General features: G+C 58.1%; 54 protein-coding genes (2 of these 54 running past the window's edge). 19 read left to right on the top strand and 35 right to left on the bottom strand.

Going from position 1 to position 57,671, the window contains the following annotated elements; all coding sequences use genetic code 11:
• Positions 1-230 carry the 5' end (the start) of an alkaline phosphatase family protein gene (locus tag ACM6IN_RS26265; RefSeq protein WP_007916336.1) on the bottom strand. It extends 577 nt beyond the left edge of the window, so only the first 230 of its 807 coding nucleotides appear in the window; the start codon lies at positions 228-230; its stop codon lies off the left edge, out of view.
• Between the two features lie 133 nt (positions 231-363).
• Positions 364-1,431 carry an ABC transporter substrate-binding protein gene (locus ACM6IN_RS26260; protein WP_007916337.1) on the bottom strand — a complete coding sequence of 356 codons (1,068 nt, stop codon included), beginning with the start codon at positions 1,429-1,431 and terminating at the stop codon, positions 364-366.
• 351 nt (positions 1,432-1,782) lie between these two features.
• Between ACM6IN_RS26260 and ACM6IN_RS26255 the strand changes: the two genes are divergently transcribed.
• On the top strand, positions 1,783-2,496 hold the full coding sequence (locus tag ACM6IN_RS26255; RefSeq protein WP_007916338.1) for a UTRA domain-containing protein: 714 nt from the start codon (positions 1,783-1,785) through the stop codon (positions 2,494-2,496).
• A 566-nt stretch (positions 2,497-3,062) separates the two neighbouring features.
• On the opposite strand, the gene ACM6IN_RS26250 is transcribed toward ACM6IN_RS26255, so the two are convergent.
• From ACM6IN_RS26250 to minC, 8 genes are all read right to left on the bottom strand, one after another.
• Positions 3,063-4,397, bottom strand: a complete 1,335-nt coding sequence (locus ACM6IN_RS26250) for an amidohydrolase (RefSeq protein WP_414916971.1) — start codon at positions 4,395-4,397, stop codon at positions 3,063-3,065.
• A 64-nt stretch (positions 4,398-4,461) separates the two neighbouring features.
• On the bottom strand, positions 4,462-6,615 hold the full coding sequence (locus ACM6IN_RS26245; protein ID WP_414916970.1) for a mechanosensitive ion channel domain-containing protein: 2,154 nt from the start codon (positions 6,613-6,615) through the stop codon (positions 4,462-4,464).
• A 77-nt stretch (positions 6,616-6,692) separates the two neighbouring features.
• Positions 6,693-6,869 (bottom strand): hypothetical protein, encoded by a 177-nt coding sequence (locus ACM6IN_RS26240; RefSeq protein ID WP_163004785.1) that lies wholly within the window; start codon positions 6,867-6,869, stop codon positions 6,693-6,695.
• A 168-nt stretch (positions 6,870-7,037) separates the two neighbouring features.
• On the bottom strand, positions 7,038-8,327 hold the full coding sequence (locus ACM6IN_RS26235) for a M18 family aminopeptidase (protein ID WP_007919200.1): 1,290 nt from the start codon (positions 8,325-8,327) through the stop codon (positions 7,038-7,040).
• Between the two features lie 176 nt (positions 8,328-8,503).
• Positions 8,504-9,139 (bottom strand): RluA family pseudouridine synthase, encoded by a 636-nt coding sequence (locus ACM6IN_RS26230; protein ID WP_034151766.1) that lies wholly within the window; start codon positions 9,137-9,139, stop codon positions 8,504-8,506.
• A gap of 169 nt (positions 9,140-9,308) precedes the next feature.
• Positions 9,309-9,563: a cell division topological specificity factor MinE gene (minE, locus tag ACM6IN_RS26225; RefSeq protein WP_003223146.1), complete on the bottom strand. Its 255-nt coding sequence runs from the start codon at positions 9,561-9,563 to the stop codon at positions 9,309-9,311.
• The gene (minD, locus tag ACM6IN_RS26220; protein ID WP_007913953.1) at positions 9,563-10,375 is read right to left on the bottom strand and encodes a septum site-determining protein MinD; all 813 of its coding nucleotides are present in this window, start codon (positions 10,373-10,375) and stop codon (positions 9,563-9,565) included. Before minD ends, minE begins: the two co-directional genes overlap by 1 nt.
• A 169-nt stretch (positions 10,376-10,544) precedes the next feature.
• A complete protein-coding gene (minC, locus tag ACM6IN_RS26215) occupies positions 10,545-11,282 on the bottom strand; it encodes a septum site-determining protein MinC (RefSeq protein WP_026000431.1) in 738 nt (245 codons plus the stop codon).
• Between the two features lie 117 nt (positions 11,283-11,399).
• On the opposite strand from minC, the gene ACM6IN_RS26210 reads away from it, so the two are divergent.
• Both ACM6IN_RS26210 and ACM6IN_RS26205 read left to right on the top strand, forming a co-directional pair.
• Positions 11,400-12,332 carry a lipid A biosynthesis lauroyl acyltransferase gene (locus tag ACM6IN_RS26210; protein WP_095114336.1) on the top strand — a complete coding sequence of 311 codons (933 nt, stop codon included), beginning with the start codon at positions 11,400-11,402 and terminating at the stop codon, positions 12,330-12,332.
• Positions 12,333-12,367: 35 nt separating this feature from the next.
• Positions 12,368-13,525, top strand: a complete 1,158-nt coding sequence (locus tag ACM6IN_RS26205) for a patatin-like phospholipase family protein (protein ID WP_007913959.1) — start codon at positions 12,368-12,370, stop codon at positions 13,523-13,525.
• An 88-nt stretch (positions 13,526-13,613) separates the two neighbouring features.
• Here ACM6IN_RS26205 and ACM6IN_RS26200 read toward each other — a convergent pair whose 3' ends face one another.
• From ACM6IN_RS26200 to puuE, 8 genes are all read right to left on the bottom strand, one after another.
• Entirely contained in the window at positions 13,614-14,399 is a 786-nt protein-coding gene (locus tag ACM6IN_RS26200; RefSeq protein ID WP_007913962.1) for an outer membrane protein OmpK, read from the bottom strand.
• A gap of 372 nt (positions 14,400-14,771) precedes the next feature.
• Positions 14,772-15,557, bottom strand: coding sequence for an outer membrane protein OmpK (locus tag ACM6IN_RS26195; RefSeq protein ID WP_016982869.1), 786 nt, complete (start codon positions 15,555-15,557; stop codon positions 14,772-14,774).
• 162 nt (positions 15,558-15,719) lie between these two features.
• On the bottom strand, positions 15,720-17,078 hold the full coding sequence (locus ACM6IN_RS26190; protein WP_007913967.1) for a nucleobase:cation symporter-2 family protein: 1,359 nt from the start codon (positions 17,076-17,078) through the stop codon (positions 15,720-15,722).
• 169 nt (positions 17,079-17,247) lie between these two features.
• Entirely contained in the window at positions 17,248-18,561 is a 1,314-nt protein-coding gene (locus tag ACM6IN_RS26185) for a urate hydroxylase PuuD (protein WP_007913971.1), read from the bottom strand.
• Between the two features lie 51 nt (positions 18,562-18,612).
• Positions 18,613-19,116: an ureidoglycolate lyase gene (locus ACM6IN_RS26180; protein ID WP_016982872.1), complete on the bottom strand. Its 504-nt coding sequence runs from the start codon at positions 19,114-19,116 to the stop codon at positions 18,613-18,615.
• A gap of 141 nt (positions 19,117-19,257) precedes the next feature.
• Positions 19,258-20,253, bottom strand: a complete 996-nt coding sequence (gene alc, locus ACM6IN_RS26175; protein ID WP_007913974.1) for an allantoicase — start codon at positions 20,251-20,253, stop codon at positions 19,258-19,260.
• Between the two features lie 88 nt (positions 20,254-20,341).
• Positions 20,342-20,857 carry a 2-oxo-4-hydroxy-4-carboxy-5-ureidoimidazoline decarboxylase gene (gene uraD / locus ACM6IN_RS26170; protein WP_007913979.1) on the bottom strand — a complete coding sequence of 172 codons (516 nt, stop codon included), beginning with the start codon at positions 20,855-20,857 and terminating at the stop codon, positions 20,342-20,344.
• The gene (gene puuE, locus ACM6IN_RS26165) at positions 20,854-21,780 is read right to left on the bottom strand and encodes an allantoinase PuuE (protein ID WP_007913981.1); all 927 of its coding nucleotides are present in this window, start codon (positions 21,778-21,780) and stop codon (positions 20,854-20,856) included. The genes uraD and puuE overlap by 4 nt, the downstream gene beginning before the upstream one ends.
• 431 nt (positions 21,781-22,211) lie before the next feature.
• Between puuE and uraH the strand changes: the two genes are divergently transcribed.
• On the top strand, positions 22,212-22,565 hold the full coding sequence (uraH, locus tag ACM6IN_RS26160; RefSeq protein WP_007913983.1) for a hydroxyisourate hydrolase: 354 nt from the start codon (positions 22,212-22,214) through the stop codon (positions 22,563-22,565).
• 172 nt (positions 22,566-22,737) lie between these two features.
• Here uraH and ACM6IN_RS26155 read toward each other — a convergent pair whose 3' ends face one another.
• The 9 genes from ACM6IN_RS26155 to ACM6IN_RS26115 form a co-directional block, all read right to left on the bottom strand.
• Complete coding sequence (locus ACM6IN_RS26155) at positions 22,738-24,618, bottom strand: hypothetical protein (protein ID WP_414916969.1); 1,881 nt, start codon at positions 24,616-24,618, stop codon at positions 22,738-22,740.
• 49 nt (positions 24,619-24,667) lie between these two features.
• Complete coding sequence (locus ACM6IN_RS26150) at positions 24,668-26,350, bottom strand: hypothetical protein (RefSeq protein WP_414916968.1); 1,683 nt, start codon at positions 26,348-26,350, stop codon at positions 24,668-24,670.
• A gap of 244 nt (positions 26,351-26,594) precedes the next feature.
• Complete coding sequence (locus tag ACM6IN_RS26145; protein WP_414916967.1) at positions 26,595-28,304, bottom strand: hypothetical protein; 1,710 nt, start codon at positions 28,302-28,304, stop codon at positions 26,595-26,597.
• A gap of 191 nt (positions 28,305-28,495) precedes the next feature.
• Entirely contained in the window at positions 28,496-30,346 is a 1,851-nt protein-coding gene (locus ACM6IN_RS26140; protein ID WP_414916966.1) for a hypothetical protein, read from the bottom strand.
• Between the two features lie 230 nt (positions 30,347-30,576).
• The gene (locus tag ACM6IN_RS26135) at positions 30,577-30,780 is read right to left on the bottom strand and encodes a hypothetical protein (protein ID WP_007913998.1); all 204 of its coding nucleotides are present in this window, start codon (positions 30,778-30,780) and stop codon (positions 30,577-30,579) included.
• 190 nt (positions 30,781-30,970) lie between these two features.
• On the bottom strand, positions 30,971-34,519 hold the full coding sequence (locus ACM6IN_RS26130) for a calcium-binding protein (protein WP_414916965.1): 3,549 nt from the start codon (positions 34,517-34,519) through the stop codon (positions 30,971-30,973).
• A gap of 531 nt (positions 34,520-35,050) precedes the next feature.
• The gene (locus tag ACM6IN_RS26125) at positions 35,051-35,680 is read right to left on the bottom strand and encodes a LysE family translocator (RefSeq protein ID WP_007914001.1); all 630 of its coding nucleotides are present in this window, start codon (positions 35,678-35,680) and stop codon (positions 35,051-35,053) included.
• Between the two features lie 90 nt (positions 35,681-35,770).
• Positions 35,771-37,120 (bottom strand): NCS2 family permease, encoded by a 1,350-nt coding sequence (locus ACM6IN_RS26120; RefSeq protein ID WP_007914003.1) that lies wholly within the window; start codon positions 37,118-37,120, stop codon positions 35,771-35,773.
• A gap of 291 nt (positions 37,121-37,411) precedes the next feature.
• A complete protein-coding gene (locus ACM6IN_RS26115; protein WP_414916964.1) occupies positions 37,412-37,858 on the bottom strand; it encodes a MarR family winged helix-turn-helix transcriptional regulator in 447 nt (148 codons plus the stop codon).
• 82 nt (positions 37,859-37,940) lie between these two features.
• Between ACM6IN_RS26115 and ACM6IN_RS26110 the strand changes: the two genes are divergently transcribed.
• Entirely contained in the window at positions 37,941-39,107 is a 1,167-nt protein-coding gene (locus ACM6IN_RS26110; protein ID WP_414916963.1) for a PLP-dependent aminotransferase family protein, read from the top strand.
• Positions 39,108-39,272: 165 nt separating this feature from the next.
• Here the strand turns inward: ACM6IN_RS26110 and ACM6IN_RS26105 are convergent, their stop codons facing one another.
• The 5 genes from ACM6IN_RS26105 to ACM6IN_RS26085 all read right to left on the bottom strand — a co-directional run bounded on the left by ACM6IN_RS26105 (position 39,273) and on the right by ACM6IN_RS26085 (position 42,044).
• Positions 39,273-39,644 carry a glutathione S-transferase N-terminal domain-containing protein gene (locus ACM6IN_RS26105; protein ID WP_414916962.1) on the bottom strand — a complete coding sequence of 124 codons (372 nt, stop codon included), beginning with the start codon at positions 39,642-39,644 and terminating at the stop codon, positions 39,273-39,275.
• A 103-nt stretch (positions 39,645-39,747) separates the two neighbouring features.
• Positions 39,748-40,293, bottom strand: a complete 546-nt coding sequence (folE, locus tag ACM6IN_RS26100) for a GTP cyclohydrolase I FolE (RefSeq protein WP_414916961.1) — start codon at positions 40,291-40,293, stop codon at positions 39,748-39,750.
• Between the two features lie 77 nt (positions 40,294-40,370).
• Complete coding sequence (locus ACM6IN_RS26095) at positions 40,371-40,928, bottom strand: Smr/MutS family protein (protein WP_127926454.1); 558 nt, start codon at positions 40,926-40,928, stop codon at positions 40,371-40,373.
• Positions 40,929-41,002: 74 nt separating this feature from the next.
• On the bottom strand, positions 41,003-41,323 hold the full coding sequence (locus ACM6IN_RS26090; RefSeq protein WP_007914024.1) for a hypothetical protein: 321 nt from the start codon (positions 41,321-41,323) through the stop codon (positions 41,003-41,005).
• 130 nt (positions 41,324-41,453) lie between these two features.
• Complete coding sequence (locus tag ACM6IN_RS26085; protein ID WP_007914026.1) at positions 41,454-42,044, bottom strand: cysteine hydrolase family protein; 591 nt, start codon at positions 42,042-42,044, stop codon at positions 41,454-41,456.
• A gap of 239 nt (positions 42,045-42,283) precedes the next feature.
• Here ACM6IN_RS26085 and prmB point away from each other — a divergent pair, with 239 nt between their 5' ends.
• A complete protein-coding gene (gene prmB / locus ACM6IN_RS26080; protein WP_414916960.1) occupies positions 42,284-43,192 on the top strand; it encodes a 50S ribosomal protein L3 N(5)-glutamine methyltransferase in 909 nt (302 codons plus the stop codon).
• Positions 43,193-43,299: 107 nt separating this feature from the next.
• Here the strand turns inward: prmB and ACM6IN_RS26075 are convergent, their stop codons facing one another.
• Positions 43,300-44,091: a hypothetical protein gene (locus tag ACM6IN_RS26075; protein ID WP_414916959.1), complete on the bottom strand. Its 792-nt coding sequence runs from the start codon at positions 44,089-44,091 to the stop codon at positions 43,300-43,302.
• Positions 44,092-44,190: 99 nt separating this feature from the next.
• Positions 44,191-45,144: an alpha/beta hydrolase gene (locus ACM6IN_RS26070; protein WP_042704995.1), complete on the bottom strand. Its 954-nt coding sequence runs from the start codon at positions 45,142-45,144 to the stop codon at positions 44,191-44,193.
• A 130-nt stretch (positions 45,145-45,274) separates the two neighbouring features.
• Between ACM6IN_RS26070 and aroC the strand changes: the two genes are divergently transcribed.
• The 5 genes from aroC to mtnC all read left to right on the top strand — a co-directional run bounded on the left by aroC (position 45,275) and on the right by mtnC (position 49,494).
• Positions 45,275-46,366, top strand: coding sequence for a chorismate synthase (gene aroC / locus ACM6IN_RS26065; RefSeq protein ID WP_007914036.1), 1,092 nt, complete (start codon positions 45,275-45,277; stop codon positions 46,364-46,366).
• A 31-nt stretch (positions 46,367-46,397) separates the two neighbouring features.
• The gene (locus tag ACM6IN_RS26060) at positions 46,398-47,543 is read left to right on the top strand and encodes an MFS transporter (RefSeq protein ID WP_414916958.1); all 1,146 of its coding nucleotides are present in this window, start codon (positions 46,398-46,400) and stop codon (positions 47,541-47,543) included.
• Positions 47,540-48,166: a methylthioribulose 1-phosphate dehydratase gene (locus ACM6IN_RS26055; RefSeq protein WP_007914040.1), complete on the top strand. Its 627-nt coding sequence runs from the start codon at positions 47,540-47,542 to the stop codon at positions 48,164-48,166. Before ACM6IN_RS26060 ends, ACM6IN_RS26055 begins: the two co-directional genes overlap by 4 nt.
• A 94-nt stretch (positions 48,167-48,260) precedes the next feature.
• Positions 48,261-48,806: a 1,2-dihydroxy-3-keto-5-methylthiopentene dioxygenase gene (locus tag ACM6IN_RS26050; RefSeq protein WP_007914042.1), complete on the top strand. Its 546-nt coding sequence runs from the start codon at positions 48,261-48,263 to the stop codon at positions 48,804-48,806.
• Between the two features lie 4 nt (positions 48,807-48,810).
• On the top strand, positions 48,811-49,494 hold the full coding sequence (mtnC, locus tag ACM6IN_RS26045) for an acireductone synthase (RefSeq protein WP_414916957.1): 684 nt from the start codon (positions 48,811-48,813) through the stop codon (positions 49,492-49,494).
• Between the two features lie 190 nt (positions 49,495-49,684).
• Here the strand turns inward: mtnC and ACM6IN_RS26040 are convergent, their stop codons facing one another.
• The gene (locus ACM6IN_RS26040) at positions 49,685-49,963 is read right to left on the bottom strand and encodes a DUF3509 domain-containing protein (protein ID WP_008080936.1); all 279 of its coding nucleotides are present in this window, start codon (positions 49,961-49,963) and stop codon (positions 49,685-49,687) included.
• Positions 49,964-50,353: 390 nt separating this feature from the next.
• Between ACM6IN_RS26040 and ACM6IN_RS26035 the strand changes: the two genes are divergently transcribed.
• From ACM6IN_RS26035 to ACM6IN_RS26000, 8 genes are all read left to right on the top strand, one after another.
• Positions 50,354-52,192 (top strand): long-chain-acyl-CoA synthetase, encoded by a 1,839-nt coding sequence (locus ACM6IN_RS26035; RefSeq protein ID WP_414916956.1) that lies wholly within the window; start codon positions 50,354-50,356, stop codon positions 52,190-52,192.
• A gap of 96 nt (positions 52,193-52,288) precedes the next feature.
• Positions 52,289-52,807: an ankyrin repeat domain-containing protein gene (locus ACM6IN_RS26030; RefSeq protein ID WP_123374706.1), complete on the top strand. Its 519-nt coding sequence runs from the start codon at positions 52,289-52,291 to the stop codon at positions 52,805-52,807.
• 164 nt (positions 52,808-52,971) lie between these two features.
• Complete coding sequence (locus ACM6IN_RS26025) at positions 52,972-53,502, top strand: hypothetical protein (RefSeq protein WP_007914051.1); 531 nt, start codon at positions 52,972-52,974, stop codon at positions 53,500-53,502.
• A gap of 71 nt (positions 53,503-53,573) precedes the next feature.
• Positions 53,574-53,765: a PLDc N-terminal domain-containing protein gene (locus ACM6IN_RS26020; RefSeq protein ID WP_007914053.1), complete on the top strand. Its 192-nt coding sequence runs from the start codon at positions 53,574-53,576 to the stop codon at positions 53,763-53,765.
• Between the two features lie 237 nt (positions 53,766-54,002).
• Positions 54,003-54,878: a polyamine aminopropyltransferase gene (gene speE / locus ACM6IN_RS26015; protein WP_007914055.1), complete on the top strand. Its 876-nt coding sequence runs from the start codon at positions 54,003-54,005 to the stop codon at positions 54,876-54,878.
• 220 nt (positions 54,879-55,098) lie between these two features.
• Positions 55,099-55,332: a hypothetical protein gene (locus ACM6IN_RS26010; RefSeq protein WP_007914057.1), complete on the top strand. Its 234-nt coding sequence runs from the start codon at positions 55,099-55,101 to the stop codon at positions 55,330-55,332.
• Between the two features lie 209 nt (positions 55,333-55,541).
• Complete coding sequence (locus ACM6IN_RS26005) at positions 55,542-55,889, top strand: ribonuclease E inhibitor RraB (protein WP_007914059.1); 348 nt, start codon at positions 55,542-55,544, stop codon at positions 55,887-55,889.
• A gap of 487 nt (positions 55,890-56,376) precedes the next feature.
• Positions 56,377-57,671, top strand: partial view of a circularly permuted type 2 ATP-grasp protein gene (locus tag ACM6IN_RS26000; protein WP_007914061.1) — the 5' portion only. 115 nt of this gene lie beyond the right edge of the window; 1,295 of the gene's 1,410 nt are visible here — the first part of the coding sequence; it begins with the start codon at positions 56,377-56,379; its stop codon lies beyond the right edge, outside the window.

Raw genomic sequence — 57,671 nt, 5'->3', positions numbered from 1 at the left:
CGCTGGTTGGACAGGCGCGAGACATTGTTGTGGACGATGCCGCTGTCGATCGGCGGCACGCCGGTGAGGATACATTCATAAAGCGGTCGGGACAGGGCCGGCAGTTCGCACTCCAGTTGATAGAGCGCGGCGCGTCCTGCGCCAACATAAGCCTGCAGATGCCCCATGGCGTGACGCGCGACCTCGTAGTTGAGGCCGTCGAGCACGACAAGGATGACGTTGTGCTTCATAGGGGCAAAAACTCCGAAAACAAAACTGGAACCAACCCCTGTAGGAGCTGCCGCAGGCTGCGATCTTTTGATGTTGCTTTTAAAGGGCAAGATCAAAAGATCGCAGCCTGCGGCAGCTCCTACAGATGAAGGATTACTTCATCTCTACGATGACTTCCTCGTTCCACTGCTGTGGCAGGGCTTTCGAAGTCTTTTCCCACGCATCGGCGTCTTTGATCGGGGTGACCTTTTTGTACTGCTCGTTCGGCAGCAGTTTGGCCTTCACGTCTTCCGGCAGTTGCAGGTGCTCGGCGCGGATCGGACGGGCGTTGCCGCGGGCGAGGTTGGTCTGGCCGGCGTCGCTGAAGATGTATTCGCGGGTCAGCTTGGCGGCGTTAGGGTTTTTTGCGTACTTGTTGATGATCGTGGTGTAGCCGGAAATCACCGAACCGTCGGACGGGATCAGCACCACGTAGTCATCCGGGTTGGCCATCTTGGCTTTGTAGCTGAGGCCGTTGAAGTCCCAGACCACACCGACTTCGATTTCGCCTTTTTCCATGGTGGCGATGGTCGGGTTGGCCATCGACAGGCGACCTTGCTTGGCGATGTCTGCAAACAGCAGCAGGGCGGGTTTGATGTTTTTCTCGTCGCCACCGTTGGCCAGTGCCGCCGCGAGAACGCCGTTGGCGGCTTGGGCGGCGGTGCTCACGTCACCGATGGAAACCTTGTATTTGCCGCCCTTGAGGTCTGCCCATTTGGTCGGAACTTCGGAACCGTGCAGGAGCTTTTTGTTGACGATGAAGGCGATGGTGCCGGTGTAGGCCAGCGCCCAGTTGCCATCCTTGTCCTTGGCCCAGTCCGGGACTTGATCCCAAGTGCTTGGCTTGTACGGTTGCACCACACCTTGCTTGACCGCGATCGGGCCGAAGGCCGCACCGACGTCGCCGATGTCAGCGGTGGCGTTGTCTTTTTCGGCGGCGAACTTGGCGATTTCCTGGGCCGAGCTCATGTCGGTGTCGATGTGCTTGAGGCCGTAGGTTTTGGCCAGGTCTTCCCAGGTGCCTTTCCAGTTGGCCCAGTCATCGGGCATGCCGACGCTGTTGACGGCGCCTTCCGCTTTCGCAGCGGCTTCGAGGGTTTTCAGATCGGTGCCGGCCGCCATGGCGGAGGTGCACATTGCAATGGTCGAGCCTAACAGTGTTGCCAGGAAAAGCTGTTTCATTCCGAAGCTCCTTGGTCGTGTTCAACGCTGCGATTGCGGTGTGTGTTGGTCTAGGTCAGCAATACCTGAGCCAATTTAAGGGGGCTGGATGACACTTTGATGTCGGCGGCCTTGTTTCAGGCCTCTTGTTTGCCCGGTATTGGCGGCTGCCAGATAAGCGTAGACCATGCTCAAAGGCCCGCAGAGCAAGGGACTTGGCCGATGTATTGCAAGTCGTGAGGACGACCGTTCGGTAGTTTTGTCATCTCTCGGTCATCTGCACTGCCTAGGCTTGCAATATCAGGAAACGGCTTGATCGCCGTGCGGTTTTGCCCCGAAACAGTGCTGGTCTAGTCCAGATAGGTAACGTTGATGCGCGATGAGGCAACAAAAGCGGTGACAGCGATTGGCCAGGTGTTGCAGGAGCAGCTTGATCACGGGTTGTTGGCGGCAGGCAGCAAGCTGCCGGCCGAGCGCAAGCTCAGTGAGTTGTTCGGCACGACGCGGATTACTGTGCGAGAGGCGTTGTTGCAACTGGAGGCGCAGGGGCAGATTTATCGTGAGGAGCGCCGTGGCTGGTTCGTCTCGCCGCCGCGTCTGGCCTACAACCTGATGCAGAGAAGTCACTTTCACGCGATGGTCAGTGCGCAGGGGCGGGTGCCGTCGACCGAGGTGATTTCAGCGCGGTTGCAGCCGGCTTCGGCGGCGGTGTGTGCGTGGTTGCAACTGCCGGCGTTGTCGAGCGTGATTCAGATTTGCCGGTCGCGGCGCATTGATGGGCGGTTGGTGTTGTATGTGGAGCACTATTTGAATCCGCAGTTTTTTCCGGGGATTCTTGAGTTTGATTTGAATCAGTCGATGACCGAGTTGTATGCGCGGCATTACGATTTGCACTATGGGCGGGTGCGCTTTGAGATTGTGCCGACGTCATTGTCGGTGGATGCGGCGGCGGCCTTGCGAGTTTCTGTCGGGAGTCCGGGGTTGCGGATTGCTCGGGTTAATTATGATCAGCATGAGCGGTTGATTGATTGTGATCTGGAGTTTTGGCGGCATGATGCGATTCATGTCGGGGTGGATGTTGTTTGAGCGTTTTTGGGGTATATCCGTTGCTGCGGTAACGGCTACTTAGGGTTCCGCCCTTACGGCGGGTCACCTTTTCCAAACGCCGAAAAGGTAACCCAAAAGGCTTGCTCCTACGTGCGGCCCGCTCGCTGGGGCTCGGGGTTCCTTCGCTGCGGGATCGATCCGGGCGCAGCGCCTACGGTTTGCTTCGCTGCACCTCCTCTCGCTGTGTTTGGCTTCGCCAAACGGTCGCTGCGCTCCCACCCCCGGATCAATCCCTCCACTCAGCCTTCCGACGTCGCCCGTGGATCAAGATCAAAAGCGGTACTCGAGCTTGCGCTCATTGTGTTGAGTGGTGAGAAGCAGAAGCGATATTGGTTTGCCGGTTGGACTCAATCCTTGTGGGAGCTGGCTTGCCAGCGATGGCGGCCTGACAGCCGACCTGTTTCTTGCGGATGTACTCGATCCCTTGTAGGAGTAAGCCTGCTCGCGATGGCGGCCTGAGAGCCGACCAATTTCTGGCAGACTGCACACGGTCCAGATGTGGGAGCGAGCCTGCTCGCGAAGGCACTCCCACAGTCACCTCATCTCTACTTACCCGCCCCCGCATTGGCATACAAATAATCCGTCGCCAGCGACGCCAATGTCCTCACGCCCACCACCAGCGCCGACTCATCCACAAAGAACCCGGGATTATGATTCGGCGCTGCCTTGCTCATGTCCTGGTCTCTTGGTGTCACGCCGAGAAACACAAACAGCCCCGGCACTTCCTTGGCAAAGAACGAAAAGTCTTCCGCGCCCCCCACCAGCGGTGCATTCACCACATCATCCTTGGCCGCCCACTTCAGCGTCGGCAGCATCTTTTCCGTCAGCGCCGGGTTGTTGATGGTCGGGTCGTATTTTTCGATGATGGTGACATCCGCTTTCGCACCGCCGCTTTCGGCGATTTTTTCCACGGTCTGGCGGACGTCGGCATGCAGTTTCTGGCGGATGCCGTAGTCGTAGGAGCGGATCGTGCCGGTCATGTCGACGGATTCGGGAATGATGTTGTAGCGCGTGCCGCCGTTGATGGTGCCGATGCTGACCACTGACGGATAAGAGGAGATATCCGTGCGGCGGCTGACCACGGTTTGCAGGCCGACGATGGTTTGTGCGCCGACGGTGATCGGGTCGATGCCGTCCCAGGGGCGGCCGGCGTGGGTTTGTTTGCCGAGGATTTTGATACGCAGGTCGTCGGAGCTGGCGAGGGTGGCGCCGGGGCGGTAGGCGATCTGGCCGGCGGGGACGCCGGCCCAGACGTGCAGGCCGAAAACGGCGTCGGGTTTCGGTGATTTCATCACGCCTTCCTCGACCATCATTTTTGCGCCCCAGGTGTTTTTGCCGTCGGGAATGAAGTCGCTCGGACCTTCTTCGGCGGGCTGGAAGTAGAACACCACGGTGCCGGGCAGCGTGTCGCGCATGCCTGTGAGAATTTTCGCCGTGCTCAGCAGGATCGCGGTGTGCGCATCGTGGCCGCAGGCGTGCATGACGTCGACTTCTTTGTCGAGATAGATGCCTTTGGCTTTCGAGGCGAACGGCAGGTCGGCGACTTCCTTGACCGGCAGCGCATCCATGTCGGCGCGCAGGGCCACGGTCGGGCCGGGCAGGGCGCCTTTGAGGACGGCGACTACACCGGTGCGGGCGACGCCGGTTTTCACTTCCAGGCCCATGGCCTTGAGTTGTTTGGCGACCAGTTCGGCGGTGCGTTTTTCCGTGTTGCCGAGTTCTGGATGAGCGTGGATGTCGCGGCGGGTTTCCAGCAGTTCCGGCTCGAGCTTTTGCGCTTGTTCGGCGATTTGCGTGCGGGTGCTTTCCAACGTCGCGGCGCCAGCGTGGCTGGCGAACAGGCTGAGTAGAACGGCTTGGGCAATGCGCGTCAGTTGCATCGGTTTCTCCTTGATTATTGTTGTCGGGCTTCCCTGCCTGTGACTGCAACCGCGCGCTTGAGTGCTATTCCTTCGGCTCGCCGCCAGCGGCAGTGATCACCTGCACGCTCATGCGTGGCGTTGCCAGATCGAGTCCGGCTTCGTCGAGATGGCGCTTGAGCGACAGGTTGAAGGCTCGGGACACTTCCCACTGTTTGATCGGCGCAGTCTTGAACCGCGCGCGCAGAATCGCGCTGCCGGATTCGAAACTTTCGACGCCCTGAATCTCCAGCGGCGACCAGATATTGCGCCGTTGCAGTGGATCGGTACGCATCTTCTGACCGACTTCGCGCATCAGTTTGATCGCGTCGTCGATTTCCATGTTGTACGGCACCGCGACACGGAAGATCGCGTAGCCGAACTCGCGGGAGTAGTTCTTGATGCTTTTGATTTCGCTGAACGGGATGGTGTGGACGATACCGTCGATGTCGCGCAGGCGCACGGTGCGGATGGTCAGGCCTTCGACGGTGCCGAGGTGGCCGCCGACGTCGACGTAATCGTCGATGGCCAGTGAGTCTTCGATGATGATGAACAGGCCGGTGATCAAGTCCGCTACCAGTGACTGTGCACCGAAACCGATGGCCAGACCGATCACGCCGGCACCGGCCAGCAGTGGCGTGACGTTCATGCCCATGTTCGCCAGCGCGACGATCAGCGCAATGATAAAGATCGCCACGAACAGCACGTTGCGAATCAGCGGCATCATCGTTTGCGCACGGGCATTCGCCAGGCCTTTGCGCGAGCGGGTGAGGGCGTGGTGCACGGCGGTGTCGGCGAGGATCCAGATCAGCCAGGAGAAAATCAGTGTGCCGATCAGGCTGAACAGTTTGACGCTGACATCATGCCCTTCGCCCTCGGCGAAACCGATCAGCGACTGGCCCCAGACGCGCAGGCCGAGTTCGATAAAGACCAGCCAGACCACCAGGTGCGCGAGGGTGTAGAAGAAGTTTTTCAGGCGTTCGGAGTAGAGCGCGTGGCGTTTCGGCCCGCGTTGCGGCTTCAGTGAGTGGCGGCGGACGAGACCGTTGATCACCATGCACATCACCAGCAGCACGGTGCAAATCAATGACTGGCGCAGTGCAGTGCTGGTGTCGCCGGCGGAGACGAAGGTGGCGAACAGCGAGATGCCGACCAGTACCAGCGCTGGCACGTACCAGAAGGTGCCGAGGATTTCGATGGTGTCGCTGAGCGCGCGGCGGGTCAGGCGCCGTGACAGCGGCTGATTGCGGATCAGGTGCGCGATCGGTCGGCGGAAACGCAGGATAAATAGACCGGTCGACAGCGCCGCGAGTACATTGGCGATGGTCGCGGCGGTGTGGGCCAGATGCACGCCGAGGCTTTCGATCAGGCGTGGATCGTTCAGCGCCTCACCGAACGCGGCGAAGCTGCCGATCAGCCACAGCGGCCGGAACGCCTGATGACGCAGGATGTACAGCGCGCGATGGCGGTGCGGGCCATCGAGCAGGGAAAACGCGATCACGCAGATCGCCGAAAAACAGGTGCCGACCACCAGCGCATAGGCCAACACCATCGCCAGGCTTTTGCCCAGTGACGACGGCAAGGCGTAGCTCATGTAGACGGTCATCACCAGTGCGATCAGCCACGGCCCGAGCTTGCGCAAAGCGAAGCGCAGCATGTCGAGGGCCTTGGGGTGTTGCGGCAGTTCTTCGGTGAGGCCGAAACGCATGCGCACCCGATGCCCGAGCCAGATCAGCGCGGCGGCGAGCAGACTCCAGACCGCGAGGATCATGGCGAAGCCGAAAATGATTGGCAGCCACTCGTTGGCCGGCAGCATCATCGCGCTCAGTTCGTCCTTGGCCAGATCGAACTCGTTGCCCCAGCGGTTGAGCGGGCTGTCAGCGCCGGTAAATTGTTTTTCGAAGTTGGACAAAGTGCCGCCGATCAAGCCGAGCACGCCTTCTTCAGGGCTGGCCTGGGCTTTTTTGGTGGCGTCGCGCAGCTTTTTCAGATCGCTCAGCAACTGTGCGCGTTGCTTGTCGTTTTCCAGCGACTTGATGACTTCGTCGAGGGACTGGCCGAGCGGCTCCTGCGCTTCGGGCTGCGCTTTGTTGGTGTTGAGCAGACCGGGCAAGCCGACCGCGTGGGCGGGGGCCAGCGGCAGCAGCGTCATCAGGCAGACGAGGAACAAACTGGGCAAAGCAAAAAGACGAGCGAACACTAGGCGGTCAACCTCGCAAGGGGCGGATTCGCTGGAGTGTACGAGGCCCACTAAAGCAATGCGAGCCGGGCGCGGATTTATTCGTTGAGTTTGGCGAGGATCTTGTAGACCACGGTGGCGAGGATTGTGAGCATGCCGATCCACATGGCGAATACGCCGGCGTTCTTGTCACGGAAGTTGAAGCCGATGGCCAGCAGGATCATTCCGCTCAGAATCGGAATGAGCATGGCGTGGAACGAAGACATCGAGATCATGGAGACTGCCTTGTCGAAATGAATGATGTAAGTTTAGGTCGGTTTCTGCCGGCCGGTATTGATCTGAGTAGGAGCAACCGAAGGCTGCGATCTTTTGATTTTGTTTTTAAGATCAAAAGATCGCAGCCTTCGGCAGCTCCTACATTGAATCGCATTTTGCCGAAGTTTTTATGGCAACTCGCGGCAGGCGTAGAACGCACTCAGCACTTTGACCAAGTGTGCCAGGTCGTGGCTGCCGCACAGTTCGCGGATCGAGTGCATGGCGAAGGTCGGCAGGCCGATATCGACAGTACGCACACCGAGGTGGCTGGCGGTGATCGGGCCGATGGTCGAGCCACAGCCCATGTCGCTGCGCACCACGAAACTTTGCACCGGGACTTCTTCGGCCATGCACAGATGGCGGAAGAAACCGGCGGTTTCGCTGTTGGTCGCGTAGCGCTGGTTGCTGTTGACCTTGATCACCGGGCCGGCGTTGAGTTTCGGGCCGTGGTTGGCGTCATGTTTTTCTGCGTAGTTGGGGTGCACGCCGTGGGCGTTGTCGGCCGAGACCAGCAGGGATTTCTGAATGGTGCGGACGAATTCGTCACCTTCCGGCAGCAGACGGCGCAGGGTCTGTTCGAGCATCGGGCCATCGGCACCGCAGGCGGAGCAGGAGCCGACTTCTTCGTGGTCGTTGCACACCAGCACGCAGGTTTCGTCGGTTTCGGCGGTGAGCAAGGCTTGCAGGCCGGCGTAGCACGACAGCAGGTTGTCGAGACGCGCGCCGGCGATGAAGTCGCCATTGAGGCCAATAACGGCGGCACTTTGCGTGTCGTAGAAACTCAACTCGTAATCCAGCACGACGTCGGCGTTCAAGCCGTGTTCGCGGGCCAGTTGATCGGTGAGCACGGCGCGGAAATCGACGCGCTCGTCACCGGCAAATTGCGCGAGGATCGGCGGCAGTTCGGTCTGCGCGTTGATCGCCCAGCCCTGATTGGCTTCACGGTTGAGGTGAATGGCCAGATTCGGAATGATCGCGATCGGCGCTTTGAAGTCGATCAACTGGCTTTCGACCTTGCCGTCGCGGCGGAAGGTCACGCGGCCGGCCAGCGACAGATCGCGGTCGAACCACGGTGCCAGCAGCGCGCCGCCATAGACTTCAACGCCCAGTTGCCAGAAGCCCTGACGCTGCAGTTCCGGTTGCGGCTTGACCCGCAGGCACGGGCTGTCAGTGTGCGCGCCGACCAGGCGGATGCCGCCGTGCAGTGGCGAAGTGCGGCCCATTTTGATCGCGACGATCGAGGAGTCGTTACGGGTGACGTAATAGCGGCCGTTAGGCTCGGTGGTCCATGGCTCACGCTCGTCGAGGCGCACGAAACCGGCAGCCTCCAGACGCTGTACCAGACTGGCAGTGGCGTGGAACGGGGTAGGGGAGGCCTTGAGAAAGTCGATCAGGCCTTGGTTCAACTCTTCGCGCATAAGAAACTCCAGACAGCAGTGGGCGGGAGTTTAACGCATCGGCCGGACAATTGAATCCGAACCGGAGCCCTTGTAGGAGTGAGCCTGCTCGCGATAGCGGTGTGTCAGATCATTATTGATTGACTGACAGAGCGCTATCGCGAGCAGGCTCACTCCTACAGGGGACGGTGATGTGGTCAGAACGGTGCAGGGCACTCGAAGCGCAGGCGTTCACCGGTTTGCGGATGGGTGAAGCTGAGCATGCTCGCGTGCAGGCACAGACGTGGCCAGGCGGCCAGAGCCTGCTCGTGGGCGTAGAGCCCGTCGCCGAGCAGCGGATGCCCGATCGACAGCATGTGCACGCGCAACTGGTGCGAACGGCCGGTGATCGGCGTCAACTCAACGCGACACCAGTCACCGCAACGCTCCAGCACACGCCAGAAGGTCAGCGCGTGTTTGCCGAATTCGTGGTCGACCACATGACGCGGCTTGGTCGGTGGGTCGTAACGCAGGGGCAGGTCGATGCTGCCACTGTCGAGTTCCGGCTGACCCCAGGCCAAAGCGGTGTAGGCCTTTTCGGTTTCGCGGTCGTGAAACTGGCGCGACAGTTCGCGGTGCGTGTCGGCGTCACGGGCGAGCAGAATGATGCCGGAGGTTTCCCAGTCCAGGCGATGGACGATGCGCGCTTCCGGGTAGCCGTTTTCCTGCAGGCGGGTAATCAGGCAATCCTTGTTGTCGTCGGCGCGACCCGGCACCGAGAGCAGCAATGTCGGTTTGTTCACCACCAGTACGGCGGCGTCCTGATGAATGATGTGGATGTTGGACAGCGGCATTAAAACAGCCTCGTAACAAATGCCAACGGCGGCTCGGAACTGCTGATAACCCTGTAGGAGCTGCCGAAGGCTGCGATCTTTTGACTTTGAAGATCAAAAGATCGCAGCCTTCGGCAGCTCCTACACAAGCATCAATAGTCCGAGCCGCCGTAGCGACTGCCAAATCGACTCAGCGATCAGGCAGGGTGATGTTGAGTTCCAGAATCGAGCAACTGCCCTGGCTTTCCAGTGCAACATGTACGTCGTCGTTGCCGATGTTGACGTACTTGCGGATCACGTCGACCAGTTCCTTCTGCAAGGCTGGCAAGTAATCCGGCGTGCTGCGCTGGCCGCGCTCATGCGCCACGATGATCTGTAGACGCTCTTTCGCTACCGAGGCGGTACTTGGCTTTTTGTTGGCACGAAAGAAGTCAAAAAGGTTCATTACCTACCTCCAAACAGGCGCTCGAAGAATCCCTTCTTCTCGACATCGAGGAAACGGTGGGCTTTTTCTTTGCCCAACAGGCGGTCGACGGTATCGCTGTAAGCCTGACCGGCATCGCTCTGGTCGTCGAGAATCACCGGGACGCCCTGGTTGGATGCTTTAAGCACCGCCTGGGATTCCGGGATCACGCCGAGCAGGGTTACCGAGAGGATTTCCTTGACGTCTTCAACGCCCAGCATCTCACCCTTTTCAACACGCTCTGGATGGTAGCGAGTGATCAGCAGGTGTTCCTTGATCGGGTCTTCGCCACGTTCGGCGCGACGCGATTTGCTCGCCAGCAGGCCGAGCATGCGGTCCGAATCTCGTACCGAGGACACTTCCGGGTTGGTCACGACGATCGCTTCATCAGCGAAGTACATGGCCAGGTGTGCACCTTTTTCGATGCCGGCCGGGGAGTCGCAGACGACGAACTCGAATTGTTCCTTGAGCTCCATCAGGACTTTTTCCACGCCTTCGACAGTCAGCGCGTCTTTGTCGCGGGTCTGACTGGCGGCCAGTACGTAGAGGTTTTCCAGGCGCTTGTCTTTGATCAGCGCTTGTTGCAGGTTGGCTTCGCCGTTGACCACGTTGACGAAGTCATACACCACGCGGCGCTCGCAACCCATGATCAGGTCAAGGTTACGCAAGCCCACGTCGAAGTCGACGATCACTGTTTTGTGGCCACGCAGAGCGAGGCCGGTACCGATAGCGGCGCTGGTGGTGGTCTTACCCACACCACCCTTGCCGGATGTAACCACGAGAATCTTGGCCAAGGTGTTTCACCCCTAAGGAAGAAGGACTTTTTAGCCCCTGAAAAACATCTCTTGAAAACTACTGCAGTCGGACAGCCTTGGCTGGAATTCGGCGTTGAGCCTTTTTCCTACTTCGTTTGAGCCGTTTTCGCTACGTTTTAGAGATGCTTGGAAAATGCGGCAGTATCCGTTAAAGCCGAATGATGTTCAACACGTCGCCCGACAGGCTGACCTGTACGCCCGAGCCCCACATCGGGTCGCGGCGCAAATCTTCGGAAACCTTGTAATGACCGGCGATGGAGATCAGTTCAGCGCTCAATTGCTGACAGAAAATCCGTGCCTTGGTGTCACCCTTCACGCCGGCCAGCGCCCGACCACGCATCGGGCCGTATACATGGATGTTGCCATCGGCGAGAAGTTCCGCCCCCGGACTGACCGAAGACACCACGACCAAATCGCCACCCTGGGCATATATCTGTTGGCCACCACGTACTGGCGTGGTGATGACGCGGGTCGGTTTGACCGTTGGCTCCGGCGGTTTTTCCGGCTTCTTTTTGACTTCGGCTTCAGGTGTTTCCAGCGGCCGTTCACGGGCGCCCGACGGCGGCAATACCGGAATGTCGATGGCGATGGCGGCGGCGATGTCTTCGATGCGGCTGGCGCGAATTGCCAGGGTGCGCAGGCCATGTTGACGGCAGACGCGCATCAGGCCCGGCAGATCGACGGCGCCTTCGCTCGGCGGCAGTTTGTCCAGCGCCAGAACCAGCGGCGCGTTGCTGAAGAAGTTCGGCGCCTGGGCAACTTTGGCGGCCAATTGCCGATCGAGGCTTTCGAGGTCGTTACGGGCCAGTTCCAGCACAGTAATGGCCAGCATGCTGCCCTTGAGCTGGAATACGGGATCTTGGTCTAACGGTTCGGTTTGGCTCATGTCGGCATACAACGGCTTGTCACTAAAAGTGCCGAGACTTATAACGAGAACGCCCGCAGGCCGCAAGCCGGGTCGAACGATGTAGAATGCGCGGCCACTGTATTTACGGAAGCTTTAATGGATCGCCCGCGTTTTCGAAAAGCATTTTTATCGCCACGCTTCTGGCCGCTCTGGTGCGGTCTGGGGCTTTTGTGGCTGATCGTGCAGTTGCCCTATCCGGCGTTGCTGACCATCGGTCGAGTTTTGGGCGCCTTGATGTATCGCGTGGCCGGCGACCGGCGGCGCATTGCCAAGCGCAATCTTGAGCTGTGCTTCCCGGAAAAATCCGCCGCCGAGCGCAAACGCCTGCTCAAGGAAAATTTTGCCTCCACCGGCATCGCTTTTTTTGAAATGGCCATGAGCTGGTGGTGGTCGCGTGAACGTCTGGCCAAGCTGGCCCACGTTGAAGGCCTGGAGCATTTGCAAAAGGCCCAGCGCGAAGGCAAAGGCGTGATTCTGATGGCCGCGCATTTCACCACGCTGGAAATCGGCGCGGCGTTGCTCGGTCAGCAGCACACCATCGACGGCATGTACCGCGAACACAAGAATCCGTTGTTTGACTATGTTCAGCGTCAGGGCCGCGAGCGGCACAACCTCGATTCGCTGGCAGTGGAGCGTGACGACGTGCGCGGCATGCTCAAGTTGCTGCGCTCCGGTCGCGCGATCTGGTACGCACCGGATCAGGACTACGGCGCCAAACAAAGCATCTTCGTGCCGTTGTTCGGCATTCAGGCAGCGACCGTGACGGCGACGACGAAATTCGCCCGTCTGGGCAAGGCGCTGGTCGTGCCGTTCACGCAGGAGCGTCTGGCTGACGGTAGCGGTTATCGCTTGGTGATTCATCCGCCGCTGGAAGACTTCCCAGGCGAAACCGAAGAAGCCGACTGCATCCGCATCAATCAGTGGGTCGAGAGCGCCTTGCGTGCCTGCCCTGAGCAGTATCTGTGGGCGCATCGACGCTTCAAGAGCCGCCCACCGGGCGAGCCGAAGTTGTACGCCAAACGCGGTTGATTGACCCACCCCTATAAGCACCATGGAGCGTTGCGATGAGCCCAGCTGAGCCGGTCACAGGTTTGATTCTTTCCGGCGGCGGGGCTCGGGCGGCGTATCAGGTGGGGGTTCTGGCGGCGATTGCCGAATTGCTGCCGTTGGGCGCGGACAATCCGTTTCCGGTGATCGTCGGCACCTCGGCCGGGGCGATCAATGCGGTCAGCCTGGCCAGTGGTGCCACGGACTTTCGCGCCGCCATCGAACGCCTCACCTTGTTCTGGCAGGGCTTTCGCAGCCATCGCGTGCTGCGCAGTGACTGGCCCGGCGTTATCCGTCAGGCCAGCCGCTTTGTCAGTCACAGCCTGCTCGGCCTCGGTCGGCAACTGCCGGTGGCGCTGCTCAACAGTTCGCCGCTGCGCGAACTGCTCAATGAAAAACTGCACATGCCCGGTATCGCCGAATCGATCGCGCGCAAGCAATTGCATGCCGTGGCGGTAACTGCGTTCGGCTATGAGTCGGGGCAAGCGGTGACGTTCTATCAGGGCGGCGGCAAGATCGATTCATGGCTGCGCCATCGACGTATTGGTGTGCCGACGCAACTGTCGGTGGATCACTTGCTGGCCAGTTCGGCGATTCCGTTGTTGTTCGCGCCGGTGAAAATCGGTGATGAATATTTTGGCGACGGCGCCGTGCGGCAATCGGCGCCGATCAGCCCGGCGCTGCATTTAGGGGCGAGCCGGGTGCTCGTGGTCGGTGTCAGCGGCAACCCGCGCGGGTTTGATCCGCAGCAGCCGCTGGAGCGCGCCTACACCGGACAACAGCCGACGCTGGCGCAGATTGGCGGGCACATGCTCAACAGCACGTTCATTGACAGCCTGGAGAGCGACATCGAGTTGCTCCAGCGTCTCAACCAGTTCAGCCACTTGATGCCTGCCGGCACGCCGACGCGCGAGTTGGGCGTGGCACCGGTGGAGGTGCTGGTGATTTCGCCGAGTCAGCCGATCGATGAGATCGCGGCGCGGCATCGCCAGGAGTTGCCGGCGGCGTTGCGTTTGTTTCTGCGCGGGCCGGGGGCGACCAAGACCAGTGGGGCAGGGGTGTTGAGTTATCTGCTGTTCGAGGCGGGGTATTGCAGCGAGTTGATTGATCTGGGACGGCGCGATGCGTTGGCCAAGCGCGAGGAGCTGTGCCGGTTTTTGGGATTGCCATTTTAAAGCAAAAGATCGCAGCCTTCGGCAGCTCCTACATTGGAATGCGCTATCCCTGTAGGAGCTGGCGAAGCCTGCGATCTTTTGATTTTTATCAGAAGTGGAACTTCACCAGGAAGCTCGTGGTGCTCTGATTGGTCTTGAACGCACCGGTGTCGTCGATGCCGTACTTGTCTTTCCAGTAGTCGTATTCAACACCGACATACAACTGCTTCTCGCCGAAACTCAGCGCCTTGCCCAGGTCGTATTTGACCTGTGGGTTGAAGTGCAGGTTGGCGTGGTAATCGCCTTTGGAGTTGGAGTCGTTGTCGGTGACCCAGTCCATGAAGCCGTCGATCAGGATGTCCGACTTGCCGACCGGGATGGTGTAGGACCAGACCGGAGTGATCTGCCAGACGTTGTCACCGGCGCGAGCACCTTGGGTGTGACGCTGGTAGAAGTTCAACTGGAAGTAGTCGAAGCCCGGGATTGCCAGGTCGAAGCCTGGACCGATCAGGTACGACTCGGTATCGCCTTCGCCGAACTCGTAAGTCATCGCCACCAGCACGTCTTTGATCGGGCCGAACTCGATCTTCTGGTCGAGCACTTTGCCCAGCGAGATGCGCGGGCTGAACTCACCGTAGTAAGTGTTCGGACCGTTGCTGAAGTCCTTGCCACCGTTGTAGAAGATCTTGTCGAGGAAGAAGAAGTTATCCCCGTACTTCCACGCATCGGCGTGCTCGAAGGTGACGGTCTGCTGGATGCGCGGGTTGACCTGGAAGTCCTTGCCATACAGGTAGGTCAGGCTGTTGTTCTGCCACTGCAGCAGGCCTTCGGCCATGGCCTGGCCGCCGGCCAACATCGATCCCGCGAGCATCAGGCTGGTGCACATACGTTTCATTCGGTTGCTCCCAAAGTAGGTGTTCCACGTTATTTTTTTTAAGATCGGCGCTCTGGTGTGGCGCCTTTTTTCGTTGCTGCAAAAGTCATCCGATCGGTCAGCTTCGTTGCTGTTAGCAAGAGCCGAGCCAAGGCTTTCGAAAAGCAAAAAAACACCCGCTCGGCTGCTGAAAAACAGTCGATTAAGTGTGTTTTCGGGATGCCTCGGTACTGACCGGGCCGGGATAAGTTGGCTTTTCGGTCAGGAATTAAATTCGGGCTTTTTTTTAGACCGAATTCAAGAGGCCGCGGAGAATACTGACTCAACGGCCAGGTCTCAAGTGCCCCGCAACAGAGCACCGACGACAGGTATGGGGCACGGTTGCGGGCCATCTTAAAAGTGCACCTTGACCAGCAGGCTGGCGGTGTTCTGGTTGGTGTCGAAGTTGTGGGTGTTTTCGACGCCGTATTTATTTTTCCAATAGCTGTATTCGGTGCCGACATACAGTTGCTTGTGGCTCCAGCCCAAGGCTTTGCCCAAGTCATATTTGATCTGCGGATTGATGTGCAGGTTGGCGTGGTAGGTGCCGCGCGAGTTCTCATCGTTGTCGACCACCCAATCGAGGTAGCCGTCGATCAGCACATCGGAATTGCCCAGGGGAAAGCTGTAGGACCAGCCGGGGGTGATCTGCCAGACGCCGTCACCGGGGCGTGGGCCTTCGGTCTGGCGGCGGAAGATGTTCAGGGTTACGTAGTTGAAGCCGGGCACCTTGAGGTCGAAGCCGGGGCCGATCAGATAGGCCTCGCTGTCGCCTTCGCCGTATTCGTAAGTCATCGCCAGCAGGACGTCTTTGATCGGGCCGAACTCGAGTTTCTGGTCGAAGATCTTGCCGAACGAAAAGCGTGGGGTGAATTCACCGTAGAAGGCGTGCGGGCCTTTGTTCGCGTCTTCCTTGCCGTTGTAGAAGATCTTGTCGACGAACAGGAAGTTGTCGCCGTATTTCCACTTGTCGGCGTGCTCGAAGGTCAGCGTCTGCTGGATCGACGGGTTGATCGCGAAGTTCTTGCCGTACAGGTAGCTGAGGCTGTTGGTTTGCCACAGCAGCAGATCGCCGGCCATGGCCTGACTCGCGGCCAGCAGGCCGCCACTCAACAGAACGTTGGTTTGCGTGCGAATCATCTGTTGCTCCCTCTTGTTTTTATTGTTTGAGGCGCAGAGCTGTTGCGCGCCCTTGTAGGAGTGAGCCTGCTCGCGATAGCGGTGAATCAGTCAACGAATCTGTTGAATCTGATAACGACATCGCGAGCAGGCTCACTCCTACAGGGGGATAGCGTTTTTCAGTTAATGCTGGTGTGCGTGGCAATCGTTAATGGCCGCACGCTCTTTGCCGCCGAGAATGTTGAACAGCAGGTTCAACGTCAGCGCGCTGAGCGTGGCCATGGCGATGCCGCTGTGGGTAATCGGGCTCATCCACAGCGGCAGGTGCGCGAAGAATTCCGGGCGTACCACGGGGATCAGGCCCATGCCGATGCTCACCGCCACCAGCAACTGGTTGCGACGGTCACCGATGTCGGCTTCCTGGAGAATCTTGATGCCGGTCGCGGCAACCATGCCGAACATCGCAATCGCCGCGCCACCGAGTACCGCTGGCGGAATCGACGCCACCAGAAACGCTGCTTTCGGCAGCAGGCTCAACACGATCAGCAAGCCACCGGCAACGATGGTCACCGAGCGGCAACGTACACCAGTCATCTGCACCAAACCGATGTTCTGCGCGAACGAGGAGTGGGTGAAGGTGTTGAAGAAACCAGCGACAAACGAGGCGCCGGCATCACACAGCAAGCCGCGACGTAGCATGCGCGGGCAGACTTCCTGGCCGGTGATCTTGCCCAGCGCGAGGAACATCCCGGTGGATTCTACAAAGATGATGACGACTACCAGACACATCGACAGGATCGGTGCCAGTTCGAATTTCGGCATGCCGAAATGCAGCGGAGTGACGAACTGAACCCATGGCGCGTTGGCCATGCCGCTCAGGTCGACCATGCCAATCGCGCCGCATAGGATGTAGCCGAAGCACATGCCGATCAGTACGGAAATGTTGACCCAGAAACCGCGCATGAAGCGGTGCACCAGCAGAATAGTGCCCAACACCAATGCGGCGATGGCCAGATAAATCGGTGAGCCGAATTGCGCAGCGGCAGCGCCACCACCGGCCCAGTTCACGGCCACGGGGAACAGCGACAAACCGATCGAGGTGATGACCGTGCCGGTCACCAGCGGCGGGAAAAAGCGCACGACCTTGGACATGAACGGCGCGATGAGCATGCCGAAGAAACCGGCAGCGATCGTCGCACCGAAGATGCCTTGCAGACCGATACCGGGCATGCCGGCCATGGCGACCATGCTGCCGACTGCAGCAAAACTGGCACCCATCATCACCGGCATGCGAATGCCCATCGGGCCGATGCCCATGGACTGGACGATGGTGGCGATACCGGCGACCAGCAGGTCGGCGTTGATCAGGAAGGCAATTTCTTCACGACTCAGGCCAGCGGCCTGTCCAATGATCAGCGGCACCGCGATGGCACCGCCGTACATCAGCAGAACATGTTGCAAACCGACCAGGATCAGTTGCAAAAGGGGCAATCGCTGAATGGCGGGTGCGTCGGGGATGCGCGCTTTGGACAGCTCGGACATGCAACACCTCGGATCTTTTTATTCTTGTGATTAACAGCTGCCGGGTTGCTCACAGCTGTTTATTTGCATCAGGTAAAAACCGCGTTGCGGCGAATCGCTGGCAAGCCAGCTCCCACACAGGCAGTGCAAAACCCTGTGGGAGCTGGCTTGCCAGCGATGCTTTTACTGCTTAGTTGGTCTGTGCTCCCTGGGCGATCCATGCACCGATCAGGTCACGTTCCTGCTGGGTCATCTGCGTGATGTTGCCCAGTGGCATGATCTGCGTGGTGATGGCTTGCGCCTGGATGCGTGCCGCGTTCTGACGGATCTGCTCAGGGGTGTCGAGCATCACACCCGCCGGAGCTGCGCTGAACAACGGACTGGTTGGTTTGGCCGAGTGGCAAACCGCGCAACGTTCTTGAATCACGTTGTGCACTTTGTCAAAGGCCGGACCTGCGTTGGAGGCTTGCGCCGGTGCTGCGGCAGGGGCTGCCGGAGCAGCAGGTGCCGCCGCTTCAGCCGGTTTCAAGCCACCGCCCAATGCCGTTTCCGGCAGCGGTTGGTACTCGATTTTCGCTGGCGCCTTGGCCACTTCCGGCGCGGTCGACATCGGCATTGGGCCGGTGACGTACGCCAGACTGATCATGCCCACCGCTGCCACTGGCAGGGTCCAGGCAAACTTGTGGCTGTCATGACGGGTGTTGAAGTAGTGACGCACCAACACCGCCAACACCGCGATCCCGGCCAGGATCAACCAGTTGTACTGGCTGCCATAGGTGCTCGGGAAGTGGTTGCTGATCATGATGAACAGCACCGGCAGGGTGAAGTAGTTGTTGTGACGCGAACGCAGCAAGCCTTTGGCTGGCAGCGCCGGATCCGGCGTGCGGTTTTCGGCAATCGCCGCGACCAGTGCGCGTTGCGCCGGCATGATGATGCGGAACACGTTGCCGACCATGATGGTGCCGATGATCGCGCCGACATGCAGGTACGCACCACGACCGCTGAACACTTTGCTGAAGCCATACGCCGCGCCGATGATCAGCACGAACAGAATGAAACCGAGCAGAGCAGGGCGTTTGCCCAGGGCCGAGTCGCACAGGAAGGAGTAGATGAACCAGCCGATAAACAGCGAGCCGATACCGATGGCCACGCCTTCAGGGCCGCTCAGGGTGCTGCCCGGAGCCAGCAGGTAGAGCGTTGGATTGGAGTAGAACACCACGCACAGCAGCGCGATCCCCGACATCCAGGTGAAGTAGGCTTCCCATTTGAACCAGTGCAGGTTCTCCGGCATCGCCGGCGGGGCCAGTTTGTATTTTTCGAGGTGATAGATACCGCCACCGTGGATCGCCCACAGGTCACCGGCCAGACCGGTTTTCGGGTTGACGCGGTTGAGGTTGTTCTCCAGCCAGACGAAGTAGAACGACGCGCCGATCCAGGCCACGCCAGTAATCATGTGAACCCAGCGCACGCTCAGGTTCAGCCATTCCAACAGATGTGCTTCCACAGTCTTTACCTCTCGCCTGTCACTCTTGTTGTCGAGTGATCAGACCTTCTCTTATTGGTGGGGGGCGAGGATCAAACGCTCATCCTCTTTGAAAAAATGCTCATCGCAGTTATTGCCTGTGCCACTGCGATCAACCACCAGGAAGTCATCCCGCTTTTCGATCGTCAGCACCGGGTGGTGCCAAACGCCGCGATGGTAATTAATGCCCTGCCTGCCGTTGGTGACGAAGGCGCGGACCAAGCCTGATACAGGTTCATCGCCAAGTGGCGCGACCACGATCAGAAAGGGGTTGCCGAGCAGCGGAATGAAAGCCTGGCTGCCCAGCGGATGGCGTTCCAGCATGCAAACGGTCAGCGGCATGTCCTGCGCGTCGGCGCGGAAAATGCTGATGATCGCGTTGTCCTCAGGCTGAGCGGTTTCGACCGTCGCCAGTTTGTGGAAGCGCATGGTCGAACCGTTGTTGATCATGAAGTGATCGCTGCCGTCGGTTTCGATCACGTCACCGAAAGGGGCGAAGGCTTCTTTGGTCAGCGGTTCAATCGTTAGTGTGCGCATGCTGTTCTTCTTTTCGTTGAGTGATCGTTCCCACGCTCCGCGTGGGAATGCAGCCCGTGACGCTCCGCGTCACATCCAGAGTGGACGCAGAGCGTCCAGTGATGCATTCCCACGCAAAGCGTGGGAACGATCATTGCGTTGTTATTTAGCGACCTTGCCGAGAACGCGCAGGCGGCTCACACCACCATCCGGGAACACGTTCAGGCGGATGTGAGTGATCGGGCCCAGTGCCTTGATCTGCTCGACGAAGGTGTGTTCGGCGTGCATCTCCAGCTTCTGGCTTGGCAGCAGTTCACGCCAGAACAGCGATTGGGTTTCGATCTGGCTGTCAGTACCGCCCTTGACGAACGCGCCCTGGATTGAGCAGGTGTCCGGGTAGTTGCCTTTGAAGTGCAGGGTGTCGACGACGATCTTCTCGATCTCGCCCGGGTGACCCAGCGCGACGATCACCCAGTCATTGCCCGGCGTGCGACGACGTGCAGTTTCCCAGCCGTCGCCCATGTTGATGCCACGGCCCGGGTTGAGGATGTTGCTCATGCGGCCGAAGTGTTCGTCGGAGCAGGCGAGGGCGCGGCCACCATTGAGGGCTGCTGCCAGATCGACTTGCTCGTTATCGCCAACCGCCGACCAGTCGCGGAACGGGATGCCGTACACGCGCAGACGGGCTACACCGCCGTCCGGGTAGATGTTGAAGCGCAGGTGGCTGAACGCTTGGTCGTTGCTGATTTCGTGGTAGTGGTGGCTGTTGCCCTGCAGCTCGACGGCCGACAGCACTTCAGTCCACTGGGTGTTTTCATCAGGCTCGCCCGACGCCAGGAAGCACGCTTCCAGAGAGGCCGATGGCGGGAAGTTGCCGGTGAAGAATGAAGTGTCGATGTCCACGCCTTTGATCGAGCCCGGTACGCCCAGACGGATCACGGCGCTGTCGAAGCCTTCGAAGCGCTTGCGGCGCGATTCCCAGCCGTCCATCCACTTGCCGTTGTCATCGAACACGCCCTCCTTCCATACGGCCGGGGTCGGTTGGAACAGACGATTGGCGTCTGCGAACCAGTCATCGGTGACCGAGATGATTTTGGTGCCCAGACGGGCATCGGCCAGGTTGACGAATTTTTCGAAAGGTACGGCGTAAGCTTTCATTCTTCTTGTCTGCCTTTAAAAAAGTGGCTGGGGATGCTTGCAAGACCCTGGGTGCTCTCCGCGTCTGATGCACTCGGGTCAGGCTTCGCTAAAGAGTCAGTAAACGGAACAGGGCGATCTTGTTGATCTCCGCCAGCGCGCATTTGAACTCGGTGTCGACCGAATTGTGAATACGCGTTTCGAACGCCGCGAGGATCTGATGCCGGTTGCTGCCTTTTACCGCCATGATGAAGGGAAACTTGAACTTGGCTTTGTAGGCGTCGTTCAGCTCGGTGAAGCGCTGGAACTCTTCGGCCGTGCATTGGTGAATACCGGCGCCAGCCTGTTCATTGGTGCTGGCTTCGGTCAGTTGGCCCTGGACGGCAGCTTTGCCGGCCAGGTCCGGGTGAGCGTTGATCAGCGCAAGCTGGCTGGCGTGATCGGCGCTCAACAGGATGTCGCTCATGCGCTGGTGCAGGGTTTCGATCTCGTCGATCGAGGCATCTGCGCCCAGGTCGTAGGCCTTCTCGGCCACCCATGGCGAATGTTCATAGATGTCGGCAAAAGCTTTGACGAAGGCGTCGCGGCTCAGGCTCGACGGTTGCAGGGTTTGAAAGCGGCTCATTTGGCGGCCCCTTGGTACGGGTGGGTTTCGTGCCAGTGACGCGCGATGTCGACGCGACGGCTGAACCACACCTGTTCATGACTTTTGGCGTATTCGATAAAGCGTTTGAGCGACGCGAGGCGACCCGGACGGCCGATCAGGCGGCAGTGCAGACCGATCGAGAGCATCTTCGGTGCTTCAGCGCCTTCGGCATAGAGCACGTCGAACGCGTCTTTGAGGTATTCGAAGAAGTCGTCACCCTTGTTGAAACCCTGCACTTGGGTGAAGCGCATGTCGTTGGTGTCGAGGGTGTACGGGATCACCAGATGCGGTTTGCCGGTCGGGTTGTTCGGTTCCCAGTAGGGCAGGTCGTCGTCGTAGGTGTCGCAGTCGTAGAGGAAACCACCTTCTTCCATGACCAGGCGACGAGTGTTCGGGCCGGTGCGGCCGGTGTACCAACCCAGTGGGCGCTCGCCGGTGATTTCGGTGAGGACGCGGATCGCTTCGAGCATGTGCTCGCGTTCCTGCGCTTCGTCCATGTACTGGTAGTCGATCCAGCGGTAGCCGTGGCTGCAAATCTCGTGGCCGGCATCGACCATCGCACGGATCACATCCGGGTGGCGCTGAGCGGCCATGGCCACCGCGAAAATGGTCAGCGGAATATCGAATTCCTTGAACAGTTTCAGGATCCGCCAGACGCCGGCACGGCTGCCATACTCGTAAAGCGATTCCATGCTCATGTTGCGCGCGCCTTGCAGCGGCTGAGCGGCAACCATTTCGGAGAGGAAGGCTTCGGACTCTTTATCGCCATGCAAAATGTTGCGCTCGCCGCCTTCTTCGTAATTGAGTACGAAGGACAGGGCGATGCGGGCATTGCCCGGCCAGTGTGGGTGAGGAGGGTTACTGCCGTAACCGATCAGGTCGCGTGGGTAGTCAGCGCTCACTGCAGTCTTCCTTCTTATTCGTTGACAGATTGGTGTGGCGGCCTGGCGGTGAATTAACAGGCTGGCGTCACAGCGATGGGCTGATTGTATACAACTTTATTCGCAATTTGTAAGCCTGAATTTTCGCATTTTTCACCGACTGTCATCTTTTCCTGCTATTGGCGTGAGCCTGCAAGAAACCTGCCTGACCAGTCAGCTAATGGATAGGAGGTGCAATGAATTGGCGTGTTGCTGGCAGAACGCGAGGAAACCCCCGAATGGCGGGGGTGATGTGAAAAATGTCGTTTTTATTGTGTACAATTTTTTTGAAAAGTGTCTTAATCAATCGCTCGCCGCAGCTTTTCGTGCTCCGAATCGGTGCGGTCTCCTTTTTATCTGACTTCGGGAGGCGCGAGGTCTGACTGCTCCGTGCAGGCAGGCGCGCAGAATCAATGGGACGTTTGACTACACACGTTTTGGACGCTGCACACGGTTGCCCGGGCAGTTCGATCAAGGTCGAGCTGTACCGCGTTGAAGGTTCGCACCTGGAATTGGTCGCCAGTGCCGTCACCAACAGCGATGGCCGGGTCGATGCACCGCTGCTGCAAGGCGATGATTATCGTACCGGCGTTTATCAGGTTCAGTTCCATGCAGGCGATTACTACCGCGCCCGTGGCGTTCAGTTGCCGGAACCGGCATTCCTCGACGTGGTTGTGCTGCGCTTCGGTATCTCTGCCGAACAGGATCACTACCATGTTCCTTTGCTGATTTCGCCGTACAGCTATTCCACGTACCGGGGCAGCTGACCCCCAAGCAGCTGCCCCCACCGGGAAGCGACTGCGCATATAGCTTCTTTGGTCTTTCGCCCGCTCACACTGCGGGCTTTTTTTATGCCTGTATTTTGTGCATGGCCGCGCGCCCCGGAGAACTCTGGAACGCGCGGCTTCGCGTTCGGGTAAGCATTAACGATAAGGTTATTCAGCTGTGTCGGCTGACGACAAGGTTGTATTCGTGAGTTGGGAGAGGCTCGTTGGTGCCCAGCAAAAAAATTATCCTGTTCGTGTGCAAATGTTCCATCAGGTCGTCGTTGATCTGGGCGTCCATGTTGTCGACAAGGACTCTTTTTTTGAGCCAGGTAATTGGGTCGGAGAGAAAAACAGTTTTGTTCTGAATCCTGTCCATGAACATGATGAAAATATGGTCGACACCCGTTCGCTTGATCAATAAGGCATTCCCCTGGCTGGCGCCAAAATCATGGGCAATGTAGTAGCCATGTGCGCTGAGAAGATCTTTGAAAAGTGTCCGCGTTGTTCGGCGACCCCTTTGATGTTGTGAGCCGGATAACAGCTTCGGATTGAAGTCGATTCTTTGCAGACCTTCAGCGGACGGGAGCGGCACACGCGTGTAGCCATTTACGTCGGCTGCAAGCGGCGAGAGAAGCATCAGCGGGTCGCTCAAGTCTTGACGAACGACTCTGTTATCGCCCACGAACATAGAACGATTTTCCCAGTACTTGAAAGTCTCGACCAGTGCACTGATCCCGGACCCGGTCAGTTCATTGGAGTGACTGGCCCGATTGAACATTTCCTGTGCGGCTTTGCTTGCAGAGTGATCAGAAAGGAAGGGGAACTGATCGCTGACATATTGGGCCAGGCTTTTTTCAAATGGCCGACTCCCTACAATTTTCCATGCTTCACTGCCTTGCGCCGTCCAGTCCGCCGACTTCACCACCCCCCTGGGTTGTAACTCAGGATTGGTCAGCAGCAACTGTTCAAAAGCATCGAAACGATAAGCAGAGAATTGAGGAGGCTTGATGAAGGCAAAACCGTCAGAGGCGTAGGTAGGCTGGTCAAGTAGCGCAAAGTGCTTGCCGCTGATTTCCACGGAGACGCCGGCTGGCGGTTTCGTTGTTCCCCAGCCTTTCCATAGTTCACTGATGCCCATAAGTACGAAGGGATCCAGAGGATCACTGTCTTCTGGCAGTCGAGGGCGCTTGCTTGGGCTGGGGCCGGGTTTTTCTGGCTGAGTGAGGCCTGGAGAACTGTCTGGCTTCGGATCCTGCTGCGTATTGGCGAAGGCCTGCAACTTGCGGCGCCAGACGAATTGCCCTGGAATCTGCTCGAACGTTATATCCGGCACATTGGTCGTCGTTGCAGACGCCAGTTTGTATTCGCCTTGTTCATTCCTGCGAACCAGGATGGTTCCGTCGGCGATATCGACATAGATTCTCCCGCGCGGTCCTTTGCGGATGCCGTCCGGGGAGCCTTGCGCGGCAGGAAGAAGGGCCGCCAGGTGCGGGTCGACGAGGGGAATCGCGTGTGACGGTTCGGTAATCCGTTGCGCCGATAGCTTCCTCTGTCTGGATTGAGCCGTGTACCACTGGGCCTCGACTCGCCACAGTGGCAGGCCAACGATTTTTTTCAGAATCGGTGGTGTCACGCCTGGCGCTGCTGGCCAGGGAATCTGATAGTCACCGGCTGCGTTGCGTTCAATCCGGTAATGGAGGCCATCTTCCAGGTGCGCGTAAGTCTGACCGCCCGGGGCCACGAATAATCCGTCGACGGACTCGTGCGGCCGCAGCAGATGGGTTTGTAAAACCGGCAGGGATATTTCGGCCAGTCTGGCATTGGCTTCGGTGATTACCGGGTCGGTGATGTGACTCACCACTATATGTGGGTAATCAGTTACTTCGCTGCCAGACGGAGTGGAAGTGGATGGCCCCGGCAGTCGATTCGTACCTGGCGCAAAAATGTTGGAGCCGCCAGGATTCGTTCCGCTGCCATTGCCAGCGTTAGACCTGTTGGTCGTCGAGGTATCGGGCGACGCAGGGCGAACCGTGGTCTTTGTGGGTCTGGTCATTCAACTTTCTCTGAGCGATTCATGGTTTATTCCTCACTGTTCTGCTCAATCACCGGTCTTTGAAAATGAACAGCGTTGTTTGCCCCAGAACATCTGTCTGGGTTCCACCCAGCAGGTAGCTGATCTTTTTATCTTTGCTGTAAGCCGACAGCGGCTTTGGTTCGCTGCTGGATGTTTGCACCACGGCCTCACTGCGCTCGAAACGCTCAGGCTGAAGTCGCTGCAACCTCCCGTTAATAAGAGGAGGCAGTTTCAGCACAAATACGTGGTCGATTCTTTCCCGGTAAAAGAGCAATTCGTTCTCGGCAAGCGTGTTTGTCGAGTGGTTCAGCACGTACCCGTCATCCTTCAGCAGCTGACTGAACAGCGTGCGCAAATTGGGCCCGGTTGGCGCCGCGGCGTACTCGTTCCAATGCCGGGAAAAGCGTCCGGGATCAAAATCCAGTCGCATCAAGCCTTCACCCAGCGAGGAGGGAATCGCCAGGGTTTCTTCCGGTCCGTAAAGAGGCCGTAACATCAGTAACGGGTCAGCCAGTTCTCGACGCGGCGCTGTGTGCTGATCCCTGTTGGCCCAGTAACGAAACACTTGATTCATGAGCGCCAAACCGGGGGCAATGATGATTTCAGATCGGTTTGCCTGATTGAACATGGCTCGGGCGAGTGAGTTGACCGATTGATCCGACAGGTATTTGAAGGTTCTGGAAATGTATTGAGTGAGCGGCATCTCAAAAGGCACGACACTGTCCAGCACTGTCCATTGGTTGTTCTGTTTAACCGCCCACTTGGGCTGCAACGACGGGTTTTCCCGCAGCATGTATTCGAAGGTGTCGTACAAGACGGGTGAGAACAACGGATGTTGCAGATAGACCAGTCGCGGGTTGGCACTCATGTTCTGTTGCATCACCCGGTAATACTGCCCGTCTATCTCGATATGATGGCCCACCTGTGGACGGACACTCTGTCCCCAGTTTCGCCATAACCCGAAACTCAAGTTGATCGCCTCGGGATTGGCGGACAGCAAGCTTTCGGTCAGCGCTTGGCTGGCATCTGTCCCTTCTTCCTGATGCAGACGCTTGCCCGGGACGGCCATGGGCTCCGGCGTATCGTTTGAGGCTTTGCGTTTTTCCTGTAGCGAACGCTCCGGTTCAGAACCGGTTTTGCGGCGCCACAGTCGCGTCCCGGGAATCTGTTCGAACAATAATGCGGAGGCATCGCGCACGGTCGCAGAGCTTTGCTGATACTCACCGTTGGCGTTTTTTCGCACCATGACGGTTCCTTCGGCCGTATCGATATAGGTTTTGCGGTGCTTGTCGTAGCGGATTCCGTCTGGCGTCTGCCGGGAGGGGGAGAGCAGGGCCGCTGCATCGGGTGCCAGGTAGGTCGGCTGTTCCGCAGCAAGACTCTCGGCGGCGGCTGCATTTCGCCGGTCACTTTCCGAGTTGTGCGCCAGCCAACCCGGCCGTTCGAACGTCCAGACGGGCTGGCGTTCTGTTCTGATCAAGAAGGGGCCAGGCAGACGCGGGGAGAAATTGAAGGGAATCTGATAGCGGCCATCGTGCTGCATCTCGACCAGCAGATGGCCTTCATTCTCAACACGGGCATATAACTTGCCATCCGGACTGGTGAACAGACCGCTGTCGTGATCCAGCCGTTGTAGCAGATGGGCTTGATCGGCAGGCCAGGTGATTGCTCGCAGTGCTGACGCAACTTGCGCTGAGTAGGATGCAGGCATGTCGTTGACCTGCACTGACGGGGGCTGCGCCGAGGCGTCCGGCAGCGCTGCGGGGAGTGTTGTGGTTGCCGGTAGTCGGGGAGATGTGTTTGCCATATTTGGGCGAGCATCGGGCGCAGTGACCCCGGCCACGCGCTTCGGTGGTTTGACCATTGATTTGAACTCGGTGTATGGAACAAGAGGTTTTATTGAGGCTTGTCCACAAAAATCTGCGGACAAGTTGCGCAGATGCCGGGTTGTGTATTCACCCTTCTCTAACAATGAACAGGGTCGAGTTATCGGGGGAAATCTGTTGTTTGCCGCCCACCAGATAAATCACTTTGTAACTTTTGAGATGTTCGGCCAGCGCCTGTCTGTCCGCTTCGCTGAGTCTGCTCTGGAACTGCGGGCTGGCAATTTCGGAGCCGACAACGGAGTAACGAGGTACAGGCGTCTGCGTAACAGGGGTCAACTTCAATACGAAAACAGCAGCGACGCCTTCTCGGTGAAAAATCATCACGTCTTCGCCACTTGGATGCGGGTGTCTGTTCGGGTTGATGCTGTAACCGCTGAGGCCAAGGATTCTTCCGAATACGTCGCGTGTGCTCGAAGCACTCGGCATCGAATCCAGTTGCTGGACGTCGAAGTCCAGACGCTGCAAACGGCTCGAAACAGGCGCCGGCAAAGCGAGCAGCCCTCCGGCGTATTGGTCATTGTGCCGGGCGGGCAAAATGGGCAGTAGCATCAAGGGGTCTGAAAAACTGGGGTGGGGCGAGGTGTTGTTGACTCTGTCGGTCCAGTGGCGCAGCGTCAGCGTCAATGCTGAAAGTCCACCGGCATCAATCCCTTGAGGCGTGGACACACGCTCAAATACAGCTCTGGCGAGGTTATTTGCCGAGCGTTCGGACAGAGAGTTCAGGGCGCTGGATACATATTGCGTTGCCGACATTTCGAACGGCGCGTGGTTGTCCAGAACCTTCCACTGGCCATTGCGTTTCAGCGCCCATTTCGGCTGTATCGAAGGGTCATTGCGCAGCATGTTTTCGAATTCGTCGAAACCTTGAGGTTTAAACCTCGGGTGTTGCAGATAAACCAGATCGGTGTCGGCGCGTAGAACCTGCCTGACCAGCGGATAGTGCAATTTTTCTATTTCTATCGACTCGCCTGTTTCCGGTTTGGTGGTTTTTCCCCAGTTTTTCCACTGTGCTACCGACAGATCCAGTGCAGCCGGCCGCTGGGCTGACAGACGTTCGATCAGCACGCCTGTCGTCGATGCGACATCGCTTTCCTGGACCGGGTATGGGCGATTGCTCGGACCGGGTAGAGCGTCGGTCGTTTCGGTGGATACTGGGTCGGTTGCGGCTTGAAGGCGGTGTCGCGGCTCGTCGATTTCACGCCACTGTTTTGTCCCCGGAATCTGTTCAACCCATTTACCTGTCGGAGACGCTTCCCCGGCGTGTGTCTGACGCCAGCCATCCGCGGTTTTGCCGACCATGACCATGCCGTCGTGCATTTCGACATACGCTTTCTTGTACTTGTCGTAGCGAAAACCTTCTGCGGTGCCTTCCTGAAGTTTTAGTTGGCTTGCCGATTCGGCATGGATGAACACCGGATGTTGCACACTCGCGCTGGTGGCGGTGCTTGCGGCGGCTGCCTGCTGGCTTTCGCTGAAGTGCAGGGATACCCAATCGGCGGCACGTGATGAACCTGAGCTCTCAGGGAAGTGGTGGACAGTGATTGTGGGGCGCGGGGAAGTCACGTCCGCCAAGGGGTGGATAGTGACCGTTTGGGGTGACGTTACTGCCGGTAAGGCAGTTGAAGACGCGCCGGCTGCGCCAGGCACATTGTCGCCGCCTGGGCCAGGATGAATGATTTCCCCGGCCGTAGCTCCGAGAGGATTGCCTGACAGTTCGACGGGGGTTGCGGACGCGTCGGGCGAAAGCGTACGCGGAATTTTCTTGGGTGGCTTGGCCATTGAATGACTCCTTTGGATTGTTTATCCAGTCGTTTGCATCGGGGTGGGGAGCCATGGTCGGGAAAAGATCATCCGGATGTGCGGTACATATGTAATGTCCTGCCAGCATTTGCCGCAGGATGTTGCGCAATCCGTCGGATGTGTAAAAAACTCTCATCGACGCGCTGCCGACGAGAGTTTCGCATCGGCCTTTACCGCTCTCTGAAAATGAACACGGTTTCGGGATTCGACTGCACCCTCAATACGCCACCGATCAGCCACACCACTTTGTTCTGTGCCGTGGCGGTTGTCAGGGCTTGCAACGCGTCGGTGCCAATCCTGGCCGGCAAGCTCGGGTCTGCCAGCTCATTGCCTGGGGTGTGGGAAAAGCCGACATGTTCCACTGCGCCCAGTTTCAGGAAATAGATCTGGTCATGGGAGTTGCGCCGGAAAACCAGAGTGGGCATGCGATGCTCATAAGTCAGAGGAAAGACGTCGTAGCCGCTGCGTACCAGCAAGGCGCCAATCAGACGCCTGAGGTTCAGATCTGTCGGATAGGTTTTGTAGTGATTCCATTCGACGGGAAAACGCGTTGGATCGAAATTGAGCCGTTGCAGCTCGCCGTCGACCTGGGAGGGCATCCGGATGATTTTTTTGCCGTCGCGATCAATGGAGGGTGCCACCTTCAGCATATTTAGCGGGTCGGCGTACGCTGGTGTCGTGGGAAACGGCCGTTGCTTCCACTGATGCAAGACGGCCTGAATATTGATCAGTCCGGTGCCGGTAATCACAGGTGAGTTGTCCGCGAGTTCAAACAATCTCTTGGCGACGGCATGTGCAGTGGCATCAGAAAAGTCGGGAAATGCCTTAGCAACCGACCGCGATATCGGTTCATTAAAAAAACGTTTACCGGGGTTTATTTCTCCCGGATCGTTACCTAGGCGAAACGTTGCAACCGGCTGCAACAAGGGCGCTGTATAGAGCATTTGGTCGAACGCCTCGAAGCCTGCAGGCGTAAAGTCTGGATGTTGGACAAAGTAGACTTTGGGTGTGCGGTTGGAGCCGACAGGCACAATCGGATAATGAAACCAGCCGAGTTGCACGGACTCCACCAGCGGTGGTTTGTTCAGATGGCCCCACGGTAGCCAGAAAAGCGGTGTTTGCTCGGTCGGGGCGCTCGCGTCAAGGCGCATTGGCAGAACTGGATCTACAGGTGCGTCGAGCCGTGGTCGTTTGCTTGGGCCTGGTTGCGCTTCGTCCGGTTCGGCAATCGGTCGAGACGTGCCGGCAACAGGGTTTTCTTTGGTGGGTGAGTTCGGGCTCTTGCGGCGCCAGAGTACTGTTCCGGGAATCTGTTCAAAAAAAATATCGGGAGATTCCCTGCTCGTCGGCGAGGCCAGTTGATACTCACCTTGTTGGTTTTTACGGACCATGACCGTGCCTTCTGCCGTATCGACGAAGGTATGGTTGAGCTTGTTGTAACGCAGTGCATGCGCTGAAAGCTCTGCACGGGTCAGCGTATTTGCGTCTTCGGGCGCAAGGTAGGAGAGGGGGGGCGGGGTGACAGGTGTTTCGGTCCGAGACGCTGTCGATTGCCAGCCAGGGCGCTGGATAAGCCAACTGGACTGGCCTTCTGTCCTGGTCAGTACTGGCCCGGGAACACCGGGCGCAAAGGTCAGAGGAACGTAATAATTGCCCTGCAAATCCCGTTCGACGACGAACCGGCCTTCGCTGCCGATTTGTGCGTAGGTCCGCTGATCCGGTCCGGTGAACAAGCCGGTATTTTCTCCAATCGGCGTCAGTTCGTGCAATCGGTCCTGAGGCCAGGCAATTGCACTGCGGGCGGTCCTGTAAGTGTCGGGTATTTCGTTGACGATGACGGCGGGCGGTCGATGGGTGGAGGTGCCAGTGGCGTGTGCCCCGCTGGTTGAATCGACGCCAGACAATGGGGTGTCGGGCAAGGTTGGGGTGACGCGGGTGCCCGAGCCTGGCAGCGCAGGTCTTGTTGTAACAGTTGTATCGGCTGGTGCTGTCACCGGAACTTTCTTGGGTGGTTTCGCCATGTGAAATTACTCATTGAGGGATGATGCGTAACGCACGGAAGTGCCTCGCCGCATTTTTCAGGTGCACTCGTCTGCATTCCGGAAAATCCAGGTTGGGAAAACGATGGAGAGGTTCGATGACTTACACTTCGGTGCGCGCGCGTGTTTTCGGGTTGGCCTGATGTACGGCGTGCAAAGTTGCAGGCCTATGCATCAAGGGCGGCGGCGTGAAGAGGGTGAGATCTTGATGGTTACAGCGGACCAAACACTGAGTCGGCGAGCTTCAACTGATCTACTTTGCTTTTGGTTTTTTTGCTCGTTGTTTCATCAGTGCTGTGTTTGCGATCAATGGTCGAAGCATTGTGCTCATCGCTTTCAAAGCGCATATCTGTGATGACGACGGCGTCAGTAATTTTTGCTGTTGCCAATGACGCTTTGCGTACGGTGGTGGCCATCTGAACTTCCTTGTTCTGGCAGGTTTTTGTCAGGCGAGGCGTGATAATACGATCGATTTTTGAACGCTGTATATCAACGGGTTGTTGCTGTGTATTGCGCGCGGCGGGTGCTGCTGGAAAACGCAGCCTGAAAACAATAAACCGGCCCGAGGGCCGGTTTATTCAGGCGCTGACGTCGTTTGGCCAGTGGTCAATTATCGGGCAGTGACAGTGGCGGCACCCGCTTTGACTTATGGTTGCAACGATTGAAAATTTCCAGCTGCGAATAAGTTATTTGCCGAGATTTGTTACTGTCCAGAATCCATTTACGGTTCGCCAGGTTGTACTTCAACCTGCCTCGAGTACCGTCGCTCAATGCAATATTGCGCACGTACAGTTCGCGTTGAGCAAGCGCGGAAAATTCCTCGGGCAAATCTTCCATCGTAGGCGGTTCAAAATATCTGGCGTCGAGGCTGTCGATATAAATCCGGTCGAAAGTCAGGTCTACGGTATGTATCACGCCTTTTGGTCCGATGACAAAAATCTGATCAATCAGATCGTCAGGACCGTACTGCGGTAGATGCAGGGTGACCGTTCCGATGTACAGCTGATTGCCGGACAATACGATCTTGAAATCTTTGATTTGCGTCGCATCGATTTGCCAGGTGGATGAGTTGTTCAACCGAATTTTGGCTGTCGCCAGACCGCCCGGCGTCGAAATCCGTATCACCCTGTTCTCGCGCAAATGTACCGTATAGGTGGCACCTGCCCCTGCAATGTTTTCGATCGCAGATTGTTCGGTTAAAGGCAAGAACCTGACACAGGAAGAAGCGTGATCCAGTTTCTCCGGGTAGGTTTCGGGTATTTCGAAAACCGCGTTGTCGTGGGTTCTCAGCGGGAAAAGCAAGTTATGGCTGGTCAGTGTATTGGCGACAACGCTGTGTTTATAGTGTGCCGGAGGTACGGCGTGCTCCTTTTCCAGGAGCAGCGTATGGGATTTACCATCACGAAATACCAGCTTATAGCCATGGGTAGAGACGCTGGCTGCGAGGTTTTTCAGGGCAGCATCGAGTGTTGTTTCTGAATATTGGCCGACGCCGGCGATCTGCAACAGGCTCTTGCCGAAGTAAAACAGAAAATCACACGAGACATTGATCTTGTCCTTGTCCGCTGCTTCGTTCATCAAAATGGCGGGGGTGGTGGCAAAAGCAACATGCGCACTGGTCATTTCGGCATAGTCGAAATCAAGAAAGATGCGGGTGCCGTAATTGGAATCGGGGGAGTTGCCGGTTATGAATTGAGTGTGCAGGTTGTAGCGCTGAACGTAATAGTGGGTATTTTGTCGGGTGGGTACATTGCACACTGTTGCGTGGACAAAGGTCGTTGGTTCAGGGCGTCCCTGCTTGGTCTTTTCTGCGTTTATCTTAACGGGATCATCGTGTTCGATTGTTTCAGGCAGATCCGGTTTCAGGTGATATCCATCGCGAGTAATGATTATTAATTTGTCATTGTGCAAAACCCGACGGCCGTCGGTTTTTTTGTACACGTTATCGATGACTATCCTGCTTCGGCGGCCGTAATGAAAGTCGAAGCTCACTTCGATGGAAAGACGACATCTGTCCACCTCCCAGTGCTCGATCTGGTCCATTCGCCAGCCCAACGATATCTTGCTTTCGTCTACGCCATCCTCCGAGATGAGAACTGAACCCTCCGCCAATTCCACGTGATAAAAATCCACTCCCGATTCACCGAATGCCGTGGCGTTTGCCTTGTACATATAAATCGAGTCGTCACCGTCGCCAGCGTTGATGGTATCCGCGCCTCTCGAGATGATCACGTTGGCGGCTGCGGTGCCCGTGACAATGCTTCTTCCGTCTTGCAGCGTCTGAACGTTCTCAAAGCTTTCGAGCAGCGTCTTGAAGGAATACGTCTCGCCATCCACTACCGACGGGTCCGGGTGCGGCGTATAAATTTGCAAGGTACCCGCCGCCAGATCGATGTCGTACCCGCGGCCGGCGATCGGATGCGCCTGCTTGCCATCCATGATCAAGGTGTCGCTGCCGGCACCGCCCTTGAGTCGGGAAAACTCACTGTCTTCGCTGTATCTTGCCAGTTCATCCGCCGCATTCTGGGCAATGAACCTGTCATCTTTATTGCCCCCCGTGAGATCCTTTATGCCTTCCGTGTAATAAAAGGCATTAGGCTTTTCCGCGACACCGGTGATGGTGTCCTTGCCACTACCGATCAGCCACAAAATGCCTTTGGTTTCCCCCGGCGTTCCCAATACGGCACCAGGGGTTTGGGCCGTTACGCCGTCGCGAGCATCAATGGTATCGTCAAGGCCGACCACCTCAGGGACGTAGACAATCGGCATGGTTTCGACTCCCCACCAATGCTTTACGCGCTCGCGTCTTTTCTTCAGGCGATCTTCATAGCGGCCATGCACGACGGCTTCGATGGTGTCCTTCTGCGTCTCGTTGAGTATCTGGTTGGCGCTCGCTTGCATTCGTTTGGCGGTTTCGATTTTGGCTTTGGCCAGTTCGTAACGATTTTTGATGTCCTGGTCTATGTCCATCAACGGCACAAAGGAAAACCATCCGGTGCGCCAGCGCTCTTCAACGGTGAGTTCAATGTAGTCATCGATTTCATCCACCATGCGTACGGCACCGTAGACCTGCGATCCTATCGCCATCAGCGCACCTGCCGCGAGGCCGACCGGGCCGGCGAAGGAAAAACCGGCCATGGCGGCGCTGCCGAGAATGACGGTCATGGCGGCACTGGCGATGTTCAAACCGCCGCTGACGTAATGATCCATGGCCTCTTTGCCGGTTTTATTGCTGGCGGCATTGAATTCTCTGACGGCGCTGTAGATATCGAACGGTAATGTCAGTGCACCGCCAATGAGTCCGCCGGAACGGCCCAGGCGGATCCCGGCACGGGTTTTGGTGAAGTCACTCAAGGCGCCACTGCCGGCCTCGATCATGCGCTGGCCGACTTTGGTCACAGCGACGTCGGTGATAATCGAGGCCACCTCGGTGCCGATACCGATGCCGTTGAAAATGACTTCATCCTGATCATTTTTCTTCACAGCATCGTAAATGCCGCGAATTCCCATGAATATGCCAAAAGCCTGAATTCCGACACTGGCGCCGATCATGGAATGGTTCTTGATGATGAGCCAGCTCGGGTTGCTGCGCTTGCTTGAGTAGGCCAGGTGCAAATCGAGGGTCTGGGCCGACTTCAACAGGCGGGCCATTTTTTTTGCGTATCCGCCATCCTCGACACTTGTCCCGATGTCCTCGCTGATGACCGGCGGGGCAGTGGCCGGACGCAGACTGGCGAGTTCGAACAAAAAGGAAGGCAGCAAATAGTCATCACCGAACGTGGAGACTTTCATGCGCTTTTCGATGGCGGGATAACTGAGTTGCAGGGCGTTGACGAACGATCGACTGGGTCTGCGGAACTGGGTGTTATGGCCGGTCAGCGGCTGGCCATCGATGGTCGCTCCCAAGGCATCCAGCGCTCGGCGTGTCACGGTGTACGGACCTATCTTGAACGGTCCGAACAGATCGTCGAGCATCTTGAGCTGACCGGGCTTTCGTTGGCCGGTCGAGTCAGACGTCTTGCCCGCATCATCGGCTCCCGTCGCTTCGAAGTCGATTGTCTCGGCGGTGCGTTCATTGGTTTGCACACCGATGTCCAACACTTCGACGGTGTCATACTGGGCATAGTGGCCTTTAACCGGTATGGGTTTTGACATTGAAACATCCTTGTTCAATATAGTCTGCAGCATGCAGGGCAACGTTGCAGATAGAGATATAACTTCATGTAGTGCGAGTAAAGAGCTGATGTGTTGCAATTAAATAAGTGAAAGGAAGTCAGCGCTTTGAATAATTATGAATCTTCTTATTTCAAATGAGAGTTACTTGTCGTTTTCCATCCAGAACACACTAAAAAATCAAGTCGCCATCGTGATACGACCTTGTCGTCGGGTTGACGCAGTAACTTTTTGTTTCGCAGGCAGGGTACACAAGTGGCGACAGCGACCTGACGCCAGCGGGATTTTTAAACAGACTTGTTGAATCGGCATCCATGAAAGCCGGATGTGCAACGTGGCGCCGAGTGAACTCGGCAGTCAGGGGGGGCGGAAAAGTCAGTGGCCGCGTGCGGTATATATGTCTTGAAGCGAAGGCAAACGAGGCAATACGTTTAACGTAACTGGAGGCGAGCGCTTCTCCAGGCTGCGTGTAACACGGCGGGCTGATTCAGTGAGAATGAGCCCGCCAGTGTTTCAATGGCTGCTGAGCAAAGACGCCGCGCCGGCACCGCCAAACAAACCGGCACTGATTCGGTTAAACCAGCTCTGGCCTTTACCACTGCGCAGATAACGGGCAGCGCCATGGGCACCCAGTCCGTAGGCCAGCTTGCAGAGTAGATCGAGCACTGTCCAGGTTGCGATCATCACCAGCAACTGCGCAAGGAACGGTTGTTCGGCGTTGAGGAACTGCGGCAGGAATGCGGCGAAGAACAGGATGTCTTTCGGGTTGCTTGCGCCCAGCACAAAAGCGCGGCCGAACAGCGTGCGGAAACGTGGCACCGGCGCTGCTTGTGGTACTTCGGCGCCGACCGAGGGCTGACGCGATTGCTGCCAGCTCTGCCAGGCGAGGTAGAACAGGTACAGGGCACCAACGATCTTCAGGGCGCTGAAGAGTTTTTCCGAAGCGAGCAACAATGCACCAAGTCCCAAGGCCGAGGCGCTGAGCAGGCAGATTGAAGCGCTGACGCCGCCGAGAAATGCCGGATACGAGCGGCGCAACCCATAGTTCAGACTGTTGCTGATCATCAACAACGACAGTGGCCCCGGAATCAGGATCACCACCAGCGCAGCGCCGCTGAACAGCAGCCAGGTTTCCAGACTCATCACTTTCCTCCTTTTTTTGTTGTACTCAAGAATGTGCAAAAGCCCCACCGGTCAGGGTGAGGCTGTGTTGAAGCTTGAACCGCGTGACGCTTACAAGAAGATGAACTTGGCGATGAAGATCGCGCAGAGCACCCACAGGCTCACGGAAATTTCCTTGTACTTGCCGGTACCGGCCTTCAACGCCACGTAGGTGATGAAGCCCAGCGCGATGCCATCGGCGACCGAGAAGGTCAGTGGCATCATAATTGCGGTGACGATAGCCGGGATGGCGTCAGTGGCTTCATCCCATTCGATGTGGGCCATGCCGCCCATCATCAGCATCGCCACATAGATCAGTGCACCGGCGGTGGCGTAAGCGGGAATCATGCCGGCCAGCGGTGCGAAAAACATCGCCGCTATAAATAGCACACCTACGGTGACTGCGGTAAGACCAGTCCGACCACCAGCGGCCACGCCGGCGGCACTTTCTACGTAACTTGTGACGGGCGGAACACCGACCACGGCGCCGAAAACGCTGGAGGCACTGTCGGCTTTCATCGCGCGGGAGAGGTTTTCGATGCGGCCGTCAGCGTTGACCAGATTGGCGCGCTGGGCGACGCCCATCAACGTGCCGGCGGTGTCGAACATGTGCACAAAGAGGAAAGCCAGTACGACGCTGATCATGCTGACGTTGAACACGCCGGCCACATTCATCGCCATGAAGGTCGGCGCCAGGCTCGGCGGGGTCGACATGATGCCTTCATAGTGAACGATGCCCAGGCCCCAACCGGCCAGGGTCACGGTGATGATGCTGATGAGGATCGCACCGAAAACGCGGTGGTAGCTGAGGATCGCAATCATCAGGAAGCAGATGGCCGCAAGCAGCGGGCCAGGTTCGCGCAGGGAGCCGAGTTTGATCAGGGTCGCTGGACTGTCGACGACGATCCCGGCGGTTTTCAGACCGATCAGACCGAGGAACAGACCAACACCGGCACCCATTGCAAAGCGCAGACTGACCGGAATGCTGTTGAGCAGCCACTCACGAATCCGCGAGAAGGTCAGGATCATGAACAACACACCGGATACAAATACCGCACCCAGCGCGGTTTCCCAGTTGTAGCCCATGGTGCCGACCACGGTGTAGGTGAAGAAGGCGTTGAGGCCCATGCCCGGTGCCAGCCCCACTGGCCAGTTGGCGTATAGGCCCATCAACAGGCAGCCCAATGCCGCGGCGATACAGGTGGCGACGAAGGCTGCACCGTGATCGATCCCGGCATCGGCCATGATGTTCGGGTTGACGAAGATGATGTAAGCCATGGTGATGAAGGTTGTCAGACCGGCAATCAGCTCGGTCTTCACCGTGGTGCCATGCAAGCTGAGTTTAAACAGACGTTCCAGCAGGCCACTGCGTAATGGCGGCGAGAGGTCCAGCGTCGATGCTTCGGATTTGCGGCTTTCCACAGCGAGTACTCCTCAAGAGTTTTATTGTTATTTCCAGGGCCGGACCCATGAGGGGTGGCAGCGGCCCTTTGAGGCTTACGCGAATTTGTTGACCATGCGGTCAGGAACTCGCACGCTGTGGATTATGCTTTTGTGTACAAATAAAGCAAATATTGTTTTTGGTTTTGTTTACGAAAGTTCCGTCAATAGGGGTATATCGCCTGTGCGGGTCTCTTCGCGAGCAAGCTCGCTCCCACATTTGAAATGCGATCCCCTGTGGGAACGAGCTTGCTCGGGAAGAGGCAGTCCCATTCAGTCGAGAGCCGTCTGACTTTTCCCCAGCGCCAGATTCACCGCCAACCAGCCATTCACCGCCGCCTCCCCAGCCTCGGCAAACACCCGCTCCAGCAATTTCACCTGCTCTCGGCGCAACGTCTGTTCAAACTTTGCACCTTCCGACGTCAGCTCCAGCAGGCGTTTACGCTTGTCGGCCTCCGACGCCACGCTGTCCACCAGGTGCATTTCCTGCAACTGCCGCAACGGCATGTTCAGCGCTTGCTTGCTAACACCGAGCAAGGCCAGCAACTCTTTCACGCTCAAATTCGGATAACGCGCGATGAAAAACACAATGCGCTGATGCACCCGCGACAGGCCACGGCGTTCCAGCATTTCATCAGCCTTGGCGGTGAACGCCTGATAGCCGAAGAAAAACGCTTCCATCGCCTGTTGTTGGCTTGCAGGGTTTTTAAGGTCAAGCATGTTGACGTACTCGCTCAGGCTGTCGTAATTTCAGTCAACCAGTTTGACTTATTTCTCACTCGTCTCGCTATCGGTGACTTCCATGGCTTTTTCCGAACGTGTCGCGCGCCTTAAAAGTTCTTTGATCCGTGAAATCCTCGCCGCTGCCCAGCGTCCTGAGGTGATGTCGTTCGCTGGCGGCTTGCCGGCCGAAGCCATGCTGCCCAAGGTCGAGTGGGCCGACATGCCGATGTCGCTTGGCCAATATGGCATGAGCGAAGGCGAACCGGCGTTGCGCGAAGCGTTGGCAGCGGAGGCGAGGGCGCTTGGCCTGGATTGCGCGGCGAGTCAGGTGCTGGTGGTCAGCGGCTCCCAGCAGACCCTCGATCTGGCGGCCAAGCTGTACATCGACAAAGGCACGGAAATTCTGCTCGAAGCGCCGACCTATCTGGCCGCGTTGCAAATCTTCCAACTGTTCGGCGCCGATTGCCTGACCGTGCCGCAAGAGTCTGATGGGCCAAACCTGGCGCAACTGCGCGAGCGTCTGGAGCAGCATCGTCCGGCGTTCATCTACTTGATTCCGACGTTCCAGAACCCGTCCGCCGTGCGCTACAGCGAAGCCAAGCGTGCAGCCGTGGCGGCATTGCTCGACGAATTCGGCGTCACTCTGATCGAAGACGAACCCTACCGCGAGCTGACGTTCGATGGTGGCAGCGCCAAGCCGATTGCCGGACGTCTGCAGAAGGCGAGCTGGATCTACACCGGCACCGTGTCGAAAACCTTGCTGCCTGGTTTACGCGTGGGTTACTTGATCGCCAGCACGGACCTGTTCCCGCATCTGCTCAAACTCAAGCAATCGGCAGATCTGCATACCAACCGCATCGGCCAATGGCAGGCGTTGCAATGGATCGGCAGCGATAAGTATCAGCAGCACTTGAGCGAATTGCGTGGGTTCTATCGGCAGCGGCGCGATGCTTTCCAGGCGGCGCTGGAAACGCATTTTTCTGATCTGGCGGATTGGGACATGCCGCAGGGCGGGCTGTTTTTCTGGCTGACACTGAAGCAGCCGCTGGATACGCGAACGTTGCTCAACGGGGCGTTGGCCAATGACGTGGCGTTCATGCCGGGGGAGCCGTTCTTTCCGGAGCCGGATAACCATCATGGGCATTTGCGCTTGAATTTCAGCCACATCGATCCGGCGAGGCTGGATGAAGGTTTGAAGCGACTGGCGGCGGTGGTACGTCGGGCGCAGCTAGAGAAAGCGGCCTGAAAACAAATAAACCGGCTCAAGGGCCGGTTTATTTTTGACTGGGATTTGCGGTGGCTGAGAGGGCCTAATCGCTGGCAAGCCAGTTCCCACAGTGATCTGTGGCGTTCACAAAACCTGTGGGAGCTGGCTTGCCAGCGATGAGGCCATCAGCATCACCACATAATCTCAGACAGCAGCAAAGCGCTTGTCCAGATAATCAATAATCACCTTGGATTCATACATCCAGGTGGTCTGGCCATTCTCTTCAATCCGCAGGCAAGGCACCTTGATCCGGCCGCCCTGATCCAGCAGCGTCTGACGATCCTGCTCATTGTTTTTCGCATCCTTCAGCGCCACCGGCACATTCAGGCGACGCAGCGTGCGACGGGTTTTCACGCAGAAAGGGCAAGCATGGAACTGATACAGAGTCAGGCCTTGCGCGGCGGCATTGACCTGGGCCTGAGCTTCGGCAGGGCGCTGTTTCTTGCCCGGGCGGGTGATGAAGTCGATGAAGATAACCAGTTGGCCGAGGCCGACACGAAGCGCTTTGACGAACACGTTGAAGCCTCACGGTGCACATTGAGAAAGGCGCGCAGCTTACCCGATTTTTCACGGACGAAAAAAAACCGGCGATGGATGCCGGTTTTCTTCGTGGCGCAAATTACTTGATGAGGCTGAGGAATTCGCTGCGGGTCGCGGAGTTTTCACGGAACTCACCGAGCATCACCGAAGTAATCATCGACGAATTCTGCTTCTCGACACCGCGCATCATCATGCACATGTGCTTGGCCTCGATCACCACGGCCACACCCAACGCGCCAGTCACTTGCTGGACAGCATCGGCGATCTGACGGCTGAGATTTTCCTGGATCTGCAGGCGGCGGGCATACATGTCGACGATCCGCGCGACCTTCGACAGGCCCAACACTTTGCCGCTCGGGATGTAGGCGACGTGCGCCTTGCCGATGAACGGCAGCAGGTGGTGTTCGCACAACGAGTACAACTCGATGTCCTTGACCAGCACCATTTCGCTGTTGTCGGAGCTGAACAGGGCACCGTTGGTGACCTCTTCGAGCGTCTGTTCATAACCGCGGCAGAGGTACTGCATGGCTTTGGCGGCACGCTTTGGCGTGTCGAGCAGGCCCTCGCGGGACACGTCCTCGCCCAATTGGCCGAGAATCGCGGTGTAATTCTGTTCCAGGGACATGAAACTACCTGTGGGGATTTTCGCAAAGGGCAAGGGTACGGTGGCGGACACAACCCTGCAAGTTCGGTGTAACGCGATTATTCGTCGCGGCCTTCCATCATGGTGCGTTTGAGCATCACGTAAACCGCGCCTGCACCGCCATGTTTCGCCTGGCATGAGCAAAAGCCCAACACCTGCGCATGTTGGCGCAACCAGGTGTTGACGTGGCTTTTGATCATTGGCCGCTTGCCGTCGAGGCGCACAGCCTTGCCGTGGGTCACGCGTACGCAGCGGATTTCGAATTTGGTCGCTTCGGCAAGAAACGCCCAGAGGGTTTCGCGGGCCTTTTCCACGCTCATGCCATGCAGGTCGAGGCTGCCTTCGAACGGGATCTGGCCGACCTTGAGCTTGCGCATCTGACTTTCCTGCACGCCGTCACGCGCCCACATCAACTCGTCTTCCGGGCCGACGTCGATCACGAACTGATCGGACAGACCGTCAACGGTAGCGGTGTCGGTGCGCACGGTGGCGGACTGGCGCAGCTTGGCAATCTGTGCGCGATCAGCCTTTGGTTTGCCGGTGTCGGCGCGGTCGTGCTTGATCGGCTTGACGCCTTGGATCGCACTTTTGAACAGGGAAAAATCGTCGTCTTGCATGTCAGCCTCCGCGAAGGGCGGCCAGTTTACCCAAGTCGAAACAAAACGGCCCGGCAAAAAGCCAGGCCGGTGATTCAGTCGTGTTTTTTCATCAGGTGCGGGGACATGTTCAGTTCCCGCGATTGCCGTGCGCGACGGCGGCAGCGACGCCACAGGGCGACACCGAAATACAGAAACAACAAACCGACCGCCAGAATGATTGCCGAGCCCATAGGCGTAGCGTTCAGGTCACCGAGCGCTGGTGGGCGCCCGAGCAGGCTGGCCGCCCCGGCCATCGCCAGCAGCACACCGAACGTGGCCAGAATGGCCGCGATCGCTGCGCCGAATCGAAATCGCCAGTTGCTTTGGCCTTTGGGCCGCAAGCGGCGTGCGTCAAATCCATCGGATAACTTCATTCCGACCTTCCTCAATGGGTATCGGCCCTTCGACCGGGAGTTGACCGGGTTGTTCCTGAGGCTATGGCATTTGCGGCAAATGAGAGGACTTTGCGGATGAGCGGCGCCGTGAGCCGCTCATCAGAGCAGATCAGATCAGGTCTTGAGTCAACGCGAGCGTGGCGAAATTGTCCGCCATGATCGCCATTTCGGCTTCCTGCACCACCGCGGCGCTGAGCACGCGGCCCTTGAATGGCAGATCGCGGGTGGCGCAGGCGTCTTCCACCAGCGTGCAGCGGAAACCCAGGTTCTTCGCCGCACGCACGGTGGTGCTGACGCTGGAATGGCTCATGAAACCGCAGACGATCAAGTCCAGCGAACCAAGGTTTTGCAGACGGTCCAGCAACTCGGTGCCATGGAACGCGCTCGGCAGCAGTTTGCCGATAATGGTTTCATCACCTTGTGGCTCGAGGCCCGGGATGAATTCGCCGCGTTCACCCTGCGGGTCGAACAGGCCTCCGACGGTGCCGAGATGACGCACGTGCACGATCGGCCGACCGGCTGCACGGGCTGCGGCAACCACTTGTTTGATGTTCGCGACGGCCGCGTCCATGCCGCTCAGGGCCAGCGGGCCACTGAGATATTCTTTCTGGGCATCGATGATGACCACGGTGGCATGGCTCAGTGTGGCCGCTGCGTAACCGCGACCGCTGAGTTGAAACATCGTTTTTGGAACGGACATTCTGGGGCTCCTTGGGGTGGGGCTTTTGCGACATTGTCCTCTGGCGGAGCGGTTCTGTGAATCGCTACCATCGTAGGCACCGTCGTTATTGGCCTGCAGCCTTGTCAAGTTACACGTTCTGTTCAATAGCTGATGCAAAAAACAGAAAACTCCTACCGTCGCCGCGATGTTTTTCCTGCGTCGTCGTCAGGCGTTTTGGCTGGTAGAATTGCCAGTCGTTTTTTCTGGAGTTCTGCCCCGTGATCACTTCCCGACTTCGTACCCTGCGCGACCACATCCGTTGGGCCGTCAGCCGCTTCCATGGGGAGGATCTGTTTTTCGGCCATGGCACCGACAATGCCTGGGACGAAGCGCGGCAACTGGTGCTCGGCGCTTTGCACCTGCCGTGGGAAATCGCCGACAGCTACCTCGATTGCGCGCTGGAAGACGATGAGTTGGTCAATCTGCAACGCCTGCTAAAGCGCCGTATAGAAGAACGCATTCCCACCGCGTATCTGTTGGGTGAGGCGTGGTTCTGCGGCATGTCGTTCATCGTCGACGAGCGCGTATTGATCCCGCGTTCGCCAATCGGTGAGCTGATCGAAAACCGCTTTGCGCCGTGGATCGGCATCGAGCCGGCGCGGATTCTCGACCTGTGCACCGGTTCCGGTTGCATCGGCATTGCCTGTGCCTACGAGTTCCAGAACGCCGAAGTGGTGCTGGCCGATCTGTCGTTCGAAGCGTTGGAAGTGGCCAACCAGAACATCGAGCGCCATGGCGTCGATGAGCGTGTGTACACCGTGCAGGGCGATGGTTTTGACGGTTTGCCGGGGCAGCGTTTCGACTTGATCGTGTCGAATCCGCCTTACGTGGATGCAGAAGATTTCGCTGATATGCCGGATGAGTATCAGCATGAGCCTGAGCTGGGTCTTGCGTGTGGCGATGATGGTTTGAATCTGGTTCGGCGGATGCTGGCTGAAGCAGCGGATCACCTGACCGAAAAGGGCTTGCTGATCGTTGAAGTGGGTAACAGCCAGGTGCACGTTGATGCGCTGTACCCGGAAGTGGATTTCGCCTGGCTGGAATTCGAACGCGGCGGGCATGGTGTGTTCATGTTGACGGCCGAACAGTGCCGCGATCATCAGGCGCTGTTCGCTTCCCGCGTCTAAAGGCTAAAGGCAAAAGATCGCAGCCTTCGGCAGCTCCTACATTGGGATTTGTGTACACCCTGTAGGAGCTGCCGAAGGCTCGGGCCGCGATCGGACGATCTTTTGATCTACCGGTGCGTGGCAATCCAGATCAGCAACCCCGCCTGAAACACCGCAAACGCCACCAGACACGTGATGGTGAAACGCAAACCAGCGTCTTCACGCTTGAACTTGCTGACTTTCTCTTCCTGCTTCTTCAGCTTCACTTCCTGCTCGGCCAGATTCTGTTCGGCCTGCTGAAGCATCTGCGCCGCCTCGAGAATCTCGACGATCTGCAGCTTTTCGCTGTTCCAGTCACCGAGCAGATCACCTACCAACACATCCTTGACGCTGCCCTTCAAGTGCTGGGCATCGGCGTACACCACATCAAAACCATGCACCCGCAGGAAATGATCGCGACGCAGGCGCGTGTCTTCATTCAGCGCGTCCTTGTTGTTCAAGTCCATGCCATCGAAGGTGTAGGCGGGCCAGCGTTTTTTCGCCCAGTTGATGCTTTGTGCGGCCATGAAACGGCCGATGCCACGGTTCAACGGTTCGATTTGCAAGCCGCTGTCCGGGCCAAAGCTGACGCGCTTGGTGGTGTGATCGACCCACACATCGAGATGATTCTGCTCTTTGCGAACGCGTTGACTCGGCAGCTTGATTGCCATGCGCATCAGGCTTTTTTCTTTGCTGTTGCGCTCGGCGTAACCGAATTCGACGAAGCGCAACGGCCGCCCGCCGGTGTTGCGGTCGGTTTGCAACGGGGCCAGGCGGAGCATCTTGTGGTGCTCGACATGGACATCCGCCCACGGCAGCTCGGCCGCTGGCGGTGCGTCTTTTTCAGCGGTGGTGTCGGGTGAAGTCTGGGTATCAGTCATAACGGCGAGATCCTGTCCAAGCCCTGCTTGTCGCCAGCGGTTGCGCTGGCGACAAAGGCTTATCGGCCGTTTCTGTCAGGACTAGAGGGCAAACAACGGTTAACGGGTGCGAAGTCCGTCAATAAACTCGATGATTTTGCTGCCCAGTTCTGCGGCCAGCGGCAAATTCGGGTCCTTGTACGAGGCCAATTGCCGCTTCATGTCGTTGTGCACGATGCGCATGACGTGGTTCATGCCTTCGATGACCACCAGTTCGGCGTCGGGTTTAGCGGCTTTCAGCGCCTGCGCATCGCCAACGCCGACCTGCATGTCATTGCTACCCTGAACAATCAGTGCCGGCATTTTCAATTGCGCGAAGGCTTTCGCCGGATCCTGACGGAACAGTGAAATCAGATACGGCTGCACGCTCGGGCGGAAAATCACCTGCAACGGCTGCGGCACATTGTCGTCGGTGTGACCGGCCTTGAGGCTGTCGAGCAGTTCGTTACTGCGCAGCATCAGCGGTGGCGGCAGACTGCGGGCCAATTGCTCGCGGATCACCTGATCGACCGGTCGGGCGCTGCCGGACAGGGAAATCACCGCCGCCGCATCGACTTTCGGCGCGGCGAGGCTGGCTATCAGCGCGCCCTCACTGTGGCCCAGCAGGATCAGCTTGCCGAAACGTGGATCGGCTTTGAGCTTTTGCCCCCACGCCACCGCATCTGCTGCATAGGCCTCCACCGACAAATTGCGCTCATCCGGGGTCGCCGCCAGGCTCGCCGCAACGCCGCGCTTGTCGTAACGCACGCTGGCGATGTTGTGTTTGGCCAGCACCCACGCCAGGCGCTTCAAGCTGTCATTACGCCCGCCGTCGGGGTTGTTTCCGTCGCGATCCGTAGGTCCCGAGCCAGAAATGATCAGGACAACCGGCACCGGACTGTCGGATTTTGGCAGCAACAGCGAACCGAAAAGCTCACCGGTGCCGGTATCCAAAGTTACCGGGCGTTGTAGGACCGTCGCTTGGGCAAAGCCCGTAAAGAGGGTAAGACTCAAGATCAAAACTCGCAGCATCATCACGCCATCATTCGCCAAGGTGCCGGTTGGACTCGCCAGCACCACTAAGGTTCGAGGATGAACTACTCGGTTAGCCTGCGTATACTGGCGCGCATCACGAATTTGGGTTTGATTTCACGGAGCGTCCTGCATGTCCGGCAATACCTACGGCAAGTTGTTCACTGTCACCACCGCTGGCGAAAGCCATGGTCCGGCGTTGGTCGCCATTGTCGACGGCTGCCCGCCGGGCCTGGAGATCTCCCTCGAAGACCTGCAGCGCGACCTCGATCGCCGCAAGCCGGGCACCAGCCGCCACACCACCCAGCGCCAGGAAGCCGACGAAGTCGAAATCCTCTCTGGCGTGTTCGAAGGGCGCACCACCGGTTGCTCGATCGGCCTGCTGATCCGCAACACCGACCAGAAGTCCAAGGACTACTCGGCGATCAAGGATCTGTTTCGCCCGGCCCACGCTGACTACACCTACCACCACAAATACGGTGAGCGCGACTACCGTGGCGGTGGCCGCAGTTCGGCGCGCGAAACCGCGATGCGCGTGGCTGCCGGTGCGATCGCCAAGAAATATCTGGCAACTCAGGGCATCGTCATTCGTGGCTACATGAGCCAGCTCGGCCCGATCGAAATCCCGTTCAAGACCTGGGACTCGGTGGAGGAGAACGCGTTCTTCAGCCCGGATCCGGACAAGGTTCCGGAACTGGAAGCCTACATGGACCAGTTGCGCCGCGACCAAGACTCGGTCGGGGCGAAGATCACCGTGGTTGCCGAAGGCGTGATGCCGGGCCTGGGCGAGCCGATTTTCGACCGTCTCGACGCCGAACTGGCCCATGCGCTGATGAGCATCAACGCGGTCAAAGGCGTGGAAATCGGCGCCGGTTTCGCCTCGGTCGCCCAGCGCGGTACCGAACACCGCGATGAAATGACCCCGGAAGGCTTCCTCAGCAACAATGCGGGCGGCATCCTCGGCGGTATCTCGTCCGGTCAGCCGATTGTTGCCCATTTGGCGCTGAAGCCAACATCGAGTATCACCACTCCGGGCCGTTCGATCGACATCCACGGCAATCCGGTCGACGTGATCACCAAGGGCCGTCACGATCCGTGCGTCGGCATCCGCGCCACGCCGATCGCCGAAGCGATGATGGCGATCGTGCTGATGGACCACTTGCTGCGTCATCGTGGGCAGAACGCCGATGTGCGCGTGAGCACGCCGGTGCTGGGTCAGCTTTGATGGCAGGCCTTGAAGCCGTCGCGGCATAACCGTGGCGGCGCTCCCTTACTGGCGGCTGTCCAGTTTCTATCTGTTCTATTTCGCCTTGCTCGGTTCGACGGCGCCGTTTCTGGCGTTGTATTTCGATCACCTCGGCTTCAGTCCGGCGCGAATCGGTGAACTGGTTGCCATCCCGATGCTGATGCGCTGCGTGGCGCCGAACATCTGGGGCTGGCTCGGTGATTACACCGGTAGACGCCTGGCCATCGTGCGCTTTGGCGCAGTGTGTACGCTGCTGACGTTCTCGTTGATTTTTGTCAGCAAGACCTACGCCTGGCTGGCGATGGTCATGGCGCTACACGCATTCTTCTGGCACGCGGTGCTGCCGCAGTTCGAAGTCATCACGCTGGCGCATTTGCAGGGCCAGACCTCGCGTTACAGCCAGATCCGCCTGTGGGGCTCGAACGGTTTCATCATCACCGTGGTTGCGTTGGGCCGGCTGTTCGAATGGCTGAGCCTCGATATCTACCCGGCGGCGCTGGTGCTGATCATGGCCGGCATCGTCCTCAGCAGTCTGTGGGTGCCGAACGCGCAACCACCGCAAGGCAATCGGCCGCACGGCGAGGGGTTTCTCAAACAGCTGCGCGATCCCGGCGTGCTGGCGTTTTACGCTTGTGTCGCGCTGATGCAGATGAGCCACGGCCCGTATTACACCTTTCTGACCTTGCACCTTGAGCGCCTCGGCTACACACGCGGCACCATCGGCATGCTCTGGGCCGTGGGTGTCGTCGCCGAAGTGCTGATGTTCATGGCGATGAGCCGGATTCTCGCGCGGTTTTCCCTGCGCCGCGTATTGATGGCGAGTTTTCTGCTGGCGGCGCTGCGCTGGTTGCTGCTAGGTTCGTTCGCCGAGTTTCTGTGGGTGCTGTTATTCGCGCAGGTGCTGCACGCAGCGACCTTCGGCAGTTTTCACGCCGCTGCCATCGCCTTCGTGCAACGTAGCTTCGGCGCGCGCCAGCAAGGGCAGGGCCAGGCGTTGTACGCAGCACTGGCCGGTACCGGCGGTGCGCTCGGCGCGTTGTATTCCGGTTACAGCTGGAATGCCCTCGGCGCGACATTGACCTTTAGTATTGCCAGTCTCGCGGCGCTCGCTGCTGCCGTTATCATTGCCACACGTATGCAAGAGGACAGGCCATGAGCCTTACGCGTGAACAACTCGCCCAGCAAATCGTCGATGCCGGGCGCTTTCTCTATGGTCGCGGCTGGTCGCCGGCCACCAGCAGCAACTACTCGACGCGCCTGTCGCCGAGCGAAGCGCTGCTGACAGTGTCGGGCAAGCACAAAGGCCAGTTGGGTCTGGACGATGTGCTCGCCACCGATCTGTCGGGCAACAGCCTGGAACCGGGCAAAAAGCCCTCTGCCGAAACCTTGCTGCACACCCAACTCTACAGCTGGCGACCAGAGATCGGCGCGGTGCTGCACACCCATTCGGTGAACGCCACGGTGTTGTCGCGCCTGACGCCGGACGAATTTATCGAGTTCGAAGATTACGAACTGCAAAAAGCCTTCAGCGGCATCTCGACCCACGAATCGCGAGTGCGCGTGCCGATTTTCGACAACGATCAGGACATTGCGCGCCTCGCCGCCAAGGTGCAGCCTTGGCTCGACGCCCATCCTGATTGCGTCGGTTATCTGATTCGCGGTCACGGCCTCTACACCTGGGGCGCGCAGATGAGCGACGCGCTGCGGCAGATCGAGGCCTTTGAATTTCTGTTTGAATGCGAGTTGAAAACCCGCAGCGTCATGAACCGCCAAGGCTGACTTCACCAGAAGTAGCCCATTTGCCTGATGAAATGCTGTGCCCGACCGGTCTGCAAGAACCGGACGGCAAGGCCGATACCGAGGAATTGCCCCAATGAGCAGCCTGTCCGTCTATCACGTTTCCAGCCCCGATATTCCCAACAAAGTACTGACCCACTTTGAAGACATCGCCTCGACCCTGGCCGAGCAGGGCGTACGCTTTGACCGCTGGCAAGCGGCGGCGAAGATCCAGCCGGGCGCGACCCAGGAAGAAGTGATCAGCGCCTATAAAGAGCAGATCGACAAACTGATGACCGAGCGCGGTTACATCACCGTCGACGTCATCAGCCTGAACAGCGATCACCCGCAAAAAGCCGAACTGCGCGCCAAGTTCCTCGAAGAACACCGCCATGGCGAAGACGAAGTCAGATTTTTCGTCGCGGGTCGTGGGTTGTTTACCCTGCACATCGACGATTACGTCTACGCGGTTCTCTGTGAGAAGAATGACCTGATCTCGGTGCCGGCCGGCACCAAACACTGGTTCGACATGGGCGAGCATCCGCACTTCGTGGCGATTCGCCTGTTCAACAACCCTGAAGGCTGGGTTGCCAACTTCACCGGCGAAGACATCGCCGGTCGTTTCCCGCGTCTGGAGGACTGATTCGATGTCGATCAAAGCCATTGTCACTGACATCGAAGGCACCACCAGCGCAGTGAGTTTCGTGTTTGACGTGCTGTTTCCGTACGCGGCCAAACATTTGCCGGAATTCGTTCGGCAGAACGCCGAACGTGCTGATGTTGCCGAGCAACTCGACGCCGTGCGCCGTGACAGCAATGCGCCGCAGGCCGATGTTGAACGGGTTGTTGAAATTCTCTTGAGCTGGATCGAGGAGGATCGCAAAGCCACGCCGCTCAAGGCTTTGCAAGGCATGGTCTGGGCCCAGGGTTATCACGCCGGGCAGTTGAAGGGGCATGTTTACCCGGATGCGGTTGACGCACTGCAACGCTGGCATGCGGCGGGCTATCAACTGTTTGTGTATTCGTCGGGTTCGATTCAGGCGCAGAAGCTGATTTTCGGCTGCTCGGAGGCGGGGGATTTGACGCCGCTGTTCAGTGGTTATTTCGACACGACGTCCGGGCCTAAGCGTGAGGCGCAGTCGTACACCAATATCCAGAAAGCCATTGGCGTCGAACCCGAAGAAATCCTGTTCCTCTCGGATATCGTCGAAGAGCTCGACGCCGCGCAAGCAGCCGGCCTGCAAACCTGCGGCCTCGCCCGTGAAGGCGGCGAGCTGGGCAGCCACATCACCGTCGACACCTTCACCGGCATAGAACCCGAAGCTTTCTAACCCACACAATCCCTGTAGGAACTGCGGAACGCTGCGATCTTTTGATCCTGATCTTCAAAAACAAGATCAAAAGATCGCAGCGTTCCGCAGCTCCTACAAAGAGTTAGAGATCGCAGTAAAGATCGCGCACAAAAAAACAGGCCGTGAAGCGAAAGCTCCACGGCCTGTCTTGTTTAAAGCGCTTTAAAAATTACAGCGAATGATAGGTCGGCAGGGCAAAACGCTGCTGGCTCTGCAGCATGGCAATTTGCGGCAGCTCACTGGCTTGTTCCGCCAGGTCACGACGAATGGCACTGATCGCCCACGACAGTTGGTCACCGGCATGCAGTTGCTGGTAAGTCAGTGCACGTTTAAACACTTTGCCGTCGCTGCTGCGCAGGGTCAGCAGGATCCCGCCATCGGGACGTGGCGCAGTGGTGACGTCGAAGTTGGAGAACAGGGAGGTAAATTTTTCTTGGATCAGGCTCATGTCTTTCAGCTCCGTATGCACTTGAATGGCAAGCATGCAGAGGAGGTTGCAGCGATTGTGCCAGCATTTGAAAATAATAAATTCCTTGTAAATCAATGAGTTAAAAAATATTAAAATTCCAGGCGTCGTGCAAACTGCATGAATGGCCATCGTGCATCCTGCATTTTGCGGGATCGTTGTCGAAACAACGGAACCAATCGCTTACCCGATGATCACCGCAGCCGTCGGCCGGTCAGCAGATACAAAACATTGCAAAAACCGCGTGTACAGCGCGAGAAGCGCTGACGTATTTTCGATCTCGACCCGCGCTCGAATGTGCCGGTTGCTGCAAGCCAAAGCCCGAAAAATAAAAACATCGACCTGCACGCCAAGGTCGGACGGGGAGCATCCATGAGTCACGCGCCAAGCGACACGATTACCTGGGGCATGATGCTCCGCAAATTGCCGATGATCGCCAAGGCCATCCCACGGGTGGTCAAAGGCATGAAGGTGGCCAACGTCACGGATCCGACCCAAAGCTGTGGCCTTGGCTGGACGTTCGAGCAAGCGACGCTGCGCAACCCCGAGGGGCCGGCGTTATTGCAGGGCGATGTGCGGCTGAGCTATGCGCAGGTCAACCAGTGGGCCAACCGCATCGCTCACTATCTGAACGGGCAAGGCATCGGCAAGGGCGACGTGGTCGCGGTGTTCATCGAAAACCGCCCGGAACTGCTGGTAACCATTCTGGCGCTGGCCAAGGTCGGTGCGGTCAGCGCGCTGCTCAATACCTCACAGACTCGCGACACACTGATCCACAGTGTGAATCTGGTGGCACCGGTGGCGATTGTCGTTGGCGATGAACTGGTTCCAGCTTATGCGGCCATTCGCGATCAAGTGACGATCGCCGCGCCTCGTACCTGGTTCGTGGCAGATCAAGACACTTACAGCCATCCGGGCATTGCGCCCGAGGGCTACGTCAATCTGATCAGCGCCAGTGCCGATGCCTCCAGCGAGAATCCACCGAGCAGCCAGCAGATCTTCTTTGACGACCCGTGTTTCTACATTTACACCTCGGGCACCACCGGCCTGCCCAAGGCCGGGGTGTTCAAGCATGGGCGCTGGATGCGCAGCTCCGCCAGTTTCGGCATGATCGCACTCAACATGGGCCCCGACGACGTCGTCTATTGCACCTTGCCGCTGTACCACGCCACCGGTCTCTGCGTGTGCTGGGGCTCGGCAGTCAACGGCGCCTCAGGCTTTGCTATTCGCCGCAAATTCAGCGCCAGCCAGTTCTGGAACGATGTGCGCCGTTATCACGCGACCACGATCGGCTATGTCGGCGAGTTGTGCCGTTATCTGGTCGATCAACCGGCCAGCGCCGATGACAACCGCCACGACGTGCGAAAAATGATTGGTAACGGCTTGCGCCCGGGCGCTTGGGCCGAGTTCAAGACGCGTTTCGGCGTCGAGCACATTTGTGAGCTGTACGCGGCGAGCGACGGCAACATCGGGTTCACCAACATTCTCAACTTCGACAACACCATCGGTTTCTCGCTGATGGCCTGGGAGTTGGTGGCCTACGACCATGACAGCGGTGAACCGGTCCGCAGCCCTGACGGTTTCATGCGCAAGGTTGGCAAGGGCGAGCAGGGCTTGCTGTTGGCGCGGATCGACGAAAAGGCGCCGCTGGACGGTTACACCGATCCGCAAAAAACCGCCAAGGTTGTCCTTCACGACGTGTTTAGCAAAGGCGATCGGTTTTTCAACACTGGCGATTTGTTGCGCAACATCGGTTTCGGCCACGCACAATTTGTTGATCGGCTCGGTGATACCTACCGCTGGAAGGGCGAAAACGTTTCGACCACCGAAGTCGAAAACCTTCTGCTGCAACACCCGCAGATTTCCGAGGCGGTGGCCTATGGCGTGGAGATCCGCAACACCAACGGCCGCGCCGGCATGGCGGCAATCACGCCGGCGGAATCGCTCGCGACGCTGGATTTCGCCGAGTTGCTGACCTTTGTCCGGGAGCGCATGCCTGCCTACGCCGTACCGTTGTTTCTGCGAGTGAAGGTAAAAATGGAAACCACCGGCACGTTCAAATACCAGAAAACCCGATTGAAAAATGAAGGCTTCGACCCCGGCCAAGCGGGCGATGACCCGATTTACGCTTGGCTGCCTGGAACGCAGACTTACGTTCGAGTTACCCAAGAGGTATTGGCGGAAATTCATCAGGGCAAGTATCGTTATTGAATCTGGCTATGAGCCGGCTTGAGAAAAAGGGGGTGACAGCCAGCGTCTCGCTCGGGAAACTGTCGACTTTCCGATAGACCGAAAGTGGAGTTGCCCATGTCCGACCAAAGCCGCCAGATGACCCCTGAAGAAGCTGCCGAATTCACCGAGCAGGTTTTCAACAAGGCGCGCGACGGTGATGCCGAGATGCTTGATCGCCTGGTCACGGCCGGTTTGCCGGTGAACCTGAAGAACAGCAAGGGCGACACGTTGTTGATGTTGGCCAGCTATTACGGCCATGTCGATGCAGTGCAAGTGCTGCTTAAACACAAGGCCGATCCGGAAATGCGCAATGGCAACGGCCAGAGCCCGATTGCCGGTGCGGCGTTCAAGGGCGATCTGGCGGTGGTCAAGGCGTTGGTCGAGGCGGGCGCCGAGATCGAAGGCTCGTCGTTTGATGGTCGTACGGCGCTGATGATGGCGGCGATGTTCAATCGTGTGGAAATCGTTGATTACCTGATCAGCAAAGGCGCAAATCCGCAAGCCAAGGATGCCAATGGCGTCACGGCGCTGGATGCGGCCCGCACGATGGGCGCGGTTGATACCACCGCGCAGCTGGAAAAACTGTTGGGTTGATTAGATCAAAAGATCGCAGCCTGCGGCAGCTCCTACGATGATGCGTTCGCCGTCTGTTTCGCGGACGATGCTGAGTCGGTAGGGAACTGCCGAAGGCTGCGATCTTTTGCTTTGTGCGCTATCCTCCGCGCCCTCAAATTTCACCTTCCACAGGATCCGCCCTCATGAAAGCCGCACTCGTTGAACTCATCAGCAAAATCAGCTCCGGCTGCATGGGCGAGGACGAGATCCTGAAAGTGGCCGATGAAGCCGCGCAAGCCTACGCCGATGCCGGTGCTTTTCTGACCGCCAACCCGGACATCAACTATGACGACACCTTCCCGATCCCGTTGGGTGAGTGGGTCGTCGTCGGCAGCCTGCCGGAAACCGTGCTGTTCCAGGCTGACACCTACGTTGACCTGTTCGCGCAGATCGTCGCCTCGTTCGGTCCGGGTGTGGATTTCAACCTCAAGCCCAAGCAACTGGCCAAGACCGAAGCGCTGGTCGCACTCAACCGCATCCAGGTGCAGATGAGCAGCATGAACAAGGAAAACGGCGGCTACACGCTGATGAACTTCAGCCAGTTGCTCGACGACGAACTGCAAATGGTGCTGGTCTTCGGCAACGACGTGCCACGGGTGCTAGAACTGTGCGCCGAAGTCGGCATCGCCGCCGCGCCATCGCTCGAAGCGTTGAAGATCGCCGTTCACGTCTGAGTGCAATAAAAGGGAACCCTGCGCGCGACCGTCTATCCTAAAAGTGCATGCCACTATTCTGGAGCGACACCATGGGTTCCACGTTCAACGGTCTGATTGGCCTGATCATCCTTGCCCTCGACATCTGGGCCATCATCAACGTGTTGAAAAGCGGCGCGACCACCGGGATGAAAATCGTCTGGGTGCTGCTGATCATCCTCCTGCCGGTACTGGGCCTGATCATCTGGGCAATCGCCGGACCACGCGGCAACGTGCGGATCTAGCCACAAACTTCGTGAGCATCCCAAAACCTGTGGGAGCTGGCTTGCCAGCGATAGGATCACTGCGGTGTCACTGATGAACCGAGTTGACCCTATCGCTGGCAAGCCAGCTCCCACAAGGATTGTGGTGGGCCGATGAAGTGAGGTTCGACCTGTCATCTTCGGCAACGTAGAATGCGCGCCTTTCCCGGGCAATCGTCCCCACGATTGACGCCCGCGCATTCATCGGAGCACTTGACCATGACCGTTACCCAAACCAGCGAGTACCTGGAAACCCTCTACGAAGGCTACGGCCAGCGTTTTCGCATGGAAAAACTGCTGCACGAAGTGCGCACCGAACACCAGCACCTGGTGATCTTCCAGAACCCGCGCATGGGCCGTGTCATGGCACTGGACGGCGTGATTCAGACCACCGAAGCCGACGAATTCATCTACCACGAAATGCTCACTCACGTGCCGATCCTCGCCCACGGCAGCGCCAAGCGCGTGTTGATCATCGGTGGCGGTGACGGCGGTATGCTGCGCGAAGTGACCAAGCACGCCGGTGTCGAGCACATCACCATGGTCGAGATCGACGGCACCGTGGTCGACATGTGCAAAGAGTTCCTGCCGAACCACTCCAGCGGCGCCTACGACGATCCACGTCTGAACCTGGTGATCGACGACGGCATGCGTTTCGTCGCCACTACCACGGAAAAATTTGACGTGATCATCTCCGACTCCACCGATCCGATCGGCCCGGGTGAAGTGCTGTTCTCGGAAAACTTCTATCAGGCCTGCCATCGTTGCCTGAACGAGGGCGGCATCCTCGTGACCCAGAACGGCACGCCGTTCATGCAGATCGACGAAGTGAAAACCACCGCCGGTCGCCTGAACAGCTTGTTCCCGGACTGGCACTTCTACCAGGCGGCCGTACCGACCTACATCGGTGGCTCGATGACTTTCGCCTGGGGCTCGACCAACCCGGCTTACCGCAAGCTGAGCCGTGAAACCCTGCAACAGCGCTTCATTGGCAGCGGTATCGTCACCCGCTACTACAACCCGGAAATCCACATCGGCGCGTTCGCCTTGCCGCAGTACGTGCTGCAGGCGATCAACAAGCCAAGCAACGACTGAATAATCGCTGCAAGTCTTTGTAGGAGTGAGCCTGCTCGCGATTACGGTTTGTCTACCAACATCAGCGTTGGATGAGAAATCGCTATCGCGAGCAGGCTCACTCCTACAGTAAATGTCGTTTTTTTCATCTTTGTCCGCTGTAATCCTTTTGAACCAACTTTCGGCGCATACAGTCGAGATAGGTGTAAGCCCATTTGCGGGTTTGATCGAGGAGGCACCGATGCAAAAGTGGAAAGTCACTTTCGTGGACGATCATGGTGAAATTGTCGATGAGGTGTTCGAGCGCGCGGAATGCCCCAGTGACGATGAGGCCGCTCGATTGATCAAGGCACGGCTTCTGCCCGTCGCCGCCGAACTGGACCTGAACGATCTGGAAGGGCGTACCGCCGATGCTGGCGTGAAAAGTCTGAAAACCCAGAACAGCATTGAGATCCGCAGCATCACTCCCATCTGACATTCTTCCTGTCACCTTTCACACCAGGCCTTGGCAGCAGCTCTAACTTGGGGCTACTCTGCAAGCGAGATCAGCGAACGGATCGCTAAGGTCTGGTCTTGTCAGCTACATGCTTGTTCCCGCGTGCAACCACGTTGCCGTAGTACTTTGGCCAAAGGCCCGGGGCGGGAATACGGAAAGTCTATCCATCTATGCGAGGGGGACGATTCATGAGCACAGCCTATCAAGAAGACATCAGCAGCAATGTTCTGCGCCGCATGAAAGAAGGCGGTTTCGATTTTTCCCGATTCCATCCCATCGAGTTCTACGCCATTTTCCCGGACGAGGAGCGGGCGCGCAGGGCGGCAGGCAAATTTCGCGGTGAATCCATCAATGCCCAGGTCAGCGTGCGTGATGACGGTGCGTGGGCGCTGGAATTAAGCAAAGTGATGTACGCGACGTATGACGATATTGGCGACTTTGAGCAGGGATTCTCTGCCGTGGTTGAACCTCTGGGCGGCATTATCGAAGGCTGGGGTGTGAAACAGGAGGTGCGCAACCGCCACCGTTTGAACTGATCTCTGGTTTCATTTGTTGAACAACGGCTGACCTTCGGGTTGGCCGTTGTCATTTCCGGCGTAAGCGAAATGCTCTGGCAAAACCCTGAAACAAGAAACCGAGGCAAAAAAAAGCCACCGGAGAGGGTGGCTAAAAGGGAAGACCGATAAGGAGAGGAAACCGGTCAGGGTTACAGCGGGGCGGGCTGCCGAGGCAACCCCAATCAGTTGAGCTGGGCGCTTCGTGACGTTGTAGTCGGCGAAGTTTTGCAGCGAATGCGCGGATTATCCGCAGGCAGCGCCGGGCAGTGAAATCAACTCTGACTATGCTGGTGATAGGCGATGCAGTGCGTCGCAATGAAGCGGGGGCAATCCGGTTGGGGCAATTGCCGCACAGGAATGGTGCGGTGCCTGCGGCGTGTATTTCCAACCGATTGAAATCAAAGCGTTTATGCCGATGGCACGGGCCTTGCGAAGGCCTGTATGTCCGGGTGACAAGGAGTACGGCATGATCCGCACCTATTTTGATGAGATGTACGATGCCGGCGGCCAGGTTCGCCCGCATTATCGGGAGTTCGCCCGCTGGCTGGCCGATACGCCAGACGAACTGCTGGCCCAGCGGCGACGCGAGGCCGATCTGCTGTTCCATCGCGCCGGCATCACGTTCACGCTCTATGGCGACGAGCAGGGCACTGAGCGCCTGATTCCTTTCGACACCATCCCGCGCAGCATCCCTGCCAGTGAGTGGCGGATCGTCGAGCGTGGCTGCATCCAGCGGGTCAAGGCGTTGAACATGTTCCTCGCCGACCTCTATCACGAGCAGCGCATTATCAAGGCCGGGATCATTCCCGCCGAACAGGTGCTGGCCAACGAGCAATACCAGTTGGCGATGCAAGGCCTGGATCTGCACCGCGATATCTATTCGCACATCTCCGGCGTCGATCTGGTGCGCGACGGCGACGGCACCTATTACGTGCTCGAAGACAACCTGCGTACGCCGAGCGGCGTCAGCTACATGCTCGAAGACCGCAAGATGATGATGCGCCTGTTCCCGGAGCTGTTCGCCGCCCAGCGCATCGCACCGATCGATCATTACCCGAACCTGTTGCTCGACACCCTTAAAAGCTCCAGCCCGATTGATGACCCAAGCGTGGTGGTGCTGACACCGGGGCGCTTCAACAGTGCATTCTTCGAGCACGCGTTTCTCGCGCGGGAAATGGGCGTTGAACTGGTCGAGGGTGCGGACCTGTTTGTGCGTGACGACAAGGTCTTCATGCGCACCACCGACGGCCCGAAAGCGGTGGACGTGATCTACCGCCGCCTCGACGACGCGTTCCTCGATCCGCTGGCGTTCAATCCCGACTCGATGCTCGGCGTGCCGGGGCTGCTGTCGTCCTATCGCTCTGGCAACGTGGTGCTGGCCAACGCCATCGGCACCGGTGTGGCGGACGACAAATCGGTATACCCGTTTGTCACCGACATGATCCGTTTCTACCTCGATGAAGAGCCGATCCTGAAGAACGTGCCGACCTGGCAGTGCCGCAACCCGTCTGAACTTTCCCATGTGCTGGCCAATCTTCCAGATCTGGTGGTCAAGGAAACTCAGGGGTCCGGCGGGTACGGGATGTTGGTGGGGCCGGCATCGACGAAAGCGGAAATCGATGCCTTCCGCGAACGCATCAAGGCCAAGCCCCATGCGTACATCGCGCAACCGACGCTGTCGCTGTCGACCTGTCCGACCTTTGTCGAAAACGGCATTGCGCCGCGCCATATCGACTTGCGCCCGTTTGTCTTGTCCGGGCG

Origin of the sequence: Pseudomonas sp. IT-P395 (assembly GCF_949767675.1) — a bacterium.
Lineage (GTDB): Bacteria > Pseudomonadota > Gammaproteobacteria > Pseudomonadales > Pseudomonadaceae > Aquipseudomonas.
This window is presented reverse-complemented; position numbering and strand designations above follow the sequence as displayed.

Coding starts and splice junctions, on each gene's coding strand:
- ACM6IN_RS26135 (WP_007913998.1), bottom strand. CDS start 30,780: ATGGCCACCACCGTACGCAAAGCGTCATTGGCAACAGCAAAAATTACT.
- ACM6IN_RS26010 (WP_007914057.1), top strand. CDS start 55,099: ATGCAAAAGTGGAAAGTCACTTTCGTGGACGATCATGGTGAAATTGTC.
- ACM6IN_RS26025 (WP_007914051.1), top strand. CDS start 52,972: ATGAAAGCCGCACTCGTTGAACTCATCAGCAAAATCAGCTCCGGCTGC.
- ACM6IN_RS26195 (WP_016982869.1), bottom strand. CDS start 15,557: ATGATTCGCACGCAAACCAACGTTCTGTTGAGTGGCGGCCTGCTGGCC.
- ACM6IN_RS26150 (WP_414916968.1), bottom strand. CDS start 26,350: ATGCCTGCATCCTACTCAGCGCAAGTTGCGTCAGCACTGCGAGCAATC.
- ACM6IN_RS26205 (WP_007913959.1), top strand. CDS start 12,368: ATGAGCCCAGCTGAGCCGGTCACAGGTTTGATTCTTTCCGGCGGCGGG.
- ACM6IN_RS26110 (WP_414916963.1), top strand. CDS start 37,941: ATGGCTTTTTCCGAACGTGTCGCGCGCCTTAAAAGTTCTTTGATCCGT.
- ACM6IN_RS26155 (WP_414916969.1), bottom strand. CDS start 24,618: ATGACCAGACCCACAAAGACCACGGTTCGCCCTGCGTCGCCCGATACC.
- ACM6IN_RS26055 (WP_007914040.1), top strand. CDS start 47,540: ATGAGCCTTACGCGTGAACAACTCGCCCAGCAAATCGTCGATGCCGGG.
- ACM6IN_RS26250 (WP_414916971.1), bottom strand. CDS start 4,397: ATGCAACTGACGCGCATTGCCCAAGCCGTTCTACTCAGCCTGTTCGCC.
- mtnC (WP_414916957.1), top strand. CDS start 48,811: ATGTCGATCAAAGCCATTGTCACTGACATCGAAGGCACCACCAGCGCA.
- ACM6IN_RS26035 (WP_414916956.1), top strand. CDS start 50,354: ATGAGTCACGCGCCAAGCGACACGATTACCTGGGGCATGATGCTCCGC.
- ACM6IN_RS26200 (WP_007913962.1), bottom strand. CDS start 14,399: ATGAAACGTATGTGCACCAGCCTGATGCTCGCGGGATCGATGTTGGCC.
- ACM6IN_RS26190 (WP_007913967.1), bottom strand. CDS start 17,078: ATGTCCGAGCTGTCCAAAGCGCGCATCCCCGACGCACCCGCCATTCAG.
- ACM6IN_RS26145 (WP_414916967.1), bottom strand. CDS start 28,304: ATGGCCAAGCCACCCAAGAAAATTCCGCGTACGCTTTCGCCCGACGCG.
- ACM6IN_RS26070 (WP_042704995.1), bottom strand. CDS start 45,144: ATGATGCTGCGAGTTTTGATCTTGAGTCTTACCCTCTTTACGGGCTTT.
- ACM6IN_RS26040 (WP_008080936.1), bottom strand. CDS start 49,963: ATGAGCCTGATCCAAGAAAAATTTACCTCCCTGTTCTCCAACTTCGAC.
- ACM6IN_RS26125 (WP_007914001.1), bottom strand. CDS start 35,680: ATGAGTCTGGAAACCTGGCTGCTGTTCAGCGGCGCTGCGCTGGTGGTG.
- ACM6IN_RS26075 (WP_414916959.1), bottom strand. CDS start 44,091: ATGACTGATACCCAGACTTCACCCGACACCACCGCTGAAAAAGACGCA.
- speE (WP_007914055.1), top strand. CDS start 54,003: ATGACCGTTACCCAAACCAGCGAGTACCTGGAAACCCTCTACGAAGGC.
- ACM6IN_RS26180 (WP_016982872.1), bottom strand. CDS start 19,116: ATGCGCACACTAACGATTGAACCGCTGACCAAAGAAGCCTTCGCCCCT.
- folE (WP_414916961.1), bottom strand. CDS start 40,293: ATGTCCCTGGAACAGAATTACACCGCGATTCTCGGCCAATTGGGCGAG.
- ACM6IN_RS26230 (WP_034151766.1), bottom strand. CDS start 9,139: ATGCCGCTGTCCAACATCCACATCATTCATCAGGACGCCGCCGTACTG.
- aroC (WP_007914036.1), top strand. CDS start 45,275: ATGTCCGGCAATACCTACGGCAAGTTGTTCACTGTCACCACCGCTGGC.
- ACM6IN_RS26130 (WP_414916965.1), bottom strand. CDS start 34,519: ATGTCAAAACCCATACCGGTTAAAGGCCACTATGCCCAGTATGACACC.
- uraD (WP_007913979.1), bottom strand. CDS start 20,857: ATGAGCCGCTTTCAAACCCTGCAACCGTCGAGCCTGAGCCGCGACGCC.
- ACM6IN_RS26020 (WP_007914053.1), top strand. CDS start 53,574: ATGGGTTCCACGTTCAACGGTCTGATTGGCCTGATCATCCTTGCCCTC.
- ACM6IN_RS26115 (WP_414916964.1), bottom strand. CDS start 37,858: ATGCTTGACCTTAAAAACCCTGCAAGCCAACAACAGGCGATGGAAGCG.
- uraH (WP_007913983.1), top strand. CDS start 22,212: ATGGGACGTTTGACTACACACGTTTTGGACGCTGCACACGGTTGCCCG.
- ACM6IN_RS26255 (WP_007916338.1), top strand. CDS start 1,783: ATGCGCGATGAGGCAACAAAAGCGGTGACAGCGATTGGCCAGGTGTTG.
- ACM6IN_RS26030 (WP_123374706.1), top strand. CDS start 52,289: ATGTCCGACCAAAGCCGCCAGATGACCCCTGAAGAAGCTGCCGAATTC.
- ACM6IN_RS26240 (WP_163004785.1), bottom strand. CDS start 6,869: ATGATCTCGATGTCTTCGTTCCACGCCATGCTCATTCCGATTCTGAGC.
- ACM6IN_RS26085 (WP_007914026.1), bottom strand. CDS start 42,044: ATGTCCGTTCCAAAAACGATGTTTCAACTCAGCGGTCGCGGTTACGCA.
- ACM6IN_RS26050 (WP_007914042.1), top strand. CDS start 48,261: ATGAGCAGCCTGTCCGTCTATCACGTTTCCAGCCCCGATATTCCCAAC.
- ACM6IN_RS26210 (WP_095114336.1), top strand. CDS start 11,400: ATGGATCGCCCGCGTTTTCGAAAAGCATTTTTATCGCCACGCTTCTGG.
- ACM6IN_RS26090 (WP_007914024.1), bottom strand. CDS start 41,323: ATGAAGTTATCCGATGGATTTGACGCACGCCGCTTGCGGCCCAAAGGC.
- minE (WP_003223146.1), bottom strand. CDS start 9,563: ATGAACCTTTTTGACTTCTTTCGTGCCAACAAAAAGCCAAGTACCGCC.
- ACM6IN_RS26005 (WP_007914059.1), top strand. CDS start 55,542: ATGAGCACAGCCTATCAAGAAGACATCAGCAGCAATGTTCTGCGCCGC.
- ACM6IN_RS26260 (WP_007916337.1), bottom strand. CDS start 1,431: ATGAAACAGCTTTTCCTGGCAACACTGTTAGGCTCGACCATTGCAATG.
- ACM6IN_RS26235 (WP_007919200.1), bottom strand. CDS start 8,327: ATGCGCGAAGAGTTGAACCAAGGCCTGATCGACTTTCTCAAGGCCTCC.
- ACM6IN_RS26140 (WP_414916966.1), bottom strand. CDS start 30,346: ATGGCGAAACCACCCAAGAAAGTTCCGGTGACAGCACCAGCCGATACA.
- minC (WP_026000431.1), bottom strand. CDS start 11,282: ATGAGCCAAACCGAACCGTTAGACCAAGATCCCGTATTCCAGCTCAAG.
- ACM6IN_RS26095 (WP_127926454.1), bottom strand. CDS start 40,928: ATGCAAGACGACGATTTTTCCCTGTTCAAAAGTGCGATCCAAGGCGTC.
- alc (WP_007913974.1), bottom strand. CDS start 20,253: ATGAAAGCTTACGCCGTACCTTTCGAAAAATTCGTCAACCTGGCCGAT.